At 67.6% G+C, this 55,882-nt stretch carries 58 protein-coding genes and 1 tRNA gene (1 of these 59 cut by a window edge); 13 read left to right on the top strand and 46 right to left on the bottom strand.

Features of this window, described 5'->3' with window-relative positions; genetic code table 11:
* Nucleotides 1-775: the 3' end of a Re/Si-specific NAD(P)(+) transhydrogenase subunit alpha gene (locus tag RIV14_RS00295; RefSeq protein ID WP_075371554.1), read on the top strand. Its footprint begins 776 nt before the window's first position; the window shows 775 of its 1,551 coding nt (coding positions 777-1,551); its start codon lies off the left edge, out of view; it ends in the stop codon at nt 773-775.
* 12 nt (nt 776-787) lie between these two features.
* Nucleotides 788-2,266, top strand: a complete 1,479-nt coding sequence (locus tag RIV14_RS00290; protein WP_075371553.1) for an NAD(P)(+) transhydrogenase (Re/Si-specific) subunit beta — start codon at nt 788-790, stop codon at nt 2,264-2,266.
* Nucleotides 2,267-2,789: 523 nt separating this feature from the next.
* Here RIV14_RS00290 and RIV14_RS00285 read toward each other — a convergent pair.
* The gene (locus RIV14_RS00285) at nt 2,790-3,518 is read right to left on the bottom strand and encodes an MgtC/SapB family protein (protein WP_075371552.1); all 729 of its coding nucleotides are present in this window, start codon (nt 3,516-3,518) and stop codon (nt 2,790-2,792) included.
* Between the two features lie 178 nt (nt 3,519-3,696).
* Between RIV14_RS00285 and RIV14_RS00280 the strand changes: the two genes are divergently transcribed.
* Both RIV14_RS00280 and RIV14_RS00275 read left to right on the top strand, forming a co-directional pair.
* Nucleotides 3,697-5,526: a tetratricopeptide repeat protein gene (locus RIV14_RS00280; protein ID WP_143223278.1), complete on the top strand. Its 1,830-nt coding sequence runs from the start codon at nt 3,697-3,699 to the stop codon at nt 5,524-5,526.
* A 135-nt stretch (nt 5,527-5,661) separates the two neighbouring features.
* Entirely contained in the window at nt 5,662-6,783 is a 1,122-nt protein-coding gene (locus tag RIV14_RS00275; RefSeq protein WP_075371550.1) for a tetratricopeptide repeat protein, read from the top strand.
* A 751-nt stretch (nt 6,784-7,534) separates the two neighbouring features.
* On the opposite strand, the gene rplQ is transcribed toward RIV14_RS00275, so the two are convergent.
* The 37 genes from rplQ to rpsL all read right to left on the bottom strand — a co-directional run bounded on the left by rplQ (nt 7,535) and on the right by rpsL (nt 36,208).
* The gene (rplQ, locus tag RIV14_RS00270) at nt 7,535-8,260 is read right to left on the bottom strand and encodes a 50S ribosomal protein L17, sunset domain variant (RefSeq protein WP_075371549.1); all 726 of its coding nucleotides are present in this window, start codon (nt 8,258-8,260) and stop codon (nt 7,535-7,537) included.
* A gap of 30 nt (nt 8,261-8,290) precedes the next feature.
* Nucleotides 8,291-9,292 carry a DNA-directed RNA polymerase subunit alpha gene (locus tag RIV14_RS00265; RefSeq protein WP_003789324.1) on the bottom strand — a complete coding sequence of 334 codons (1,002 nt, stop codon included), beginning with the start codon at nt 9,290-9,292 and terminating at the stop codon, nt 8,291-8,293.
* Between the two features lie 157 nt (nt 9,293-9,449).
* The gene (gene rpsK, locus RIV14_RS00260; RefSeq protein WP_003781888.1) at nt 9,450-9,851 is read right to left on the bottom strand and encodes a 30S ribosomal protein S11; all 402 of its coding nucleotides are present in this window, start codon (nt 9,849-9,851) and stop codon (nt 9,450-9,452) included.
* Between the two features lie 62 nt (nt 9,852-9,913).
* A complete protein-coding gene (rpsM, locus tag RIV14_RS00255; protein ID WP_070661560.1) occupies nt 9,914-10,288 on the bottom strand; it encodes a 30S ribosomal protein S13 in 375 nt (124 codons plus the stop codon).
* A gap of 165 nt (nt 10,289-10,453) precedes the next feature.
* Nucleotides 10,454-10,567, bottom strand: a complete 114-nt coding sequence (rpmJ, locus tag RIV14_RS00250) for a 50S ribosomal protein L36 (protein ID WP_003781903.1) — start codon at nt 10,565-10,567, stop codon at nt 10,454-10,456.
* A 33-nt stretch (nt 10,568-10,600) separates the two neighbouring features.
* Nucleotides 10,601-10,822: a translation initiation factor IF-1 gene (gene infA, locus RIV14_RS00245; protein WP_003781847.1), complete on the bottom strand. Its 222-nt coding sequence runs from the start codon at nt 10,820-10,822 to the stop codon at nt 10,601-10,603.
* A 372-nt stretch (nt 10,823-11,194) separates the two neighbouring features.
* Nucleotides 11,195-12,076, bottom strand: a complete 882-nt coding sequence (gene map / locus RIV14_RS00240; RefSeq protein WP_075371548.1) for a type I methionyl aminopeptidase — start codon at nt 12,074-12,076, stop codon at nt 11,195-11,197.
* 141 nt (nt 12,077-12,217) lie between these two features.
* Nucleotides 12,218-12,805 carry an adenylate kinase gene (locus RIV14_RS00235; protein WP_178387804.1) on the bottom strand — a complete coding sequence of 196 codons (588 nt, stop codon included), beginning with the start codon at nt 12,803-12,805 and terminating at the stop codon, nt 12,218-12,220.
* Complete coding sequence (gene secY, locus RIV14_RS00230) at nt 12,802-14,106, bottom strand: preprotein translocase subunit SecY (RefSeq protein WP_075371546.1); 1,305 nt, start codon at nt 14,104-14,106, stop codon at nt 12,802-12,804. Before secY ends, RIV14_RS00235 begins: the two co-directional genes overlap by 4 nt.
* 351 nt (nt 14,107-14,457) lie before the next feature.
* Nucleotides 14,458-14,934 (bottom strand): 50S ribosomal protein L15, encoded by a 477-nt coding sequence (rplO, locus tag RIV14_RS00225; protein ID WP_075371545.1) that lies wholly within the window; start codon nt 14,932-14,934, stop codon nt 14,458-14,460.
* Nucleotide 14,935: 1 nt separating this feature from the next.
* Nucleotides 14,936-15,142, bottom strand: a complete 207-nt coding sequence (gene rpmD / locus RIV14_RS00220; protein ID WP_009396392.1) for a 50S ribosomal protein L30 — start codon at nt 15,140-15,142, stop codon at nt 14,936-14,938.
* Complete coding sequence (rpsE, locus tag RIV14_RS00215) at nt 15,142-15,849, bottom strand: 30S ribosomal protein S5 (RefSeq protein WP_003781868.1); 708 nt, start codon at nt 15,847-15,849, stop codon at nt 15,142-15,144. The genes rpmD and rpsE overlap by 1 nt, the downstream gene beginning before the upstream one ends.
* 34 nt (nt 15,850-15,883) lie before the next feature.
* On the bottom strand, nt 15,884-16,264 hold the full coding sequence (rplR, locus tag RIV14_RS00210) for a 50S ribosomal protein L18 (protein WP_003789309.1): 381 nt from the start codon (nt 16,262-16,264) through the stop codon (nt 15,884-15,886).
* A 2-nt stretch (nt 16,265-16,266) separates the two neighbouring features.
* Complete coding sequence (rplF, locus tag RIV14_RS00205; RefSeq protein ID WP_003781878.1) at nt 16,267-16,806, bottom strand: 50S ribosomal protein L6; 540 nt, start codon at nt 16,804-16,806, stop codon at nt 16,267-16,269.
* A gap of 21 nt (nt 16,807-16,827) precedes the next feature.
* On the bottom strand, nt 16,828-17,226 hold the full coding sequence (gene rpsH, locus RIV14_RS00200) for a 30S ribosomal protein S8 (RefSeq protein ID WP_003781870.1): 399 nt from the start codon (nt 17,224-17,226) through the stop codon (nt 16,828-16,830).
* A 58-nt stretch (nt 17,227-17,284) separates the two neighbouring features.
* Nucleotides 17,285-17,470, bottom strand: coding sequence for a type Z 30S ribosomal protein S14 (locus tag RIV14_RS00195; protein ID WP_003781856.1), 186 nt, complete (start codon nt 17,468-17,470; stop codon nt 17,285-17,287).
* 1 nt (nt 17,471) lies between these two features.
* Nucleotides 17,472-18,029, bottom strand: a complete 558-nt coding sequence (gene rplE / locus RIV14_RS00190) for a 50S ribosomal protein L5 (RefSeq protein ID WP_009396382.1) — start codon at nt 18,027-18,029, stop codon at nt 17,472-17,474.
* Nucleotides 18,030-18,031: 2 nt separating this feature from the next.
* Complete coding sequence (rplX, locus tag RIV14_RS00185) at nt 18,032-18,376, bottom strand: 50S ribosomal protein L24 (RefSeq protein ID WP_003781892.1); 345 nt, start codon at nt 18,374-18,376, stop codon at nt 18,032-18,034.
* A gap of 2 nt (nt 18,377-18,378) precedes the next feature.
* Nucleotides 18,379-18,747: a 50S ribosomal protein L14 gene (rplN, locus tag RIV14_RS00180; protein ID WP_003781898.1), complete on the bottom strand. Its 369-nt coding sequence runs from the start codon at nt 18,745-18,747 to the stop codon at nt 18,379-18,381.
* Between the two features lie 1,074 nt (nt 18,748-19,821).
* Nucleotides 19,822-20,115 (bottom strand): 30S ribosomal protein S17, encoded by a 294-nt coding sequence (gene rpsQ, locus RIV14_RS00175; protein ID WP_003789301.1) that lies wholly within the window; start codon nt 20,113-20,115, stop codon nt 19,822-19,824.
* Nucleotides 20,112-20,357 carry a 50S ribosomal protein L29 gene (gene rpmC, locus RIV14_RS00170; protein WP_009403578.1) on the bottom strand — a complete coding sequence of 82 codons (246 nt, stop codon included), beginning with the start codon at nt 20,355-20,357 and terminating at the stop codon, nt 20,112-20,114. The genes rpsQ and rpmC overlap by 4 nt, the downstream gene beginning before the upstream one ends.
* Nucleotides 20,357-20,776 carry a 50S ribosomal protein L16 gene (gene rplP, locus RIV14_RS00165; RefSeq protein ID WP_075250139.1) on the bottom strand — a complete coding sequence of 140 codons (420 nt, stop codon included), beginning with the start codon at nt 20,774-20,776 and terminating at the stop codon, nt 20,357-20,359. Before rplP ends, rpmC begins: the two co-directional genes overlap by 1 nt.
* 3 nt (nt 20,777-20,779) lie before the next feature.
* Nucleotides 20,780-21,601: a 30S ribosomal protein S3 gene (gene rpsC / locus RIV14_RS00160; RefSeq protein WP_003789299.1), complete on the bottom strand. Its 822-nt coding sequence runs from the start codon at nt 21,599-21,601 to the stop codon at nt 20,780-20,782.
* Nucleotides 21,601-21,978, bottom strand: coding sequence for a 50S ribosomal protein L22 (gene rplV, locus RIV14_RS00155; protein WP_003789298.1), 378 nt, complete (start codon nt 21,976-21,978; stop codon nt 21,601-21,603). Before rplV ends, rpsC begins: the two co-directional genes overlap by 1 nt.
* Nucleotides 21,979-22,009: 31 nt before the next feature.
* A complete protein-coding gene (gene rpsS, locus RIV14_RS00150; RefSeq protein WP_003786073.1) occupies nt 22,010-22,288 on the bottom strand; it encodes a 30S ribosomal protein S19 in 279 nt (92 codons plus the stop codon).
* Between the two features lie 14 nt (nt 22,289-22,302).
* On the bottom strand, nt 22,303-23,139 hold the full coding sequence (gene rplB, locus RIV14_RS00145) for a 50S ribosomal protein L2 (RefSeq protein ID WP_070661459.1): 837 nt from the start codon (nt 23,137-23,139) through the stop codon (nt 22,303-22,305).
* A gap of 26 nt (nt 23,140-23,165) precedes the next feature.
* A complete protein-coding gene (rplW, locus tag RIV14_RS00140; protein WP_003786064.1) occupies nt 23,166-23,468 on the bottom strand; it encodes a 50S ribosomal protein L23 in 303 nt (100 codons plus the stop codon).
* Complete coding sequence (gene rplD / locus RIV14_RS00135) at nt 23,465-24,109, bottom strand: 50S ribosomal protein L4 (protein WP_075371544.1); 645 nt, start codon at nt 24,107-24,109, stop codon at nt 23,465-23,467. The genes rplW and rplD overlap by 4 nt, the downstream gene beginning before the upstream one ends.
* Before the next feature lie 4 nt (nt 24,110-24,113).
* Complete coding sequence (gene rplC / locus RIV14_RS00130; protein ID WP_070661465.1) at nt 24,114-24,782, bottom strand: 50S ribosomal protein L3; 669 nt, start codon at nt 24,780-24,782, stop codon at nt 24,114-24,116.
* A gap of 8 nt (nt 24,783-24,790) precedes the next feature.
* Nucleotides 24,791-25,099, bottom strand: a complete 309-nt coding sequence (gene rpsJ, locus RIV14_RS00125; protein ID WP_003786051.1) for a 30S ribosomal protein S10 — start codon at nt 25,097-25,099, stop codon at nt 24,791-24,793.
* A gap of 257 nt (nt 25,100-25,356) precedes the next feature.
* On the bottom strand, nt 25,357-26,595 hold the full coding sequence (locus RIV14_RS00120) for a class C sortase (protein WP_075371543.1): 1,239 nt from the start codon (nt 26,593-26,595) through the stop codon (nt 25,357-25,359).
* 235 nt (nt 26,596-26,830) lie between these two features.
* On the bottom strand, nt 26,831-28,438 hold the full coding sequence (locus RIV14_RS00115) for a SpaH/EbpB family LPXTG-anchored major pilin (protein WP_075371542.1): 1,608 nt from the start codon (nt 28,436-28,438) through the stop codon (nt 26,831-26,833).
* Between the two features lie 149 nt (nt 28,439-28,587).
* A complete protein-coding gene (locus tag RIV14_RS00110; protein WP_143224167.1) occupies nt 28,588-31,449 on the bottom strand; it encodes a CshA/CshB family fibrillar adhesin-related protein in 2,862 nt (953 codons plus the stop codon).
* Nucleotides 31,450-31,785: 336 nt separating this feature from the next.
* Nucleotides 31,786-32,976, bottom strand: a complete 1,191-nt coding sequence (gene tuf, locus RIV14_RS00105; RefSeq protein ID WP_070661478.1) for an elongation factor Tu — start codon at nt 32,974-32,976, stop codon at nt 31,786-31,788.
* Between the two features lie 200 nt (nt 32,977-33,176).
* A complete protein-coding gene (gene fusA, locus RIV14_RS00100) occupies nt 33,177-35,318 on the bottom strand; it encodes an elongation factor G (RefSeq protein WP_070661481.1) in 2,142 nt (713 codons plus the stop codon).
* Nucleotides 35,319-35,363: 45 nt separating this feature from the next.
* Nucleotides 35,364-35,834 carry a 30S ribosomal protein S7 gene (gene rpsG / locus RIV14_RS00095; protein ID WP_003786052.1) on the bottom strand — a complete coding sequence of 157 codons (471 nt, stop codon included), beginning with the start codon at nt 35,832-35,834 and terminating at the stop codon, nt 35,364-35,366.
* Entirely contained in the window at nt 35,834-36,208 is a 375-nt protein-coding gene (rpsL, locus tag RIV14_RS00090; RefSeq protein WP_003786082.1) for a 30S ribosomal protein S12, read from the bottom strand. Before rpsL ends, rpsG begins: the two co-directional genes overlap by 1 nt.
* A gap of 495 nt (nt 36,209-36,703) precedes the next feature.
* On the opposite strand from rpsL, the gene RIV14_RS00085 reads away from it, so the two are divergent.
* Entirely contained in the window at nt 36,704-37,453 is a 750-nt protein-coding gene (locus RIV14_RS00085) for an A24 family peptidase (RefSeq protein WP_256695014.1), read from the top strand.
* A gap of 39 nt (nt 37,454-37,492) precedes the next feature.
* On the opposite strand, the gene RIV14_RS00080 is transcribed toward RIV14_RS00085, so the two are convergent.
* Both RIV14_RS00080 and RIV14_RS00075 read right to left on the bottom strand, forming a co-directional pair.
* Complete coding sequence (locus RIV14_RS00080; protein WP_075371539.1) at nt 37,493-38,071, bottom strand: OmpA family protein; 579 nt, start codon at nt 38,069-38,071, stop codon at nt 37,493-37,495.
* A gap of 101 nt (nt 38,072-38,172) precedes the next feature.
* The gene (locus RIV14_RS00075; RefSeq protein ID WP_256698904.1) at nt 38,173-38,790 is read right to left on the bottom strand and encodes a hypothetical protein; all 618 of its coding nucleotides are present in this window, start codon (nt 38,788-38,790) and stop codon (nt 38,173-38,175) included.
* Nucleotides 38,791-39,078: 288 nt separating this feature from the next.
* On the opposite strand from RIV14_RS00075, the gene RIV14_RS00070 reads away from it, so the two are divergent.
* The 4 genes from RIV14_RS00070 to RIV14_RS00055 are packed head-to-tail and all read left to right on the top strand — an operon-like array spanning nt 39,079 to nt 45,918.
* Nucleotides 39,079-40,803: an OmpA family protein gene (locus RIV14_RS00070; protein ID WP_309324701.1), complete on the top strand. Its 1,725-nt coding sequence runs from the start codon at nt 39,079-39,081 to the stop codon at nt 40,801-40,803.
* Nucleotides 40,804-40,817: 14 nt separating this feature from the next.
* The gene (locus tag RIV14_RS00065) at nt 40,818-42,506 is read left to right on the top strand and encodes an OmpA family protein (protein WP_309324700.1); all 1,689 of its coding nucleotides are present in this window, start codon (nt 40,818-40,820) and stop codon (nt 42,504-42,506) included.
* Between the two features lie 14 nt (nt 42,507-42,520).
* On the top strand, nt 42,521-44,212 hold the full coding sequence (locus tag RIV14_RS00060) for an OmpA family protein (RefSeq protein WP_309324698.1): 1,692 nt from the start codon (nt 42,521-42,523) through the stop codon (nt 44,210-44,212).
* 14 nt (nt 44,213-44,226) lie between these two features.
* On the top strand, nt 44,227-45,918 hold the full coding sequence (locus tag RIV14_RS00055) for an OmpA family protein (protein WP_309324696.1): 1,692 nt from the start codon (nt 44,227-44,229) through the stop codon (nt 45,916-45,918).
* 294 nt (nt 45,919-46,212) lie between these two features.
* Here the strand turns inward: RIV14_RS00055 and rplA are convergent, their stop codons facing one another.
* From rplA to RIV14_RS00030, 5 genes are all read right to left on the bottom strand, one after another.
* Nucleotides 46,213-46,902, bottom strand: coding sequence for a 50S ribosomal protein L1 (gene rplA, locus RIV14_RS00050; RefSeq protein ID WP_075373683.1), 690 nt, complete (start codon nt 46,900-46,902; stop codon nt 46,213-46,215).
* Nucleotides 46,903-47,000: 98 nt separating this feature from the next.
* A complete protein-coding gene (rplK, locus tag RIV14_RS00045; protein ID WP_003789267.1) occupies nt 47,001-47,432 on the bottom strand; it encodes a 50S ribosomal protein L11 in 432 nt (143 codons plus the stop codon).
* A gap of 259 nt (nt 47,433-47,691) precedes the next feature.
* Entirely contained in the window at nt 47,692-48,537 is an 846-nt protein-coding gene (gene nusG / locus RIV14_RS00040) for a transcription termination/antitermination protein NusG (protein WP_075373684.1), read from the bottom strand.
* Between the two features lie 135 nt (nt 48,538-48,672).
* Nucleotides 48,673-48,909, bottom strand: a complete 237-nt coding sequence (gene secE / locus RIV14_RS00035) for a preprotein translocase subunit SecE (RefSeq protein WP_003789264.1) — start codon at nt 48,907-48,909, stop codon at nt 48,673-48,675.
* A 96-nt stretch (nt 48,910-49,005) separates the two neighbouring features.
* Nucleotides 49,006-49,078: transfer RNA gene (locus RIV14_RS00030), tRNA-Trp, on the bottom strand.
* 199 nt (nt 49,079-49,277) lie between these two features.
* Here RIV14_RS00030 and RIV14_RS00025 point away from each other — a divergent pair.
* Nucleotides 49,278-50,492, top strand: coding sequence for a pyridoxal phosphate-dependent aminotransferase (locus tag RIV14_RS00025; RefSeq protein ID WP_070662943.1), 1,215 nt, complete (start codon nt 49,278-49,280; stop codon nt 50,490-50,492).
* 167 nt (nt 50,493-50,659) lie between these two features.
* The gene (locus tag RIV14_RS00020) at nt 50,660-51,730 is read left to right on the top strand and encodes a variant leucine-rich repeat-containing protein (protein ID WP_256699397.1); all 1,071 of its coding nucleotides are present in this window, start codon (nt 50,660-50,662) and stop codon (nt 51,728-51,730) included.
* Nucleotides 51,731-51,821: 91 nt separating this feature from the next.
* Here RIV14_RS00020 and RIV14_RS00015 read toward each other — a convergent pair whose 3' ends face one another.
* The gene (locus tag RIV14_RS00015; protein WP_075373685.1) at nt 51,822-53,069 is read right to left on the bottom strand and encodes a phosphotransferase; all 1,248 of its coding nucleotides are present in this window, start codon (nt 53,067-53,069) and stop codon (nt 51,822-51,824) included.
* A 474-nt stretch (nt 53,070-53,543) separates the two neighbouring features.
* Here RIV14_RS00015 and RIV14_RS00010 point away from each other — a divergent pair, with 474 nt between their 5' ends.
* Both RIV14_RS00010 and RIV14_RS00005 read left to right on the top strand, forming a co-directional pair.
* Nucleotides 53,544-54,383, top strand: coding sequence for a hypothetical protein (locus RIV14_RS00010; protein WP_256699398.1), 840 nt, complete (start codon nt 53,544-53,546; stop codon nt 54,381-54,383).
* A 182-nt stretch (nt 54,384-54,565) separates the two neighbouring features.
* A complete protein-coding gene (locus tag RIV14_RS00005; protein WP_075373687.1) occupies nt 54,566-55,636 on the top strand; it encodes an adenosine deaminase in 1,071 nt (356 codons plus the stop codon).
* Nucleotides 55,637-55,882: the final 246 nt, after the last annotated feature.

The following is a 55,882-nucleotide window of genomic DNA, read 5'->3' as shown; positions in this document are numbered from 1 at the left end:
CCGTGCCCCGGTGCTCCTGGACCGCTCCGCGATCGAAGCCATGCGCCCCGGATCGGTCATCATCGACATGGCGGCGGCCACCGGCGGCAACACCAAGCTGACGGTGCCCGGGCAGGTGGTCACCACTGACGGAGGCGTCACCATCGTGGGGCACACGGACCTGGCCGGGATGCTGCCCGCGCAGGCGACCCAGCTCTACGGGCGCAACATCGTCAACCTGCTGGGCCTGATCACCCCCCACAAGGACGGCGCCCTCACCCTGGACCTGGACGACGAGGTGATCCGGGCCATCACGGTCACCCACGACGGCGAGCTGCTGTGGCCCCCTCCCCCGATCCAGGTGTCGGCAACCCCCGCCCCGAGCCGGCCGGAGCAGACGGCCGCCGACGACGCGGCCGCCCAGGAGACCGCCCGCGCGGCCCAGGCGCGCTCACGCTCCCGGCAGTGGCTGGGGCTGGCCGCCGCGGCGCTCGTGGCCGCGGCCCTGGTGCTGGTGACGCCGTCGGCCGCCACGAGTCACTACATCGTGCTCATGCTCTCGGTGATCCTGGGCTTTCACGTCATCTCCAACGTGACCCCGGCCCTGCACACGCCGCTGATGTCGGTGACCAACGCGATCTCGGGAATCATCCTGGTCGGGGCGATCTCGCAGGTCGGCAACCCTCATCCGCTCATCAGCGCCATCAGCCTTGCGGCGGTGGTCCTGGCCACGATCAATATCGTCGGCGGCTTCGCGGTCACCCACCGCATGCTCGCCATGTTCACGAAGGACTGAGGTGAGGAGCAGATGATGACTCACATCCTGATGCCGGCCACCTCGTCGAGCATGTTGATCGCCGCCGTACCGTCGCTGCCCTCGCCGGTGGTCCTGGCTTATATCGCCGCCGCGATCCTGTTCATCCTGGCCGCGGCCGGGCTGTCCCGCCATGAGACGGCCGTGGCCGGCAACGTGGCGGGCGCCGTCGGCATGGGCGTTGCGGTGCTGGCCGCCATCGGCCTGGCCCTGAGCAGCCACCCGGCACGCGGCGTGCTGCCCACGCTGCTGCTCATCGCCATGGGGCTGGCCCTGGGCTCGGTCATCGGGCTGGTGGTGGCCAGGCGCGTGGCCATGACCGGGATGCCCCAGCTCATCGCCGTGCTCAACGGGCTGGTGGGGCTGGCGGCCGTCCTGGTGGGCTACAACTCCTACGTCTCCCCCGACACCCTGTCCGCCTCGCTGGGGGCCTTCCACCTGGGTGAGGTCTTCCTGGGCGTGTTCGTCGGCGGGGTGACCTTCACCGGCTCGGTCCTGGCAGCCCTCAAGCTGGCCGGCCGGGTACCGGGACGGCCGCTGACGCTGCCGGGGCGCAACCTGCTCAACCTGGGGGCGCTCATCGGCTCCCTGGTCCTCATGGCGGGGTTCATGATGGCGCCGGCCGGCTCCGGAGCGGGCTGGGCCCTCCTGGCGGTGATGACGCTCATCGCGCTGGCGCTGGGTGCGCACCTGGTGCTGGCCATCGGCGGCGGAGACATGCCGGTGGTCGTCTCGATCATGAACTCCTACTCGGGGTGGGCCTCAGCCTTCACCGGCTTCATGGTGGACAACGACCTGCTCATCATCACCGGGGCACTGGTGGGATCCTCGGGGGCCTACCTGTCCTACCTCATGTGCCAGGCCATGAACCGTTCCTTCGTCTCAGTGCTGCTGGGCGGCTACGGGACCGACTCCACCAGCGCCGCCTCCAGCGGTTCCGGGCAGGAGGGCACGGTGCACGAAACCACTGCCGGCGAGGTGGCCCACCTGCTGCAGTCCGCTCGGCGCGTGGTCATCACCCCCGGCTACGGGATGGCCGTCGCCCAGGCCCAGTACCCGGTGGCCACGCTGACCGAGATGCTGCGCTCGGAGGGTGTGGAGGTCACCTTCGGCATCCACCCGGTGGCGGGCCGCCTGCCCGGGCACATGAACGTGCTGCTGGCCGAGGCGAAGGTCCCCTACGACATCGTCCTGGAGATGGATGAGGTCAACGACTCCTTCGATGAGGTCGATGTCGTCCTCATCATCGGCGCCAACGACACCGTGAACCCGGCCGCCAAGGAGCCGGGCTCCCCGATCGCGGGCATGCCGGTGCTGCACGTGTGGGAGGCCAGCCGGGTCATCGTCTTCAAGCGCTCCATGGCGACCGGCTACGCGGGGGTCAACAACCCGCTCTTCTTCCGGGAGAACAGCTCGATGCTCTTCGGCGACGCCAAGGACACGGTCGAGGCCATCATCCGCGCCCTGGAGTAGGGGACACCTGGGCCGGCCGAAGTCAGTCGGGCGCAGGCCCACGTCGGTTGGTACCTGGACAGTGAGCCGGGGCCTGCTCGGCTCAGGCCCCGGCTCACCGGGCATGGATCGGGTGTCAACACGGCCGAGGATGTCCAAATCTGTGACAAAGGGCCTCCAGAGCCCTTGGCCTCGCTGGTGAGAACTTTGGAATCATGCGGTTTCTGCTCGTCAGCATGAACTCCTCCTGAGCCTTTGTCACAGATTTGGACACCTCCGGACGATTCCACTCGGATCTGGCGGCTCGGCGTGGACCGGTGGACCGCGTCGAGGCAGCCAGCGCGTGGACCGGCAGGTAGGAGCCCCACCGCAATGGGCCGGCTCCAATCGAGGACGTGCTTTCCTGGTGAAACCCGCGCTCTGTCGAAGATGATGCGGTCAGGATGCGATCATCACGGCTCAAGGAACGGCCCCGATACGACATGTAATCCCGACCCGGGTGCGCAGCCGACCGGCCACGCCCCAGGCTGCCCCAACGGCCGAGTCAGTCGAGCCGGCCTCCTTCAAGGCACTCGACACCGTCGACACCGTCGAGCCCGGAGAGGGACTCGATGAGGTGGGCGGCGGGCCGCTGCCCGTGGAAGCGCATGACGGCGTTCATGGTGCGCCCGTGCTCGCCGCGGGTCATCTCGGTCTCCTCCAGGGTGGCCGTGAAGCCGGAGGCCGTGGCCGCCTGGAGGATCTCAGGCATGATGGCGCGGCCGACCTCGTAGTCGATGCGCACGGTCACCTCGCCGCGGCGGCGCTGCAGGCGCGAGGTGAGGGGACCCAGCAGCAGGACGACGATGTAGTCCAGCGCGACCGCCGTGGCCGCCAGGGGAATCATGCCCGCCCCGCAGGCCATACCGATGGCGGCGCTGAGCCAGACGGTCGCGGCAGTGGTCAGGCCCCGGACGGTGTCGTTGTTGACGAAGATGACCCCAGCGCCCAGGAAGCCGATGCCGGAGACGATCTGCGCGGCCACACGGCTGGGGTCCACCGCGACATCCGAGCCGGTGATCGGGGCGAAGCCGTAGGCGGACACGAGGGTGAACAGGCACGAGCCCAGTCCCACCAGGACGTGCGTCTTGACGCCGGCGTCCTTGTGGCGCAGATGGCGCTCGGCACCCAGCGTCAGGCACAGGAGGAAGGTGGCGAGCATCGCGACGACCTGAACCCCCACGTGGTTCAGGCTGAACAGCGCGTTCACACCGGCTCCCTTCCCTGTCGTCACCGTGCCTGTCCTGCCGGCAGCCGCCGGCACCCCGCCGGCCCACCGCCAGCACAGCGCCGATTCTAAAGGAGCCCCTGGCCGGGCGCGCCTTTGGTGATGTCTCCCCATCGCGGCGGCGCTCACGCACCGTTTAGCGTGAGCCCACCACCATTTCCCCAGTTCCTGAGGCTTGTCGGACGTGTCGACCTCCCCTTGCGTTGCCCCCGAGTGGGCTGCTCGCGCCGGTCGGCTGCTGGAGCTCAGTGAGCGCCTGGCCGAGTCGGGCCGTCGGGGGGAGGCGCTGGATGCCGCACGGGAGGCCTGCCAGGTTCTCCGGGGCCTGGCCCGGCTCGATTCGGGCACGTACCTGCCCGATCTCGCTGAGGGGCTCTCCGTCATGGCAGCCCGCCTGCGCGAGACCCGCCGCAGGCGTGAGGGGGTTGCGGTCTCACAGGAAACGGTCCGGATCCGACGGCGCCTGACCCGGCACGACTACGACGCCCACGCCTCCGGTCTGGCGCAGGCGCTGTGCCGCCTCGCCGTCGACCTGAGCGCTTCCGGGGATCTGCGTGACGCCCTGGCCAGCGCGCAGGAGTCCGTGGACCTCTACCGGGGCCTGAGGCGGGATGATCCCCTCGATGAGGAGACCGGGTTGGCTCAGGCTCTGGTCACGCTCGCCTGCTGTCTGAGTGAGTCCGGTCGGCCCAGCAGCGCCGTCGTCACCGCCCAGCAGGCCCTGACTGTCCTACGGCGTCTGGTCCGGACTGATCCAGAGGTGCACACGCGCCGGCTCGCGGCGGACCTGGCGCGTCTGGCTCCCAGGCTGCGCGCGGTGGGCTACGTCGATGAGGCCCTCGAGCTTGCCCGGGAGGCCGTGGGTCTCTACCGGCGCCTCGATGAGGAGGAAATCGGTTCGTGCACCGGTGATCTTGCCGGAGCCCTGGAGGTGCTGGCCGCCTGTGGGGCCTCCGTTGGGCGCCGAACCGAGGCCCTGGAGACGGCTGAGGAGGCCGCTGCGCTCTACCGGGGACTGGCCCACCGCACGCCGGCGCTCTACTCGCCGAAGGCTGCCCACGCCCTGGGGACGCTGGCTCGGCGCCTGAGCGACGCGGGTCGGCACCGTGAGGCGCTCGCCGCGGCCGAGGAGGCGGTCGACCTCGCTCGCGCTCTGGCCCACAGTGCCCCCGACACCCACCTGCCCGACCTGGCCGACACCCTCACGGTCCAGGCCGCCTGCCTGCGTGATGGCGGCAGCCTGAACCGCGCGCTGGCTGCCTCGCGGGAGGTGGTCAGCATTCGGCGCACTCTGGTGAGCAGCAGTCCCGGCACTGACACCCCGGCCCTGGCCGAGTCCCTGTACGTCCTCGCCGTCTACCTGTACACGGCCGGGCAGCTGCAGGAGTCCTTCGTGATGGCCTGGGAGGCCATCGACATTTACCGGCGGCTGGTCCGTACCAACCCGGCTCCTCATACCGCCGACCTGGCTCGGGTACTCAATATCCTCACCTTGAACCTCAGCCGGGCCGGGCGTGCGCACGAGGCCTTGGCTGCGGTGCAGGAGGCGGTCACCTTTTACCGGAGCCTGGCTCAGGTTGATCCGGCCGCCTACAGACCGGACCTGGCAGCATGCCTGCACAACCTGGCCACGTGCCTGGGTGATGTCGGGGATCGCTCCGCCGCGCTGGCCGCGATCCGGGAGACGGCGGAGATTCGCCGGGAGCTGGCCGAGCGCGACCCGGCGACTCATGCCCCGGCGCTGGCCCCGTGCCTGCACCGGCTCGCCAAGCGCCTGGCCGAGGCCGGTCACCGGGGCGAGGCCCTGGAGACCGCACGGGAGGCGGTCATCGCCTACCGGGGTCTGGCCCGCAGGCGCCCGGAGGACTTCGGCCGGGGGCTCGCCGGAGCGCTGGGAACCTACGCCTCAGTCCTCGAGTGGGCGGGTAAGGAGGCCGACGCCGCCCGCATCCGCCAGGAAATCAAGGCCGTGACGGAGGATGTGGCTCTGGAGACCTCCGTCGACGGGTTCTGAGTCATCCGACCACTCGCGTCGACGGGCTGAGGGCCCCGCTGATGGAGACCACTCCCCGCCTCCACCCCGCCTCTGAGCCGATGAGCCTCGCTAAACTCTTGAGCGCACTCGCCCCCGCTCTGAAAGAACCGTCGTATGTCCGTCTCCTACCCACAGGACAGAGCCCGGCACGACTACGCCTCCCAACAGCTGGATCTCAGTGCCGGCTTGTCGCACTCCGGCAGATCGGAGGAGGCTGTCGCTGCCGCGCGTAACGCCGTCGGTGTCCTGCGTGACCTGGCGCGGTCCAACGGCGCCTACACTGCCGATCTCGCCACGGCCCTGAATCTTCTCGCCGTGCGCCTGGGCGAGGCCGGCTATCAGGACGAGGGCCTGAACACCGCCCAGGAGGTCGTCAGCATCCGACGTCACCTGGCGCAGATCGACCCTGGCGCACACACCGCAGAGCTCGCCGAGGCGCTGAACAACCTCTCGATCGACCTCCACACGGCCGAGCGGGAAGCCGAGGCTATAGCCGCTGCCGAAGAGTCCGTCAACCTCTACCGGCACCTGGCGCAGGCCGACTTCTCGGCCCACGCCTCCGGACTCACCATGGCCCTGAACACCTTCGCCAACCGGCTGCGCGGCACCGGGCGGCGCGACGAGGCGCTGGCCGCTGCTCAGGAGGTCGTCAGCATCCGACGCAGACTGGTTCAGTCCGATCCCGGCACCTACGCCGGTGAGCTCGCAGCATCGTTGACGAATCTGACCGGTCACCTGGCCGGTGCCGAGCAGTACAGGGAGGCCGCGGACACTGCGCAGGAGGCAGTCACCCTGTACAGGCGACTGATCTGGGAGACCCCCGGTCAGTACACCTCCGATTTCGGGAAGGCTCTGAATAACCTCGTCATCGTGCTGACCCGGGGCGAGCGTTTCGACGAGGCACTGGTCGCCGAGCAGGAGATGGTCTCGCTCTATCGGAGCCTGGCGCAGCACAACCCGGCCGCACACTCCCACAGGCTCTCCACGGAACTCATCGATCTGGCCAAGCGCCTGTCCAACGCCGAGCGGAACGACGAGGCGCTGGCCGCCTCCCGGGAGGCCACGGCTCTTCTTCGCGGCCTCTCCGACCACGATCCGCAGTCCTTCAGCCACTCCCTCATCAACGCGCTTGACGTCAACGCGACGATCCTGGAGTTCTGCGGACTGGTTGAGGAGTCCTCCCGTCTGCGGCACGAGCGCGACATGCTCGTCATGCGCTTCGGGGAGGGCCGGTGACATGGCGCGTTCCACCCCTGCGTCTCCGTCCGTGTCCGACGACGCCGCCCGGCTAGACCGCGTCAGCCACGGGACCTGAACAGGGGCTCTGAAAAAGGAAGTCAGGGAAGCGGCAGGAGGCACTGGCGACGATCCGGAAGGCCACCGAGAGCCGGAAGGGAGCTGGCCGAGCGCCACCCAGGTTCCGTCATCATCGACCTCAGCCGGGCCGAGCGTGCGAATGATGCCCTGGCCACGGTTCAGGAGGTAGTGACGTTCTACCGGATCCTGGCCCGCAGACGCCCGGAGGCCTTCGTCGGGAGCTTCTGAGGGGCGGCGCCGGCGCGGCGGTGCGGGGCGCACGCGTGGAACGCGAAGCCGGGCGGATCGGGGACTGCGTTCTCCGTCCGGAACGTACTTTTCCCACAAATGACTGCACTCCACCCCCAGTGGTCTGCAGGACATCGCAGTTCTCGTCGGAGAAGTACGTCCTCGATCAAGGTCCCCCGACACGAAGGACCCCGATCTGCCAGTCCCCGCGCTGATCTTCTCGGCTCTCTCATCAGCCTCGCCCAGTCACCGGCTGTCTGGGAGGTGAGCGTCGGCTGGTGCGGGGAGCCGGCGCAGGCAGGCCGCTTTCACCTCAGGGACGCTTCAGGACCCGACCGGTGACGACGCCGTCAGTCACCATCCACCGAGCACACAGGGAGGGCCGGCCACCATCAGGTGACCGGCCCTCCCCGGAGTTCTCGCTCAGAGCGTCAACTCTGGCTCACTTCTCGACCTTCTGGGCGGAGGCGCCGCCGGCGGGGGCGAAGCCCGCGGCCTCGGCGTCCTCGGCGCTGGCGAACCAGACCTCGGCGACCGTGGCGTCGTACCAGCGCGAGCCGGGGACGTGGTACTTCATGGAGTCCTCGTTGCCCTTGACCAGGTGGTCGTCGTCGGGAGCGTCAGTGGCGCCCTCCTCGAGACGAACCGCGCCGGCGTACTCAGCCTTCTCGGCCTTGTCAGCCTTGTCGGCCTTCTCCTCAGCCTTCTCGGTCGTGGCCTTCTTCTCGGCCTTGTCCTCGTCGGCGACGGCCTTCTGGGCGGCCTTCTTGGCGGTGGCGACCGCGTCGTCCACGATCTCCTTGCGGGCAACCGGCTCCAGCACCAGGGAGATGACCGCCATGGGGGCGTTGTCGCCCTTGCGGGGGGTCGTCTTGATGATGCGGGTGTAACCGCCCTCGCGGCCCTCGAACTTGGGGGCGAGCTCCTCGAAGAGGCGGTAGACGGCGTACTTGTCCGTCACCTTCTTCAGCACGGTGCGGCGGGCGTGCAGGTCACCGCGCTTGCCCTTGGTGATGAGCTTCTCGACGTAGGGACGCAGGCGGCGGGCGCGAGCCTCCGTGGTCTTGATCGACTCGTGGACGATGAGCTGCGTGGCCAGGTTGGCGAGCAGGTGACGCTCGTGCTGGGCACTGCCGCCCAGACGGGGACCCTTAGTGGGGCGAGGCATGGTTGTCTCCTAGGTGAATAACGAGCCGGCTCAGGCCTGGGTCTCGTCGCTGAACGTGGGGTTGGCGTAGTCGTCGTCCGAGACGTAGTCGACCGGGGAGCCCTTGAGGGAGAGCCCCAGCTCGGCCAGCTTGTCCTTGATCTCGGAGATGGACTTGGCGCCGAAGTTACGGATGTCGAGCAGGTCGGCCTCGCTGCGCGAGACGAGCTCACCGACGGTGTGGATGCCCTCGCGCTTGAGGGCGTTGGAGGAGCGAGCCTGCAGGTCGAGCTCGTCGATCATGAGGGCCAGGTCCTGCTGGAAGGCCTCGTCGATCGGCGAGGGGCCGACCTCGATGCCCTCGGCCTCGACGTTGAGCTCACGGGCCAGGCCGAAGAGCTCCACGAGCGTCTTACCGGCGGAGGCCAGGGCGTCACGCGGGGTGATGGAGGACTTGGTCTCGACGTCGACGATGAGACGGTCGAAGTCGGTGCGCTGCTCCACACGGGTCGCCTCAACGGAGTAGGAGACCTTCTTGACCGGCGAGTAGATCGAGTCCACCGGGATGCGGGAGATCTCCGCGTTGGGGTCCTTGTTCTGGTTGGCGGAGACGTAGCCGCGGCCGCGCTCGACGGTCAGCTCGATCTCCAGCTTGCCCTTCTCGTTGAGAGTGGCGATGACCAGGTCGGGGTTGTGGATCTCGACGCCGGCTGGCGGGGTGATGTCACCGGCGGTGACCTCGCTCGGACCGGACTTGCGCAGGTACATGACGACCGGCTCGTCGTTCTCCGAGGACAGGACGATCTCCTTGATGTTGAGGATGATCTGGGCGACATCCTCCTTGACCCCGGGGATCGTGCGGAACTCGTGGGGCACCCCGTCGATGCGGACGCTGGTCACGGCCGCCCCCGGGATGGAGGACAGCAGCGTGCGGCGCAGGGAGTTGCCGAGCGTGTAGCCGAAGCCGGGCTCGAGGGGCTCGAGCACGAAGCGCGAGCGGCGGTCCTCGACCACGACCTCCTCGGTGAGCGTGGGTCGCTGTGCAATGAGCACGTGGTTTCCTTTCGTCGCGGCGCCCGCTATATGACGCCGTTCCTCATGGGTGGAGCAACCGACCCGACCGGGCCGGCCCTACTCCGCGTCCCGCCGTGGGGGCGGAACGTGGTGGGACGACGACGCAGCAACCTGCTGCGCCGTCGTCCCGTGAAGCTCAGACGCGACGGCGCTTGGGCGGGCGGCAGCCGTTGAAGGCCTGGGGGGTGACGTCGGTGATCGAGCCGACCTCGAGGCCGGCGGCCTGGAGGGAGCGGATCGCGGTCTCGCGGCCGGAGCCCGGCCCCTTGACGAAGACGTCAACCTTCTTCATGCCGTGCTCCTGGGCGCGCCGGGCGGCGGCCTCGGCGGCGAGCTGGGCGGCGTAGGGGGTCGACTTGCGCGAGCCCTTGAAGCCGACCTGGCCGGAGGAGCACCAGGCGATGACGGCGCCCTGCGGGTCCGTCAGCGAGACGATGGTGTTGTTGAAGGTGGACTTGATGTAGGCGTGACCGTGGGTAACGTTCTTGCGGTCCTTGCGGCGCGTCTTGCGCGCGGCGGCGCGGGTCTTGGGAGGCATTCTTCCTTCTTCGTGATGAGGTCGTCACTGCGCCCTCAACTGGGCGGGGCGCGAGCTGCTGCTTACTTGGCCTTCTTCTTACCGGCCACGGTGCGCTTGGGGCCCTTGCGGGTACGCGCGTTGGTCTTGGTGCGCTGACCGTGCACCGGCAGGTGGCGGCGGTGGCGCAGGCCCTGGTAGCAGCCGATCTCGATCTTGCGGCGGATGTCCGCCTGAACCTCACGACGCAGGTCACCCTCAACCTGGTAGTTGCCGTCAATGTGGGTGCGGAGCTTGACCAGCTCCTCCTCGGTGAGGTCCTTGACGCGGGTGTCGGGGTTGACGCCCGTCGCCTTCAGGGTCTCGTCCGCGCGGGTGCGTCCGATCCCGAAGATGTAGGTGAGTGCGACCTCGACTCGCTTCTCGCGAGGCAGGTCGACACCGGAAATGCGTGCCACGGTGTGGTTCTCCTGTGTGCTCCCGGAGGTCGTCACCCATCTCCCCCACCTCGCCTGGTGGCCCCGGCCTCCGAGAACCGGGGGTTGCGGACCCGCGGTGCGGGTGCGCTGGGATGGGTGCTGGAAAGGGCCGTCCAGATCTCTGGGCGGCCCGGCGCCGGGGACTCAGCCCTGACGCTGCTTGTGCCGCGGGTTCTCGCAGATGACCATGACGCGGCCGTGGCGACGAATCACCTTGCAGCTGTCACAGATCTTCTTGACGCTCGGCTTGACCTTCATGATGTTCCTCCGCCGGCTCTGGGAACCGACATGTCACTTGTACCGGTAGACGATTCGGCCGCGGGACAGGTCGTAGGGGCTCAGCTCCACGACCACCCGGTCCTCGGGGAGGATGCGGATGTAGTGCTGCCGCATCTTTCCGGAGATGTGCGCGAGCACGACGTGCCCGTTGCTCAGCTCCACCCGGAACATCGCGTTCGGAAGGGCCTCGACGACCGATCCCTCGACCTCGATGACTCCGTCCTTCTTAGCCATGTTCCTCCATCGGTGCTTTCTCGCTCGAGTTCACCCCGACGACGTCGCCGCCGGGCAGCCGCGGTCGCCGTTGCGCAGACCTCACCGCGGACCCCTGTTGCCAGGGTCGTGAATGCGGCATGAGGGCATGCGTCATCGACGGACGCGCGTCCAGCGGATAACTTTACGGCAGACGGCCCGGGCTCCACCATGCCAGATGGCGCGATTACGCGGTGTTTCCTGACACACCGTAGGCGCGTGCGTTGTCGAGGACGCACCCCCGCCCTCGACGACGCACATCGCGGTCACAGTCCACGGGCCCTAGGGTGCGTTCTCGGCCTTTGGGCGCCTCGGATTCCGACGCGCCCTCGCAGCAGGTCCCGCCTCAGCGTCTCAGCCCAGTGCCTTGGGCTCGATGCCGTAGGGGGCCAGGCCCTCGGCGCCGCCGTCGGGCGCGGTGAGGACCCACACGCCGCCGGGGACGATGGCGACGGTGTGCTCCCACTGGGCGGCGTGGGAGCCGTCCCGGGTGACGACGGTCCAGCCGTCGTCGAGCTCGCGCGTGGCCGGGCTGCCGGCGGTGAGCATGGGCTCGATGGCCAGCACCATGCCGGGGCGCAGGCGGGGACCGCGCCGTTTGACGGAGTAGTTGAGGACGTCGGGAGCCATGTGCATGCTCGTGCCGATGCCGTGGCCGACGTACTCCTGGAGAATCCCCAGCTCGTGGCCCTCCCGCTCGGCCACGTCGGCGACAACGGCCTCGACGGCGTCGCCGACCGCGTTGAGGCGCAGCTGGCGTCCGCGCCCCTCCCCCGCTGCGGCGCGGGCGACGGCGGCGATGGCCTCCCACAGGGCCTGCCTGGTGGAGGTGTCCACGAGCCGGTCCGTCTCGCTCAGGTACGTCCCGCCGACGACGGTGGTGAAAGCGGCGTCGCCGTGCCACTGGGTGCCGTCATCGTCGAGGATGTAGGCGCCGCAGTCGAAGGTGACCAGGTCTCCGTCGGCCAGGACCCGCTCACCGGGGATGCCGTGGACGACCTCGTCGTTGACGGAGATGCACACGGTGGCCGGGTAGTCGTAGTAGCCCAGGAAGTTGGAGTGGGCGCCGGCGGCCTCGATGACCCCGGCCGAGACGGTGTCGAGCTCGGCGGTGGTGATGCCGGCGCGCACCGCCTCGCGCAGAGCGGCGTGGATGTCGGCGACGACGAGCCCGGCCCGGCGCATGAGGCGGACCTGCTCCGGCGTCTTGATCTGGATCTGTTCGCGTGAGAGCACGGGTGCCTCCTGGGTCGTGTGGAGCGGGCTGGGCCTGTGGCCTGGGGCGGTTCCGGCTCCCCCGTCAGATACGGGGACACACCGGAGCATGCGCAGGCGGGTCGTCCGCGTGAGCAGACGACCCGCCGGTGAGCGTGGGCTTCAGGAGCCGGTGACGCCGCGGGAGGCGAGGGCCTCCATGATGCGGCCGGTGACGACGTCGATCTCGCCCATGCCGTCGACCTGGACGAGCAGGTCGCGCTCGGCGTAGAGGTCGGCCAGCGGCGCCGTGGACTCGGCGTAGACCTCGAGGCGGCGGCGAATGACGGGCTCGGTGTCGTCGGCGCGCCCCTGCTCGCCGGCCCGCTTGAGCAGGCGGGCGACGACGGCCTCGGCGTCGGCGGTGATCTCGACGACGACGTCGAGGGCCAGGCCCGAGGCCTCCAGCATGGAGTCGAGCTCGCCGACCTGCGCGGTGGTGCGCGGGTAGCCGTCCAGGAGGAAGCCGTTCTCACAGTCGGCCTGGGCGATGCGGTCAGCCACCATGGCGTTGGTGATGGAGTCGGGGACGTACTCGCCCTTGTCCATGTAGGCCTTGGCCTGGGTGCCGAGCTCGGTGGCCCCGGCGACGTTGGCGCGGAAGATGTCTCCGGTGGAGATGGCCGGGATGTTCAGGCGCTCGGCGATCCGGGCGGCCTGGGTGCCCTTGCCCGCTCCGGGGGGACCGAGAAGAACCATACGTGCGCTCATGACAAGAACCCTTCGTAGTGACGCTGCTGCAGCTGGGAGTTGACTTCCTTGACGGTCTGAAGACCCACACCCACCATAATGAGGATAGTGGTTCCGCCGAAGGGCAGGTGGTGAGCCAGGTCCAGCCAGATGACGGCGAGCGTCGGGATGAGGGCAAGGACCACCAGGTAGATGGAGCCGGCCGTCGTGATGCGGTTGATGACGTAGGACAGGTAGCGCACGGTGGGCTCGCCGGCACGGATGCCGGGGATGAAGCCGCCGTAGCGCTTCATGTTGTCCGCGATCTCCTCGGCGTCGAAGGTGATGGCCGTGTAGAAGAAGGCGAAGAACAGGATGAGGACGCCGTAGGCGGTCAGGTAGATCGGGTGCGTCTGCTGCAGGTTCCTCATGATCCACTGCACCCACGCGCTTCTGTCATTGCCAAAGCCGGCGATGAGCTGAGGCATGGCCAGGATCGAGGAGGCGAAGATGACGGGGATGACGCCGGCGGTGTTGATCTTGACTGGGATGTAGGTGGTCGACCCGCCGTACTGGCGCCGCCCGATCATCCGCTTGGCGTACTGCACGGGGATGCGCCGCTGGGCCTGCTCGATGTACACGACTGCGAGGGTGGCCAGGAGGACGACGGCCACGATGATGGCGAAGTTGGTCGCACCGTTGTTGCCTCCGGCGATGGAGAACATGTTGGAGGGGAACTGGGCCACGATGGAGGTGAAGATGAGCAGCGACATGCCGTTGCCGATGCCGCGCTCGGTGATGAGCTCGCCCAGCCACATGATGAGGCCGGTGCCGGCGGTCATCGTGATGATGATGAGCAGCAGAGTGATGACCGAGTCGTCGGAGATAATCTGCGTGGCTATCCTCTTATCACAGCTTTGGAAGAGCCTGCCGCTCTTGGCCGTGGCCACGATGGTGCTGGACTGCAGCAGCCCCAGGCCGATGGTGAGGTAACGGGTGTACTCGGTGAGCTTGGCGGTGCCCGCCTGCCCCTCCTTGTGGAGCTCCTCGAAGCGGGGGATGACGACCCGCAGGAGCTGGATGATGATGGAGGCGGTGATGTAGGGCATGATGCCCAGCGCGAAGATGCTCAGCTGAAGCAGCGCACCACCGGAGAAGACATTGACGAGGCTGAGAAGGTTCTGATCCTTGGCTGCGGCGATGCACTGCTTGGCGTTGGCCAGGTTGACGCCGGGTGCCGGCAGGATGGACCCGAGCCGGAACAGGGCCATGATGCCGAGGGTGAAGAGCAGCTTCGCCCTGAGGTCTGGCGTTCTGAACGCCTGAGTGAACGCGCTGAGCACTCGATCTCCTGTGGACTCGGGGGTGGGTTCGGCCCTGCGGGCAGCAAGGCGGGGCGCAGGGGAACTGCGCCCGGCCCAGACTACCCCGCCGAGCTCGTCACCCGGGCGCTGAGACGGGCTTGCAACGTGGCTGAGGTGCGGGTTTTCTCACGTCTCGTCCCGGTGAGCCGGCCCGGGGTGATCCAAGGCACCTCGCCGCCGGCGTGCGGGAGTCGTTTCTCTGTTCGACGTCGGGGCACGGCAGACCCCGGCGGCCCAGGTTTCCCTGGACCGCCGGGGTCTGTGATCTCGCGATGCGTCAGGACCGCTCCGTCAGGGAGTCACCCCTGTTGGGCACGGCCTGACCGGCGTTCAGCGCGTGGCGATGGTGCCGCCGGCGGCCTCGATCTTCTCCTTGGCGGAGCCGGACCAGGCGTCGACCGTGAGCGTCAGGGCCACGGTGACGTCGCCGCCGCCGAGAACCTTGACGAGCTGGTTCTTGCGAACCGCACCCTTGGCGACGAGGTCCTCCACGGTCACCGTGCCGCCCTCGGGGAACAGCTCGGCGATGCGGCCGACGTTCACGGGCTGGAACTCGACCCGGTTGGGGTTGCGGAAGCCGCGCAGCTTGGGCAGACGCATGTGCAGCGGCATCTGGCCACCCTCGAAGCCAGGACGGACCTGGTAACGAGCCTTGGTGCCCTTGGTTCCGCGACCGGCGGTCTTACCCTTGGACGCCTCACCACGACCCACGCGGGTCTTGGCCTTCTTGGCTCCGGGGGCGGGACGCAGGTGGTGCAGCTTGACGACGCGCACCTTCTCCTGCTGCGTGTTCTCAGTGTCAGCCATCTCAGACCTCCTCAACGGTGACCAGGTGGTGCACCGTGGCAATCAGGCCGCGCACGCTGGGGCTGTCCTCGCGCACGACGGACTGGCGGATCTTGCGCAGACCCAGGGTCTTGAGGGACTCGCGCTGGCGGTGGGTGCCCCCGATGCCAGAGCGGACCTGAGTGACCTTGAGCTGCTTGGTCATCTGCTTCGATGCGGACTCAGCCATCACGCACCCACTCCTTCAGCGGCCTTCTCGGCCTCCTGCTTCTCGGCCTGAGCGCGCTTGTCGGCCTCGCCCTCGGCGCGGGCCCGCAGCATGGACTGCGGGGCGACGTCCTCCAGGGGCAGGCCACGGCGGGCCGCGACGGCCTCGGGCTGCTCGAGCTGCTTGAGGGCGTCCACCGTGGCGTGCACGATGTTGATCGCGTTGGAGGAGCCCAGCGACTTGGACAGGATGTCGTGGACACCGGCGCAGTCCAGCACGGCGCGCACCGGACCACCGGCGATAACACCGGTACCGGGGGACGCCGGGCGCAGGAGGACGACTCCGGCGGAGTCCTCGCCCTGGACCAGGTGCGGGATGGTGCGGCGGATCATCGGGACGTGGAAGAAGTTCTTCTTCGCGATCTCGACGGCCTTGGCGATGGCGGCGGGAACTTCCTTCGCCTTGCCGTAGCCCACGCCGACGGTGCCCTCACCGTCACCGACGACCACAAGGGCCGTGAAGGTGAAGCGGCGGCCGCCCTTGACGACCTTGGACACGCGGTTGATGGTGACGACGCGCTCGATGTACTTGTCGTCGTTGCCGCGACCACGGTCACGGCGGTCGTTGTTGCGGTCGCGGCGGCCGCGGCCCTCGCCCCGGCGCTCGTCGTTCTCGCGCTGGGCCGAGCCGTCGGACGACGCGGACCTGTCTCGCTGCGGTGCAGCCATCAGATGTTCCTCTGCTTTCTCGTCGTCTTAGTGCTCACAGCTTCAGGCCGCCCTCGCGGGCGCCCTCGGCGACGGCCGCAACACGGCCGTGGTACTTGTTGCCGCCGCGGTCGAACACGACTGCCTCGATGCCCAGCGCCTTGGCACGCTCGGCGATGAGCTCGCCGACCTTGTGGGCGGCGCCCACCTTGTGACCCTCGACGCCCTTGGCGGCCTCCTCCAGGGTGGAGGCGGCGCACAGGGTGTGACCGATGGTGTCGTCCACGACCTGAGCCACCATGTGGCGGTTGGATCGGGTGACCACCAGGCGGGGGCGCTCGGGCGTGCCGGAGATGTGCTTGCGCACGCGCTGGTGACGGATCTTGCGGGCGATGGCGCGGGGGTTGCCCTTGCCCCTCTTGATCGAGTAAGCCATGGTCACTTACCAGCCTTTCCGACCTTGCGGCGCACGTTCTCGCCGGCGTAGCGCACGCCCTTGCCCTTGTAGGGCTCCGGCGGACGGATCTTGCGGATGTTCGCCGCGACCTCGCCGACCTGCTCCTTGGAGATACCGGAGACGGTGATCTTCAGGTTGCCGTCGACCGTGAAGGTGATGCCCTCGGGGGGCTCGACGGTCACGGTGTGGGAGAAGCCGAGGGAGAGCTCGATGCCCTGGCCCTTGGCGGCGACGCGGTAACCGGTGCCGACGATCTCGAGCTGCTTGGAGTAGCCCTCGGTGACGCCGATCACCATGTTGTTGATGAGGGTGCGCGACAGTCCGTGCAGCGAGCGCGAGCGGCGCTCGTCGTCGGGGCGCGTGACCAGGATGGAGCCGTCCTCCTGGCGGGTGACGCTCAGGGGCTCGCTGATCGTGCGGGACAGGGTGCCCTTGGGGCCCTTGACCGTCACGTCCTGGCCGTCGATGGTGACGTCCACTCCGGCAGGAACCGGAACGGGGAGCCGTCCAATACGAGACATGGTTTTCCTCCGTTCCTTCTCTTACCAGACGTAGGCGAGGACTTCGCCGCCCACGCCACGCGACTCGGCCTGCTTGTCGGTCAGGAGGCCGGAGGAGGTGGACAGGATCGCCACTCCCAGGCCGCCGAGGACCTTGGGCAGGTTGGTGGACTTGGCGTAGACGCGCAGGCCGGGCTTGGAGATCCGGCGCAGGCCCTGGATGGCCCGCTGGCGGTTGGCTCCGTACTTGAGGCTCAGCGTGAGCGTCTTGCCGACCTCGGCGTCCGTGACCTCGTAGCCGGCGATGTAGCCCTCGGACTTGAGCATCTCAGCGATGTTCACCTTGAGCTTGCTCGACGGCATCGACACGGTGTCGTGGTAGGCGCTGTTTGCGTTGCGCAGACGGGTCAGCATGTCTGCGATGGGGTCTGTCATTGTCATGAGTGGGCCTTGGCCCTTCCTCGTCGTGGTTTCCTCAGCGGACCTGCGACGTAAGTTCTTACCAGCTGGACTTGCTCACGCCCGGGAGCTCGCCGCGAAGGGCCATCTCACGCAGGCAGATACGGCACAGGCCGAACTTGCGGTAGACCGAGTGCGGGCGGCCGCAGCGCTGGCAGCGCGTGTAGGCACGGACACCGAACTTGGGCTTGCGGTTCGCCTTCTCAATCAGTGCGGTCTTCGCCATCTCACTTCTCCTTGAAGGGGAAGCCGAGCTGCTTGAGCAGCGAGCGGGCCTCCTCGTCGGTCTTGGCCGTGGTCACCACGGTGATGTCCATGCCGCGGACGCGGTCGATCTGGTCCTGGTCGATCTCGTGGAAGACGGCCTGCTCGGTCAGACCGAAGGTGTAGTTGCCGTTCCCGTCGAACTGCTTGGGGCTCAGACCGCGGAAGTCGCGGATACGGGGCAGCGAGATCGAGACCAGACGGTCCAGGAACTCCCACATGCGGTCGCCGCGCAGAGTGGAGTGCGCACCGATCGGCATGCCCTCACGCAGCTTGAACTGCGCGATGGACTTGCGGGCCCGAGTCACCTGGGGCTTCTGGCCGGTGATGGCGGCGAGGTCGCGCACGGCGCCCTCGATCATCTTGGAGTCGTGGGCGGCCTCGCCCACACCCATGTTGACGACGACCTTGACGACGCGCCCGACCTCCATCACGTTGCCGTGCTGGAACTCCTTGAGCAGGGCGGGGCGCACCTCCTCGGTGTACTTCGTCTTGAGACGGGGGGTGGTCTTCTCAGCCATGGTCACAGGTCCTCCCCGCTCTTCTTGGCGTAACGCACGCGGACGGTGCGCTTGCGGCCGTCGGGACGCACGCCCTCCTCGACGCGGAAGCCCACCCGGGTGCGCTTCTTCGTCTTGGGGTCAACGAGCATGACGTTGGAGGCGTGGATGGGCGCCTCAACGGTCTCGATGCCGCCGGTGCGGGCGCCCTGCTGGGACTGCCCCACCTTGGTGTGCTTGGTCACGCGCTGAACGCCCTCGACGATGACACGGTCAGTGCCCTTGAGGACCTCCAGAACGCGGCCGGTCTTGCCCTTGTCCTTACCGGCGATGACGATGACCTGGTCGCCCTTCTTGATGCGTGCCATGTTCAGATCACCTCCGGGGCGAGCGAGACGATGCGCATGAACTTCTTCTCGCGAAGCTCACGGCCGACGGGGCCGAAGATGCGCGTGCCGCGCGGCTCCCCGTCGTTCTTGAGGATGACGGCGGCGTTCTCGTCGAAGCGGATGTATGAGCCGTCGGGACGACGACGCTCCTTGCGGGCACGCACGACGACGGCCTTGACGACCTCGCCCTTCTTCACGTTGCCGCCGGGAATGGCGTCCTTGACGGTGGCGACGATCGTGTCGCCGATACCCGCATAGCGCCGACCCGATCCACCGAGAACACGGATGCAAAGGATCTCCTTGGCACCGGTGTTGTCGGCGACCTTCAGTCGCGACTCCTGCTGGATCATTGAGTGTTCTCCTGTCGTCGAGCCGGTTCTCAGGAAGCTCCTGAGCCTGGCCGAACGTTCTTCTGGTCTTGCACACGTCTCCCCCGGCCACAGGCCGCACGAGGCCGACCCAGGGATAGGGGGTTCCCTCGATACGCTCTCCCGACAGACACAGGCGCAGACTGCACGAGGTCTCTGCCGGGCGCACCGAGGGCGCGCGCAACTCCATTAGCCTAGTCCAGCCGCCGTATCGCGCGGAACCTGAGACGACGACCAGGGCCTGTGCCTTTGCTCACCGGCTTTTCCCGGGCCTCCTGCACCGACGCCGCGAGGCACCCGGCCGGCCCGCCAGCCCCTGATCGACGACGTACCTGCCCGCCGAGGACTGCGTTGTCCTCCAGACGGCTGGGGCGCGACCGTCGCCTTTTGGAGGTGAAGGACGTCCCCGTCGGAAACCGCAGTCCCCGATCCGCCTGCCTGCCAGCCGTGATCCGCAGCCGGCTCCGGCCAGGTGCGACCCGCACCGGGTTCGGTTCTTGCGGTATGCGCCGGCCGACGCCGCCACCCGGGACGCCCGGCGGACCGGCGGTGTCCATGGCGCTGACATCAACCCTGCATTTGCGCTGCACGCCGTGGAGAAACCGCAGGATTCCAACATTTCCCCTTGGGCTTCTCGACGTCGGACTCCTTGATGTCAGCGCCGTGGACACTGGGCCGCGGGATTCTTGCGGCACCGCCCGGCGTCCTCCCCCAGGTCCGCACCCCACTGGCTCCCTGCGTGGCGCTCGCTCGGGGCCGGGAGATGGTGGTCCGACGTCGGCTCTGGCCCTTGCCTTTTCAGAACCGCCTCTACTCCACGAGGGTGGGGATGCACTGGCCGAGGGTTGTGCCTACTGCACGATGCCCCCACCCCCTTGGAGTACACCCGACCCTCTTCCATTAGCGACCGACCCTCGTGGAGTACCACGCGCTCCGGCGTCGGCGCCGCCCCGCGAGGACCCGCCGCCAACAACGCCGATGCCGCAGCCTCCCGGGTGGGAGGCTGCGGCATCGGGGGCCGTCTCGACGACGTCGAGGGCGGCGTTCAGCCGAGGGTCACTTGGCGCGCTCGAGGATCTCCAGGAGGCGGAAGTGCTTGGTGGCGCTCAGCGGGCGGGTCTCCATGATGGAGACGAGATCGCCGACACCGGCCTCGTTGTTCTCGTCGTGGACCTTAACCTTCTTGGAGCGACGGAGGACCTTGCCGTACAGGGAGTGCTTGTAGCGCTCCTCGACGAGGACGACAACCGTCTTGTCCATCTTGTCGGAGACGACGTAGCCGCGACGCACCTTGCGCTGGGGGCGCTCGGTGGACTGCTCGACGTTCTCGGTGCTGGTCTGCTCGCTCACTTGGACTCCTCCGTGCTCGGGGCGGTGCGAATACCGAGCTCACGCTCGCGCACGATCGTGTAGATGCGGGCGATGTCGCGACGCACAGCCTTGAGACGTCCGTGGTCCTCGAGCTGGCCGGTCGCCGAGGCGAACCGGAGGTTGAACAGCTCGGCCTTGGCCTTGGAGAGCTCCTCGGAGAGGCGCTCGTTGTCCATGCCGTCGAGGTCGGCGGGGGTCAGGCCCTTGGAACCGATTGCCATCAGACGTCACCACCCTCACGAGTCACGAAACGGGTCTTCATCGGAAGCTTGTGCTGTGCGCGGCGCATGGCCTCGCGGGCGAGGGCCTCGTCGACACCGCCGAGCTCGAACAGGATGCGTCCGGGCTTGACGTTGGCGATCCACCACTCGGGTGCACCCTTACCGGAACCCATGCGGGTCTCGGCGGGCTTCTTGGTCAGGGGGCGGTCCGGGAAGATGTTGATCCACACCTTGCCGCCACGCTTGATGTGGCGGGTCATGGCAATACGGGCCGCCTCGATCTGGCGGTTGGTGATGTAGGCGGGCTCGAGGGCCTGGATGCCGTAGTCACCGAAGGCGATCTGGTTGCCGCCCTTGGAAAGGCCCGTGCGGTGCGGGCGGTGCTGCTTGCGGAACTTGGTCCGGCGGGGGATGAGCACGGCTCAGGCCTCCGTTCCCTGGTCTGCGGCAGCGGTCTCGGCGGCCGGCGTCTGCTCGGCTGCCTGCTGCTGCTCGGTGTTCTGACGCGAACCGCGCTCACCGCGGTCGCCACGACGGCCGCCGCGGCGCTCGCCCCGGCCCCGGCCACGGGAGCCGGACTCGGCCTGCTGGCGGGCGAACTCGCGCTCGGTGATGTCGCCCTTGTAGATCCACACCTTGACGCCGAGGCGGCCGAAGGTGGTCTTGGCCTCGTAGAAGCCGTAGTCGATGTTCGCGCGCAGGGTGTGCAGCGGCACGCGCCCCTCGCGGTAGAACTCGCTGCGGCTCATCTCGGCGCCGCCCAGGCGGCCGGAGCACTGCACCCGGATGCCCTTGGCGCCGGCACGCATCGCGGACTGCATGCCCTTGCGCATGGCGCGACGGAAGGACACGCGGGAGGCGAGCTGCTCGGCAATGCCCTGGGCGACCAGCTGGGCGTCCAGGTCGGGGCTCTTGACCTCAAGAATGTTGAGCTGGACCTGCTTGCCGGTCAGCTTCTCGAGCTGACCGCGCAGGCGCTCGGCCTCGGCTCCGCGGCGGCCGATGACGATGCCGGGACGGGCGGTGTGCAGGTCGACGCGCACGCGGTCACGGGTGCGCTCGATGTCGACCTTGGAGATACCGGCCCGCTCCATGCCGTCCTCCATGAGGCGGCGGATCTTGACATCCTCCTCCACGAAGTCGCGGTAACGCTGACCGGGCTTGGTGGAGTCGGCGAACCAGCGCGAGCGGTGGTCCGTGGTGATGCCCAAGCGGAACCCGGTCGGGTTGACCTTCTGCCCCATTACCGGGCTCCTTCCTTCGTTGCGGCGTCGGACTTGTCCCCGACGATGACGGTGATGTGGCTGGTCCGCTTGAGGATCCTGCTGGCCCGGCCCTGCGCACGGGGACGGAACCGCTTCAGGGTGGGACCCTCGTCGGCGAACGCCTCGATGATGAACAGGTCGTTCTCGTCGAAACGCTCACCGTCACGCTCGGCCTTGAACCGGGCGTTGGCGATTGCGGACTCGAGGACCTTGCGCACCGGCACCGCAGCGGCCTGCGGGGCGAATCGGAGCACGTTGACGGCCTCGACGGCGCGCTTGCCGCGGACGACGTCCACGACTCGGCGCGCCTTCATCGGCGTGCAGCGCACGTACTTTGCCTGCGCCTTGGCTTCCATGTTCTCTGCCTCTCAAACTTTCCGACGTCCGTCAGCGACGCGACTTGCGGTCGTCCTTGACGTGCCCGCGGAAGGTGCGGGTCGGAGCGAACTCACCGAGCTTGTGGCCCACCATGGACTCGGTAACGAAGACCGGCACGTGCTTGCGACCGTCGTGGACGGCGAAGGTGTGCCCCAGGAAGTCCGGCGTGATGACCGAACGGCGGGACCAGGTCTTAATGACGTTCTTGGTGCCCTTCTCGTTCTGAGCGTCCACCTTCTTGAGGAGGTGGTCGTCGACGAAGGGACCCTTCTTCAGACTACGCGGCATGATTCAGGCTCCTATCAGCGCTTCTTGCCGGTCCGACGACGACGCACGATGAGGCGGTCGCTGGACTTGTTGGGACGGCGGGTACGGCCCTCGGGCTTGCCCCACGGCGAGACAGGGTGACGACCACCGGAGGTCTTGCCCTCACCACCACCGTGCGGGTGGTCCACCGGGTTCATGACGACACCGCGGACGGTCGGGCGCACGCCCTTCCAGCGCATACGGCCGGCCTTGCCCCAGTTGATGTTGGACTGCTCGGCGTTGCCGACCTCGCCGATGGTGGCGCGGCAGGCGGCCTCCACGTTGCGGATCTCCCCGGAGGGCATGCGCAGCTGCGCGTACTTGCCCTCCTTGGCGACCAGCTGGACGGAGGTGCCGGCACTGCGAGCGATCTTGGCCCCGCCACCGGGACGCAGCTCGACCGCGTGGACGACCGTACCGGTGGGGATGTGACGCAGCTGCAGGTTGTTGCCGGGCTTGATGTCGGCGCTGGGGCCGGCCTCGACGACGTCGCCCTGACGGAGCTTGTTCGGGGCGATGATGTAGCGCTTCTCGCCGTCCATGTAGTGCAGCAGGGCGATGCGCGCGGTGCGGTTGGGGTCGTACTCGATGTGAGCGACCTTAGCGGGCACGCCGTCCTTGTCGTGACGACGGAAGTCGATGAGACGGTAGGCGCGCTTGTGGCCACCCCCCTTGTGACGGGTGGTGATACGGCCGGAGGAGTTGCGTCCACCAGTCTTGCTCAGCGGGCGCACCAGCGACTTCTCGGGCGTGCTGCGCGTGATCTCCACGAAGTCGGCCACGGAGGAGCCGCGACGACCCGGGGTCGTGGGCTTGTACTTACGGATTCCCATATCGATCCTTTACCTTCCGTGGCGCACTAGGCCACATCACCGAAGATGTCGATGGTCCCCTCGCGCAGGGTGACGATCGCACGGCGGGTGTCCTTGGACTTGCCGATCCCGGTGCGGGTGCGGTGCGTCTTGCCCTTGCGGTTGATGGTGTTCACCGAGGAGACCTTGACATCGAAGATGGCCTCGACGGCCTGCTTGATCTCGGTCTTGTTGGATCCCGGTGCCACGATGAACGTGTACTGGCCACGGTCCATGCAGGCGTAGGACTTCTCGGAGACCACCGGCGCGATGATGACGTCGCGGGGGTTCTTGGACTTCTCGAGGCTCACTTGGACTCCTCCTCACCCTTGCCCAGGAACGCGTCCAGGCCAGAGGCCGTGAAGACGACGTCGTCGGACTTGAGAACGTCGTAGGTGTTGAGCTGGTCGGCCCACAGGACGTGCGCCTCGGGGGCGTTGCGCAGGCTGAGCCTGGACAGGTCGTCCTGACGGTCCACGATCACCAGGGCCTTGCGGCCGGTGAGGTTGCGCAGCGCGACCAGGGCGTTCTTGGTGGAGGGCACCGTGGTGGTGACGAACTCGGTGATGACGTGGACGCGGCCGTTGCGGGCGCGGTCGGACAGGGCGCTGCGCAGGGCGGCGGCCTTCATCTTCTTGGGGGTCCGCTGGGTGTAGTCGCGCGGCTGCGGGCCGTGGACGGTGCCACCGCCGACGAACTGCGGGGCGCGGGTCGAGCCCTGGCGGGCGCGGCCGGTGCCCTTCTGACGGTAGGGCTTGCGGCCACCGCCGCGGACGTCGCCGCGGGTCTTGGTGGCGTGGGTGCCCTGGCGGGCCGCGGCCAGCTGGCCGACGACCACCTGGTGCATGAGCGGAATGTTGAGGGGGGCGTCGAAGATCTCGGCGGGCAGCTCGACGCTGCCGGTCTTCTTGCCCGTGGAGTCGACGACGTCGACGGTGAGTGCCTCAGTCATGGTCTCAGGCTCCCTTCACGGCGGTGCGGACGACGACGACCGAGCCCTTGGGGCCGGGGATCGCGCCGTTGACGAGCAGAACGCCCTTGTCAACGTCGACGCCGCGGATCTTGAGGTTCTGGACGGTGCGGCGCGCGTGGCCCATGCGGCCGGCCATGCGCAGGCCCTTGAAGATGCGTCCGGGGGTGGCGCAGGCGCCGATGGAGCCGGGCTTGCGGTGGTTGCGGTGAGCACCGTGGGAGGCGCCCACACCGGCGAAGCCGTGGCGCTTCATGACACCGGCGAACCCCTTACCCTTGGAGGTTCCGGTGACGTCGACCAGCTGGCCGACCTCGAAGGTGTCAGCGGCCAGCTCCTGGCCGGGGGTGAACTCCGACGCCAGGGAGGTGCGGACCTCCGCCACGTGGCGGCGGGGCTCGACCCCGGCCTTGGCGAAGTGGCCGGCGAGCGGCTTGGTGACCTTGCGGGCGTCGATGTCGCCGAAGGCGAGCTGAACGGCCTCGTAGCCATCGGTCTCGATGGTGCGGACCTGGGTCACGACGTTGGTGTCGACCCGGACGACGGTCACGGGGCGCAGGACCCCGTTCTCGTCCCAGATCTGCGTCATGCCGAGCTTGGTGCCGAGCAGCGCCTTGGCAGGCGCGGCGGCAGCCGGCGTGTTAAGCGTTGTCATGGCAGTCCTCAGAGCTTGATCTCGATGTTGACGTCAGCGGGCAGGTCGAGACGCATGAGCGAGTCGACGGCCTTGGGCGTCGGGTCGACGATGTCGATCAGCCGCTTGTGCGTGCGCATCTCGAAGTGCTCGCGGCTGTCCTTGTACTTGTGCGGCGACCGGATCACGCAGAACACGTTCTTCTCGGTCGGCAGCGGCACCGGGCCCACGACCGTCGCACCAGCGCGGGTCACGACGTCGACGATCTTGCGCGCCGAGGAGTCAATGACCTCGTGGTCGTAGGACTTGAGCCGGATGCGGATCTTCTGTCCCGCCATGGCGCCTAACCTCTCTTGTACTTGCTTCTGGCCGGTCCACGCGCTCGGGCGTGTCGCTTCAGGACGCGCGCCGCTCCCGTCAGGGAAGGCGGTGAACCGGTCTGGACACACGGAAACCCGTTCAGGAGGAACGGGTCCGTCAGAATGAATCCCGGGGAGTCCCGGGGCGGCACAACCAGGGGCGCACAGGCGCACACCCTTGGCCGGCCGGATTACGTTATCAGGGCTCGCCCGGGCAGCGGAACCCAGGATGGGGCCTAGAGCCTGTGAGTCCGCCCACTGGTCCCCGCGCTCGGGCGTGTCGCGTCCAGCACCGGGATCTCGGCGGTGTCGATGAGCTCCTCGTCATCCCATCGGGCAGACGGCGCCGACAGGGACGCGATCTCCTCCAGTAGCGCCAGGTTCTCCATCTCGGAGGGCTGGGGCGGGACCGGCAGGTCGGTGAACCACCGTTGGGGCTCGACACCGGCGTCGTCGTCCATCCAGATCCGCATCTGCTCCGCCCAGGTCTGGGGACGCGGTTCCTGCTCCGCCTTACGGGTCCTGGCCAGGGCCCGCTCCTTGACCTTCGCCGCCGCGTAGCCCGAGCGCCACAGGTACAGCCCGACGACGATGAGCCCCGCCGCCAGGCCCACGGCCCACCAGGGGAAGTGGGGAACGTCAGGGCGCTTGCCCGCCGCCGCAAGGTCCTTTGCCGGGGTCGGGTAGATGCGCTCGCCGGTCAGCAGGATGCGGTGGGTGTTGATGCCCAGGGGCGTGCAGGTCACCAGGGTGAGCAGGTCCTTGCCCTCCTCGGCGCGCAGGGCCTCGGTTTCCTCGGGCTCGACGACCTTGGTGCTGGTGACCCGGTAGGTGAGGACCTCCCCGAAGACCTCGACGATGAGACTGTCACCGGTCTTGACCTTGTCCAGGTTGGTGAACATGGTGGCCTCGGCCAGGCCGCGGTGCCCGGTGATGACCGAGCGGGTCCCCTTTCCCCCGACCGGCAGTGAGGTGCCCTCCAGGTGCCCCAGGCCCTTGAGCAGGGTGTCGTCGGCCGTGCCGTGGTAGACGGGCAGGTCCAGGGAGATGGAGGGAATCTTGAGCCGGGCCATGAGGCCCTCGTTGTTGGCCTTGAGGATGTTGGCGTACCTCAGGGAGCTGTCCTTGCTGGAGCCGGCGCCGGTGGGGACGTGGTTGTTGGCCTCCAGGACCGCTCCGGCAGACAGGGCGTCGTTGTACGCGTGAGCCTGCTCGATCTGGGTCTTGGCGTCGGGACGGGCCCCATCGACCTGGGCGGAGTAGTCGGCAGTCACCTTCGACTGGTTGTACTGAGAAATCCAGGAGGCCGCCGTCGGATAGGTCAGCAGCCCCATGCCGACGATCGCCATGATGGCGGTGATGAGCGCGGAGACCGATAGGCGCCAGGTACGGGGACGACGGTGCTTTTGGAGGCTCGAGGCGCGTGTTCGCGCAGTCCGGGCGGTGCGGGGTGTGCGTGCTTTGCGGGAGATCATGGGGCCTCGTGCGCTTCCAGGGTCGGGTGGACGGGGTGGGGATGGTGCGGGGTCGCACATGACGGTGCAGGCGCTCGACGGATCGGGTCCGCCGAGTGCCTGCACCGCTTCCGCTCGGGCCACGACCTCACGATCGGGACAGGCTCAGGACCCGGTCACGACGCGGTTGAGGCGGGGCTCTTGCGGTTGTGGTTGTCGGCCGGGGCCCGTGGGCCCCGGCCGACAGCGGTTGTCATCAGGCAGCGAGGTTCGCGCTGTGCTTGCGCTCGCGGTAGCGGGCCACCAGGACGGAGCCGACGGCGATCATCAGCAGGGACGCGCCGGAGGCGGTCAGGATGAGCATGCCGTTGGCACCGGTCAGGGGCAGGCCCGGGACCGACTGCTTGGTGTTCTCAACGGTGACGTCATCCGTGGTCACGGTACCGGCCTTGACCTTGACAGCGGTCACGGCGTCGTCACCCGAGGGCAGGACGAAGCCTGCGGGCGCCTTGGTCTCCACCAGGACGTAGCAGCGCTCAGTGGCGTTGACCTTGTTGTCGCGGCCCGCTTCGTCAATGGAGTCAGAGACGAACAGACCCTGGATATTGATGGCACCAGTGTCGTCGGTGGTCAGGGTGGTCTCGCCGTTCACGGCGATCGCGTCCCCCTCCTTGTCCTTGGAGCAGGAGTTAGCGTAGGAGTCCTTGGCCTTGTACAGCTGGAACTCAGCACCCTTGAGGCCCGCCTTGTTGCCGGCCGTGTCGTGGCTGTCAACCTTCTTGATCGTCAGGTTGCCCCAGTAGGTGGTCACCGTCTCGGTCGTCGGCGGGTTATCGGGGGTCGTCGGCGGCTCCTCAGGATTCGGAGGCTGCTCGGCGTAGGTGGTGTCAGAGATCAGCTGAGCCTTGTTGGTGATGTCACCATTGTTACTGGCGGAGGCGACCTTACCCTCGAAGACGGCCTGGACGGGCTTACCCGCAGCCTCCTTGAGCTTACCCAAACCGACCTTGGTGAAAGTCACCGTCACGGTCTGACCGCTGGTGACCACCTTGTAGTCACCGGGATCCATCTTAGCCCCACCAAGCGTGATGTCCGTGGCGGTCACCTCGGTCAGGTGCTCGTCCATGGTGTCCCTGAGCTGGAAGTACTTGTAGTAGGACTTGGCGTCCAGCTTCGGCAGGGTCGAGGTGACCGGGAAGCGGACCTTGGACCCCACGGCGTAGCCGTTAACCTTCTGGTCCTGGATGGTCTTGGTGACCTCGACCTTCTCGTTCTTGGGGTAGACGTGAACGTCGTAGACCCAGTTACCCTCCTGACCCGCAGCGGTGTTCGGGGTGGGAACGGTGACAACGAAAGGCTTGGCCTTCTGAACGATGTTGCTGGGGGTCTTGGTCTCGCACACGAGGTAGGCCTTGACCGGCATACCGCTGATGGTTGCCGCACCGGAGGTATCCGTATCCGGCGACGCCATCCCTGCCTCGAAACCGTAGCCATCCAGCTTAGGGTTGGCCGGGTCTGCGCAGGCGCTGTCCGGAATCGCCCCGGACGCTGACAAGGCACTGACCTTGTTCCAGCCCGCAGGATCCTTGAGGTTGATCCCAGTGATCGGGTAGGCAGTGAACTGAACACCCGCGACTGCGGCTCCAGCAGTACCACCGGCAGTACCACCATCGACGGTGCCAATGGGGTTACCGTCCCCGGTGAGGTGCTTGTGAATGACCAAGGAGCCCTGAGCGCTCTCCTTGATGTTTCCGTAGTTGGCGTCCTCAGCCTGAGCCATGGGGGCCAGACCGAGCACGGCCAGAGTGAGGACACCGGCTGCGGCAGCAGCCCGACGCCCCAACGTGCTGGCGTTGTACTTCATGGGTTGGGATTCCTTTCACTGTGCGCCGCGGGGAGATGCGAACGCGTGACAGAGGTGTGGATAGGGAGTGCTTCTCCGGTAGACGACTCCGTCTTGCCCGACGGCGTCACCGGCGCCTCCGACCTTTCATGCACGGGCCGGCGGACGAATCAGTCCAGGTTGCGGTGACGGCGCCTCCTTAAAAGTCCAGTGGAGATCGCGACAGCGGAAACAACCGCACCCGCAATCAGGAAGATGTACGCACCACGCCCACCCGTCAAAGGCAAACGAGGGGTGACCACCTTCTCGTTGGTGAAGGCCTTCGAGAAGGAGTACTGGAGGGCATTGGGTTTGATGGCGAAGCTGCGGCTCGTCGTGTCAAGCCGGTAGCCCGCGGGAGCCCTCTTTTCCACCAGGGAGTAGGAACGCGTGTCCCAGGGCAGACCGGTCACGGTGAAGGAACCGGCGGCGGGGTCCGTGTCGGCGTAGGGGCCGCCCGGGCACCGTCCTCTGCCACCGGCGATGACACAGTCGGTGACGGTGGTCCTGGCCGGGACTCCGGGGCCGCTGAGCGTCCACTCCGAGCCGCCAAGGGCGTGCCCGCTCGTGTCCTGTTTCTTCCAGGACACCGATCCGGTCAGACGCTGATTGGTCACGGCGCCCTTGGCGACGCCCGTGGTGTCCTTCAAGCCGGCTTTGAGGTTGGCGCCGGAGACGTCGTCGAAGACCAGAGTCTTCTCCAGACGCTGGTAGCCGCTGGGAGCGGTCTTCTCGGTGACGGAGTAGCTCCCCCACGGCAGCCCGGTGACGTCGAAGACGCCGGGAGCCGGGTTGGTGTCCTTGTAGGCGCCGGTGCGGCAGCCGGCCGCCTGGCAGTCCTCGACGACGGTGCCGGAAGGGACGCCGGGACCGGTGAGCGTCCACGTGGTGCCGCCCAAGGGCGTCTTGCCGTCCTGATCGACCTTGGTCCAGGACAGCGCCCCGGGCTTGGTCGTGTTGGTGACCGAGCAGGTGATGCGATCGGTTCCCCTCACCCGGATAGTGGATCCGGACAGGCTCGAGCCGCCCCAGTTACCGACCGTGCCGGGGGTTTGAGAACAGCGCCATGCGCTCGCCTCGTACCCTGGCGCCTGGGGGTTCGTGGAGGACTCGCTGAGCCCGTACTGTCCTGGACGCGTGACCTTGATCCCGGTGTCGACGGTGCCGGTCACCTGCAGGGATGCGGCGCCGCCGTTGCCCTGCTGGGCCTTGAGGGTCCACTGGTCGGCCCCGAGGGCCTTGACCTGCCCGGTGTAGGGGGCCTGGACGTTCTTGACGAGCTGGATGGTGGGGACGCGAACGGCGAGCCGGTAGTCCTCAACCTCACCGTCCATCGTGCTGCCGGTGGGTTTGAGGTCGACGCCTGCTTTAGCCGTCCGCACCCGCAGGTAGGTGTGGGGCTGAGATCCGGTTTCCCCGTCGATGCTGCGTACGACGTCCTCGGGCACGGTCCATCTCAACGTGGCATTCGACCTGCCGTCACACGTCACCTGGGCGCTCTTCTCGGCGGGATCGAACACACCGTTGTGGTTCCAGTCGATCCAGCCGGCGACTGCTCCCCCTCCGTTGCAACGGGCGTTGAGGGTGACGTTCTGGCCCGGAGCGGTTTCGATGCCTGCGGCGGGGATGGTGACACCGTCCTCGTCGTTGCCGTACCAGCCGTCGTTGTCATCGCCGTCGGCCCCGTCGCTGAAATGCTGCTGGGACTCGGCGTCGATCAAGGAGCCCAGGTAGGGTCCGGAGGCGTACATGCGGGTGGTGTTGATGAGACGGCCGCCGAAGAGGTCGTAGCCGTTTCGGTTCGTGACCTCACCGCCGTCCCACTTGGGCTGCAGGAGAGCAGAGGCGCTGCCGTAGGAAGCGGGGGCATCCCCGAAGTCGGTGGCCAGGACCAGCCCCAGGGCGACGGCGGAGTAGCCGGATCCTTGCATGGTGATGGTGGCGCTAGTCGCCCCTTCCATGAACATGGACACTGCGGGCCCGCCGATGCCGTTGGGCTTGGAGTAGCCTCCGCCGTTCTGGTAGACGCACTCCTGCGCCGTGTTGTCTAACCGCAGGGTGCGGTTCCCGTTGGACAGGGTCGCGCGGGTAGTGACCGGCCGCCCGGTGCCTCCTCTCGTGTCGGTGCAGTTACTGGAGCGCCCGCCGTCGAGGAGGCGCCAGGTGACTCTCTGGTTGTTGGGGACCTGGGCCTGGATCCACTCGCCGTCGAAGGGCTCATTGGTGCTCCCGGGGTTGGAGGCCTCGGCGTCGGCGAAGACCAGACCGTTGAGGCCCACCGGCGTGGAGCTGCCGTCGGGGGCCTGGAGGGTCGCCGAGCAGGAGACGTCGAAGCTGATGCGCGAGTATCCGCCCGTGGGGGTGCGGTCCGCCCGGCGGTCGTTCTTGTCCTTGCCGTCCCAGGTCTTGTCCCCGTTGTAGGCGTAGCCGTTGGCCAGCCCAATGACCATCTGGTTGTGGTTGACGTAGTCCCTCGGGTACGTCAGACCACTGTGCCACTCCGAGCTGCCGTCGCTCCAGCCCCCGGCGCCCCCGATGTTGTAGAGGTTGTCGAGGATATCGCCGGCCCAGGTACCGGGAATGGTGGCGACCAGCGGGCCACGAGCAAGATCGTCAGGAAACCCCTTCTGATGGCCAATGTGCTTGAGATTGGACAGGTTGCAGGTGGTGACTAGATAGCCGGCCTCCCCCATGTCGCGGTAGTTGGTGAAGGTCTTGCGCTGCCCGTAGTCGAGCACGGGGACATTCGGCTTGGTTTGGCCGGCGAAGTTGCTGTCATAGTCCGCCCACTGGAGCCACTGGATAGTGTCCCGGTACCAGCTGGTACCGCCCTGGGCGAAGACCGCCGGAAGCGCATCGGCTGGAAGCCCCCTCGGGGCCGCCCCGGCAGAAGGCTGCTCAGTGCCCACGAGCGCCGCTGCGACGCAGGTGAGTGCCGCAGCGCCGGCGACGAGCTTACGCAGGCGAGGCAGAATGGCACGACGACGCGGCAAAGGAAACACTCCACTTCATGAGAACTCAACGGCACTGGGCTCGCCCGCAAATGGGCGTCGACATCCAGGTGCCTGGTGACAGTGGATAACCTAGTTGACGAAATCGGGCAATACGGGATCGGTGATGGATCTGAAATCGTCCGTTATAGCATTGCGACACCATTCATTACGCCGGTATCACAAAAACTAGGAAATAGTGTCATTCACATTTCTATTCATATTCGCGGTAGGCCGCGCCATTGCCCATGGTGGAACACAAAAAAGACCTCCCCGGTCAGAGCGGCTGCTCTGACCGGGGAGGTCTGGTGCTACGCGGAGGCGCGAGGCGTCAGAGGGTCACTTGATGACCTTGGTGACGCGGCCGGAGCCGACGGTACGGCCACCCTCACGGATGGCGAAGCCGAGGCCCTCCTCCATGGCGATGGGCTGGATGAGCTCGACGGTCATCTCGGTGGTGTCGCCGGGCATGACCATCTCGGTGCCCTCGGGGAGGGTGATGACACCGGTGACGTCCGTGGTACGGAAGTAGAACTGCGGACGGTAGTTCGAGTAGAAGGGGTTGTGGCGGCCGCCCTCGTCCTTGGTGAGGATGTAGACGTGGCCCTCGAACTCGGTGTGCGGGGTGATGGAGCCGGGCTTGCAGACGACCTGACCGCGCTCGACGTCCTCGCGACGGGTGCCGCGCAGGAGCAGACCGCAGTTCTCGCCGGCCCAGGCCTCGTCCATCTGCTTGTGGAACATCTCGATACCGGTGACCGTGGTCTTCTGGGCCTCGCGGATACCGAGGATCTCGACCTCGGAGTTGATCGGGAGCTTGCCGCGCTCCACACGACCGGTGACGACGGTGCCGCGACCGGTGATGGTGAAGACGTCCTCGATGGGCATGAGGAAGGGCTTGTCCATGTCACGCTCAGGGGTGGGGATGTACTCGTCCACCGCGTCCATGAGCTCCTTGATCTTGCCGGCCCACTCGGCGTCGCCCTCGAGGGCCTTGAGAGCGGAGACACGGATGACGGGAGCCTCGTCGCCGTCGTAGTCCTGGGAGGACAGCAGCTCGCGCACCTCCATCTCAACCAGGTCGAGGAGCTCCTCGTCGTCCACCATGTCGGACTTGTTGAGGGCCACGAGGAGGGCGGGGACGCCCACCTGGCGGGCGAGCAGGACGTGCTCACGGGTCTGAGCCATCGGGCCGTCGGTGGCGGCGACCACGAGGATCGCGCCATCCATCTGGGCGGCACCGGTGATCATGTTCTTGATGTAGTCGGCGTGCCCGGGGGCGTCGACGTGCGCGTAGTGACGCTTGGCGGTCTCGTACTCGACGTGCGCGATGTTGATGGTGATACCGCGCTGACGCTCCTCAGGAGCCTTGTCGATCTCGTCGAAGGGGGTGAAGGGGTTCAGCTCGGGGTACTCGTCGTGCAGAACCTTGGAGATCGCAGCGGTCAGCGTCGTCTTACCGTGGTCGACGTGACCGATCGTTCCGATGTTGACGTGCGGCTTGGTCCGCTCGAACTTGGCCTTGGCCACTGGTGTCCTCCTGGGACTCGGGTAGTTCTCTTCGTCGGGATTCGACTAGCACACATGCTAGCCGCCCGGGCGTCGAGAGTCTCTACTGGTGGATGTTGGAAATCTTACTGAACTGGGTCCCGGTCGGCACCCGAGGGGCGCCGCCGGGCCGGGGTCCGCCACGGTTGCGTGCAGCCGGCACGGACCCCGGTGGCAGGACGTCAGGCGCCCTTGACCTTGGCGATGATCTCGTCGGCGACGTTCTTGGGAACCTCGGCGTACGAGTCGAAGGTCATGGAGTACACGGCGCGCCCCTGCGTCTTGGAGCGCAGGTCACCGACGTAGCCGAACATCTCCGACAGGGGCACGTTGGCGCGGATGACCTTGACGCCGACGGCGTCCTCCATCGAGGCGATCATGCCGCGACGGGAGTTGAGGTCACCGATGACGTCGCCCATGTACTCCTCGGGAGTACGGACCTCGACGGCCATGACGGGCTCGAGGAGGACCGGTGAGGCCTTCTTGGCGCCTTCCTTGAACGCCATGGAGCCGGCGATCTTGAAGGCCATCTCGGAGGAGTCGACCTCGTGGTAGGCACCGTCGATGAGGGTCGCCTTGATGTCCACCATCGGGTAGCCGGCCAGGACACCGGTGAGCATGGCGTCCTGGACCCCGGCGTCCACGCTGGGGATGTACTCGCGGGGCACGCGACCACCGGTGACGGCGTTGGCGAACTCGTAGTGCGCCTTCTCGCCGTCGGCGGTCTCGGCGGCCTCGTCAGCCGCGAGGGGCTCGAAGCTCATCTGCACCTTGGCGAACTGGCCGGAGCCACCCGTCTGCTTCTTGTGGGTGTACTCGACCTTGTCCACCTTCTTGCGGATGGTCTCGCGGTAGGCGACCTGCGGGGCGCCCACGTTGGCCTCGACCTTGAACTCTCGGCGCATGCGGTCCACGAACACGTCCAGGTGGAGCTCGCCCATACCGCCGATGACGGTCTGGCCGGTCTCGTCGTCGAGGGAGACAGTGAAGGTGGGGTCCTCCTCGGAGAGCTTCTGGATGGCCACACCCAGCTTCTCCTGGTCGCCCTTGGTCTTGGGCTCGATGGCCACGTGGATGACCGGGTCCGGGAAGGTCATGGACTCCAGGACGATCGGGGAGCCCTGGGCACACAGGGTGTCACCGGTGGTGACGTCCTTGAGGCCGATGAAGGCGTAGATGTGGCCGGCGTGGGCCTCCTCCACCGGGTTCTCCTTGTTGGAGTGCATCTGGAAGAGCTTTCCGATGCGCTCCTTCTTGCCCTTGGTGGCGTTGAGGACCATCTCGCCCTGGGAGACCTTGCCGGAGTAGACGCGCACGTAGACGAGCTTGCCGTAGAAGGGGTGGGTGGCCACCTTGAAGGCCAGGGCGGAGAAGGGAGCCTTCTCGTCGGCCGGACGGGTGAGCACCTCCTCCTCGTTACCGACGGCGTGGCCCTCGACGTCGGGGACGTCGAGCGGGGAGGGCAGGTAGTCCAGGACGGCGTCGAGCACGGGCTGGATGCCCTTGTTCTTGAAGGCGGACCCGGCCAGGACCGGGAAGGCCTCACCGGCCACGGTGAGCTTGCGGATACCGGACTTGAGCTCGGCAATGCTGAGCTCCTCGCCCTCGAGGTACTTCTCCATGAGGGCGTCGTCGGCCTCGGCGACCGTCTCGATCAGCTGGGCGCGCAGCTCCTCGGCCTTGGCGACCAGCTCGGAGGGGATCTCCTCGTACTCGACGATCGAGCCGCGGGTCTCCTTGCCGTCGGCGTCCTTCTCGGGGAAGCGGATGGCCCGCATCTCCAGGACGTCGACGAGGCCGGAGAACTCGTTCTCGGCACCGATCGGGAAGTTGAGGACGATCGGGGTGGCGTGGAGACGGTCGCGGATGGTCTGGACGGAGAAGTCGAAGTCGGCGCCCAGCTTGTCCATCTTGTTGATGTAGCAGATACGCGGGACGTTGTACTTGTCCGCCTGACGCCACACCGTCTCCGACTGCGGCTCCACACCCTCCTTGCCGTCGAAGACCGCCACGGCGCCGTCGAGCACGCGCAGGGAGCGCTCGACCTCGACCGTGAAGTCCACGTGTCCGGGGGTGTCGATGATGTTGATCTGGTTGTTCTTCCAGAAGCATGTGGTGGCCGCGGAGGTGATGGTGATACCGCGCTCCTGCTCCTGCTCCATCCAGTCCATCGTCGAGGCGCCGTCGTGCGTCTCGCCGATCTTGTAGTTGATGCCCGTGTAGAACAGGATGCGCTCTGTCACGGTGGTCTTACCGGCATCGATGTGGGCCATGATGCCGATGTTGCGGACCTTGGTGAGGTCTGTCAGCACGTCAAGTGCCACTGGTGGTGTCCTTCGTTCGTGTGGGGTACGGAGCTGATTCCGGCACTACCAGCGGTAGTGGGCGAAGGCCTTGTTGGACTCGGCCATGCGGTGCATGTCCTCGCGGCGCTTGACCGCTGCGCCCAGGCCGTTGGAGGCGTCGAGAATCTCGTTCATGAGACGCTCGGTCATGGTGTTCTCGCGGCGCTGACGGGAGAAGTCCACGAGCCAGCGCAGCGCCAGGGTGGTGGCGCGGCCGGGGCGGACCTCGACGGGCACCTGGTAGGTGGCGCCACCGACGCGACGGGAGCGAACTTCCAGGGCGGGGCGGATGTTGTCCAGAGCGCGCTTGAGGACCGAGACCGGGTCCTGGTCCGTCTTGGAGCGCACGCCCTCCAGGGCGCCGTAGACGATCCGCTCGGCGGTGGACTTCTTGCCGTCCAGCAGGACGCGGTTGACGAGCTGGGTGACGACCGGCGAGCCGTAGACGGGGTCGACGACGAGCGGGCGCTTGGGTGCGGGACCCTTACGAGGCATTACTTCTTCTCCTTCTTGGCGCCGTACTTGGAACGTGCCTGCTGGCGGCCCTTGACACCCTGGGTGTCGAGGGCGCCGCGCACGATGTGGTAGCGGACACCGGGAAGGTCCTTCACACGACCACCGCGCACGAGCACGATGGAGTGCTCCTGGAGGTTGTGGCCCTCACCGGGGATGTAGGCCGTGACCTCGATACCGGTGGACAGGCGCACACGGGCGACCTTACGAAGGGCGGAGTTCGGCTTCTTGGGGGTCGTGGTGTACACGCGGGTGCACACGCCACGGCGCTGCGGACTGGCCTTGAGCGCTGGCGTCTTGGACGCGGAGCGCTTCGTCGAGCGGCCCTTGCGGACCAGCTGCTGAATGGTAGGCACTACTGATTCTCCATGGGGACGTGAGTCTTGATCTGGCTGCTGCCTGCGTGCCGGGCCGCTCCCCCATTGGTGGCTCGACGGCGCACGTCACCGCGGAGAGGGCCGGCCCGCCGGGGTCGGGGCGAGCCCGATGACGACGTCCGGAGCCCCGCAGTCAGGGGCCCGTCGGTTCCCGCCGCGGCAGACCCGCGTCACGATGTCGCACCTGAGCCGAGCAGGCCTGAGGCCTGGACGAAGTCGACGTCGCTGGGAACGGAATGGAGATGCGGTGACCCGTCTGCGGGCACCGTCGGCCAGGTTACCCGTTCGCAGCAGGAGGGCGCCAGGGTGAAGGGAGAGGTGAGGGCGTGGTGCTGGACACGCGACAGGAGCGCGGGGAAAGGTGCGGAGCACCTCGACGTCGACGGCCGAAGGCTCACGGGAGGGGGCGCGAGGTTCAGGCGATATTTCCGCCTTTCCCTACCTCGAAGGCGACGAGCGTGCGAGAGTGTGGAGGTGAATGTCCCCGCACTACTGGTCGCCATCGCCGTCGGCGGTGCAGCCATCGCAGTCGTCACCCGCCCGGTCTCGGCCTTCGCCCGACGGTACGTATCCGACCTGGAACAGGCCGGGGCGCAGACCGGGGCCGCCTCACCCGGTGACACCGCCACCGAGTCGGCCACCTTCCACGCGCAGTGGTTGCTGGCGCCCGCCTCTCAGGGGGTTCTGGCCGCCCTTCTGTGCGGAGTGACGCTCATGCGGGGAGCGGCCGGCGGGGCGTGGGGCGAGGTGATTGTCGCCCTTCCCCTCGTGGCGCTGCTCGGCGCGGCGTGCAGCGTCGACGCCGTGTGCCACCGCCTGCCCAACCGCATTCTCGCTCGGGCCGCCATGTGGACCGGTACGGCAACCACGGCCCTCGCCCTGTTCAGCGCGACCACGGGGACACCCTTGCCCGAAGCGGGTTGGGCTGTGTTGCGGCCCGTTCTGTGCGCGGTGAGTGCCGGCGTCGTCGTGGGGGCCATGGCGCTGCTGCCCGGTTCGGGAATGGGGCTGGGGGATGCGAAGCTGTGTGCGGTTCTTGGGCTGTGGCTCGGATACTTCGGCGGGACCTACGCGACAATGGGCATCATCATGGGGTTCTTCATCGGCGGGATCATCGCCGTGGCACTCATGATCAGTCGCCTGGCCGGCCGCAAGACGCTCATCGCCTTCGGCCCCTACCTGTCGCTAGGAGGCTGGTTGGCATGGATGCTCGCAGTGGCGTGACTCCGCAGGACGATTGTTCGCACTTACCCCTGTTCGCACTTACCCCCAGCGCACATCGACGTGGCGGTTGGCGGCCTTGCCGGCCTCATTGACGCTGCCGTCCGCATTGGTCTCGGAGGCCACGGGTTCGCTCTCCCCCTTGCCGGAGGACTGGACGTTCAGGGAGGGTACCTTGGAGGTCAGGTAGTCGGCGACGGCCTTGGCCCGTTGCTCGGAGAGTGTCTGGTTGTATGCGTCGTCGGCGACGGAGTCCGTGTGCCCCACCACGGTGACCGTGGCCGGCGCCTTGCCGTTCCAGCGGCTGACGATCTCGTCGAGCACCTGCTTGGCCCGGTCGGTCAGGGCCGAGGAGTCGACGTCGAAGGTGACGTCACCGGATAGTGAGGCCACCGTGGTCTTGCCGTCCGAGGAGTAGGTGACCGCGCTGTCCGAGCTGCTTGAGCGCGACACCGGCGTGACAACGCGGTCCACGGTCTGAGCCACCCGGGGGTTGCCCGGCCCTGCGCTCTCCGGTTGCTTGGTGATCGTCGTCGGGTCGGCTGTGGCGCTGTTGCTCGCAGCCGCCAACGGGCGGCCCGCTTGCGGTGCTGCGGGTAAGGCAGCAGCCCCGGCGGACACTGACCACGATGTTGCCCACACGGCGACGGCCGCGGTGGCAAGCACCCCGGACCGAGGCCGACGCTTGGCGCCCCTTGCCCATCCCCCATTCATCTGCCGTCTCATCGGGCCACCGCCACGTTGCTGAAGGTGCCTCCATTCGGGATGGTGATGGTGACGTTCTTCGCCTCGGCCGGTACACCGGTGAAGGTCGCCTGGAGCGCGATCGTCTGACCGGGTTGGATGAACTCCGTGAGGCCACTGGAGCACAGGCAGCCGCCCTGGGAGTCGTAGGAGACGCGGTAGATGCTTGAGGAGGACGGTTCGATGAGCGTCAAGCCGTCGGCGTTGTTCGTGCTCCCTCCCGGGCTCGCCTTTCCACTGGGCTGAGGCACCGAGTCGTCTCCATCAGAGAATGAGTCGTATATCCACATGTCATTCTTCTTGTCATTATTCGTCACGGAGAACATGACGGTCACCGTCGTGCCCGCACCGGACACGGAGTTCAGGGAAACAGTCCCGGGTTTACTGTCAACGGTCGTGGGATGCGACTCAATGGCCGCACCATGACCACCGCCCCCGGCCTGCGCCGACTTCGGCGCTGACGCCGACGCCGAGGTCGAGGTCGAGGTCGACACCCCCTTCTCACCCGAGGAGCCCCCTGGCAGCTGGCAGGACGCCAGGGTTGCCGCCATTCCAATGGCGCTCATGGCGGCCAGAACTCGCTTCGAAGCAGTCATCATGATGGAACCTCCGTTGCTCTCGATCAGGCCACATCGACCTGAGGAATACTGAGACCCTATGCAGCACCCATCATTCGAGAAATGGGGAGGCTCCCACGGGGAAATATCGTGGAGTACCCGGGGTACACGCGGGGAGACCGAGAGAATCCGTGTACTCCCCATGGAGTTATGGGGAGTACACGGGGAGCGACGGGGAGTACCCGGGTAGCCCTGCTTGCTAGGGAGATTACGTTACGATTACACTCTGTCTTTGAGAAATTTCGGCGGACCCATGAAGGAGTTCTCGTGTTGCCCGTGTTGTCTGGTTTGTCTTGTGTTCCTTCGGCACCGTCTCGTCGGTCTTTCGTGGCCTTCTCGGCCCTGGCGGGACTCGGGTTGCCGGTGCTGGCGGGTTGCGACCTACCGGGGGCATCGAAGGACAAGGGAGGGGCGGCATCCCCGTCGGGCTCCACAGCCTCAGCTAGGGGAACTGCCTCGGCCAGCGCCCCGGCTAAGGCCGGTAGCACCGAGTGGCAGAAGCTCGACGGTCACGTCATGGGCCACAAGGTGAGCGTGGAGGTCTCCCCCGTCGTCCGCCAGGACGACAAGACCTCATACATCGCCCTGAAGCTCACCCGCGCATCCGACGACGCCTCCATCGACGCCGTCCAAGCCAGCTCCTACGAAGACGACAGCGGCAACAAGCTGAGCATCTCCAACTACCTGGGAGTGCCGTCAATCTTCCGCCCGGGTACAGGGGCCTCCCTGGTCAAGCTCCTGGACACCGCCTCGGGGCGCGTGTGGAGCGCCATCAACGGCAGCGGACTGTTCCTCGAGCTCGCCCCCGGCGAGGACATGACCTCCTACCTGTCCTTCGGCAAGGTCGACACCGACACCGTCACCGTCATGGTCCCCATGGCCGGCTTCACCACCGTCTCAGTCCTGGACGCCGGTTCCGCCAAGAAGGCCAAAATCGACCCGTCCATCGCCCAGGCCGCACTCAAACAGTCCTCCAACGACGCCCCCGAGCTCGCCGACCCCGTCGCCATCGAGCGCTACACCCGGGCCCTGGACGACTCCACCAGCACCCACGCCGGAGGCAAGGACATCACCGTCACCCTCGCATCAGACGTCACCTTCGCCTCAGACTCAGCCGACCTCGCCTCAGGAGCTGAGGCTCAGCTCCAGACCGTCGCCACCCAGCTCGGCCAGCACCCTGACGGCGGGACCCTGACCATTGTGGGGCACACCGACGACATCCAGGACGACGCCTACAACCAGACCCTCTCCGAGAAACGAGCCAACGCCGTCAAGACCCGCCTCGAACAGCTCACCAGCCTCGACAAGTGGAAGACATCCGTCTCCGGCAAGGGCGAGTCCGAGCCCAAGATCAAGGACACCACCGACGAAGCCCGCGCCGCCAACCGACGAGTCGAGATCACCCTGACCCCCACCGGCGGCACCACCCCCAAGAACAACACCACCCCCACCCCCACCAGCAGCAGCGGCAACGGTGGTGGCAAGCTGCCCGACCCCCAGGGACCCGTCGCCAAGGGCCCCGAGGGCGTCACCCTCACCTCCAAGGGACTCGACACCAGCGGACAGGTCACCATCACCCTTGACCACGTCACCCGCTCTGACGGCTACCTCCTGGGCACCCTCACCTGCACCGTCAAGGACGGCTCCACCGGAGCACCACTCCACCAGCTGCTCGACGACCCCGAGACAGCCCTGACCAACCAACGCTCCGAGAGCGGCGCCCTGTCAACCTTCCTCGCCAGCGACGGCCTGACCCTCTTAGCAGGAGGTGAGCGCATCTTCCCCGCCGACTACCTTGACGCCGACGTCGAACACCATCTCCCCCTGACCGAACTACGCCTCCTGGACCACCTCAAGACCGGCACCACCACCATCTGCGTCGTCTGGCCCGACCCCGGCGGCGACACCATCACCCTCGACCACCCCGACGGCAAATACTCAACCCCAGACACCGCCTACCGCCTCACCGACATCCCCGTCAAGAACAGCTGAAGGGACCCGCAGCCATGCGTCGTCGCGTGTTTCTCTCCGGAGCGATCCTGACCGGTGTCGGGATGCCGATGCTGGCCGGGTGCAAACTGCCCTGGCAGTCGAAGCATCAGGCCGGCCCGGCTTCGGCGTCGGCCTCTGCGGGTGGGGCGTCAGGGGCGGCCGTGCCTGCGGCGTCGGCGGTGCCGCAAGGCTGGCAGGAGCTCGACGCCCACGTCATGGGCCACAAGGTGAGCGTGGAGGTCTCCCCTGTCATCCGCCAGGACAAGACCTCGTACATCGCCGTGAAGCTCACCCGCGCATCCGACGACGCCTCCATCGACGCCGTCAACGCCCATCCCTTCAGTGACAACAACAACAGGGTCGTTCTCTCAAGCTACTTAGGGGCTCCAACCATCTTTCGACCTGGCGCCGGCGCCGACCTGGTCAAGCTGCTTGATACCGGCTCCGGGCGCGTGTGGAGCGCCGTCGACGGCAGCGGCGGAATGCTAGAGCTCACCCCAGGCAAGGAGATCATCTCCTACCTGTCCTTCGGCAAGGTCGACACCGATACCGTCACCGTCATGGTCCCCATGGCCGGCTTCACCACCGTCTCCGTCCTGGACGCCAACGACGCCAAGAAAGCCAAGGTTGACCTGAGCACAGCCCAAACCGAAATCGACAAGTACCCGCGCGCTGCTCCCGAGCTCGCCGACCCCGTCGCCATCGAGCGCTACGCCCGTGCCCTGGACGACTCCACCAGCACCCACGCCGGCAGCAAGGACATCACCGTCACCCTCGCATCAGACGTCACCTTCGCCTCCGACTCAGCCGACCTCACCTCCGCCGCCGACGCCCAGCTCAAGACCGTCGCCGGCCAGCTCGGTCAGTACCCCGACGGCGGCACACTCACCATCGTGGGGCACACCGACGACGTCCAGGACGACGCCTACAACCAGACCCTCTCCGAGAAACGAGCCAACGCCGTCAAGACCCGCCTCGAACAGCTCACCAAGCTCGACAAGTGGCAGACATCCGTGTCCGGCAAGGGCGAGTCCGAGCCCAAGATCAAGGACACCAGCGACGAAGCCCGCGCGGCCAACCGACGAGTCGAGATCACCCTGACCCCCACCGGCGGCACCACCCCCAAGAACAACACCACCCCCACCCCCAACAGCAGCAGCACCGCCACCCCCAGCAGCAGTGGTGGTGGCAAGCTGCCCGACCCCCAGGGCCCCGTCGCCAAAGGCCCCGAAGGCGTCACCCTCACCCCCAAGAGCGGCGACACCAGCGGAGAGGTCATCATCACCCTCGACCACGTCACCCGCACTGGCGGCTACCTCCTGGGCACCGTCACCTGCACCGTCAAGGACGGCTCCACCGGCGCACAACTCCACCCCCTCCTCCAGGACCCCCAGACGGCCCTGAGCAACCAGCGCAACGAGGACGGCAGCGCCTTCGTAACCCAGTTCGCCAGCGACGGCCTGACCCTCCTCAGCAACGGCGAGCGTATCTTCCCCGCCGACTACAGCGACGCCTACAACAAGCAGCACCTCCCCCTGACCGAGCTCAACCTCAGCGACCACCTCAAGACCGGCACCACCACCGTCTGCGTCGTCTGGCCCGACCCCGGCGGCGACACCATCACCCTCGACCACGCCAAAGGCAAGTACTCCATCCCAGACACTGCCTACCGCCTCACCGACATCCCCGTCAAGAACAGCTGAAAGGACCCGTTCCGATGCGTCGTCGTGTGTTTCTGTCCGGATCGTTCCTGACCGGTGTGGGCTTGCCGCTGCTGACCGGGTGTAAGCTTCCCTGGCGGTCGAAGCGTCAGCCCGCCTCCTCCTCAGCAGCGTCGGCGTCGGCGGGCAAGGCATCGGGCGTGCCTGCGGCGTCGGGGGCGCCGCAGGGCTGGCAGGAGCTTGATGCTCACGTCATGGGCCACCACCTGGGGATCCAGGTCTCACCGCTGGTGCGCCGCGACGAGACGACCACCGTGCTGGTCCTGAAGCTGACGCGGGCCAAGGACGACCCCGCGGTCAAGGACATCGCAGACGCCGCCGGCGACGGCAGCAACACCTTCGAGGCGTCCTTGCCTTTGTCACGCCCCGGTATGTTGAGGAGATCCGACTGGGGCGCCAACGGGGTACGTCTGCTGGACCTGCCCACCAACCGGGTGTGGCTAGCCACCGGCAGCGTGGAGAACAAGGTCAAGGACAACCACAACAACCTGCCGCTCAAGCCGGGTGCGTCCACCAGCTGCTTCGTGCTCTTCGGGGCGGTGGATGCCAAGGAGGTCACCGTCTTCGTCCCCCAGGCCGGATTCGTCACCGTCAACGTCCTCGACAGCAGCGCCGCAGCAGCCTCCGGCATCGACTTCAAAGCCATCGACAAGGCCTTCGACAGCGTCGCCAACCCCAACTACGAGGCCAAGCCCGACCAGGCGCTGGCCGCCCCGGTGCCCATTGAGCGCTACACTCGGGCACTGGACGACTCCACCAGCACCCACACCGGAAGCAAGGACATCACCGTCACCCTCGCATCAGACGTCACCTTCGCCTCCGACTCCGCCGACCTCACCCCCGCCGCCGACGCCCAGCTCCAGACGGTGGCCGGCCAGCTGGCCCAGTACCCCGACGGCGGGACCCTGTCCATTGTGGGGCACACCGACGACGTCCAGGACGACGCCTACAACCAGACCCTGTCCGAGAAGCGCGCCAACGCCGTCAAAACCCGCCTCGAACAGCTCACCAAACTCGACAAGTGGCAGACATCCGTGTCCGGCAAGGGCGAGTCCGAGCCCAAGGTCAACGACACCAGCGACGAGGCCCGCGCCGTCAACCGACGCGTCGAGATCACCCTGACCCCCACCGGCGGCACCACGACCAAGACCACTACCCCGTCCGCTGGAACCGGTTCCTTGCCCGAGACCAAGGGCCCCGTCGCCAAGGGCTCTGAAGGCGTCACCGTCAAGCATGTCAGTGGCAACAGCCAGGTCACCATCACCATCGACCACGTCACCCGCTCTGGCGGATACCTCCTCGGCCAGCTCCACACCACCATCAACGCGAAGAAGGGCTCCGCCCCCAACGGCCTCGAGCACTGGCTCAGCGACAAAGAGGCTCTCTTCTCCAACTCCCGCAGCGAGGACGGCAGCAACGAGGCCACCGAGGTCTCTTCCGACGGGTTGACCCTCCTGGCCGCAGGCGAGCGCATCTACCCAGCCGACTACATCGACGCCGGCTTCAAGACCCACGTCCCCCTCACCGAGCTCCAGCTCACTCCCCCTATCAAGGCCGGCACCACCACCATCTGCGTCATCTGGCCCGACCCCGGCGGCGACACCGTCACCCTCGACCACGCAGCAAACAGGAAAGAAGTCGCCGACTTCGCCTTCCGCCTCACCGACATCCCCGTCAAGAACAGCTGAAGGGACCCGCAGCCATGCGTCGTCGTGTGTTTCTGTCCGGTGCGATCCTGACCGGTGTGGGCTTGCCGCTGCTGACCGGGTGTAAGCTTCCCTGGCGGTCGAAGCGTCAGACCGGCTCGGCGTCGGCGTCGGCAGGTGGGGCGTCAGGGACGGCCGTGCCTGCGGCGTCGGCGGCGCCGCAGGGCTGGCAGGAGCTCGACGCCCACGTCATGGGCCACCACCTGGGGATCCAGATCTCACCGCTGGTGCGCCGCGACGAGACGACCACCGTGCTGGCCCTGAAGCTGACGCGGGCCAAGGACGACGCCGCAGTCAAGGAGGTCTCAGACTCCTTGAACGACCACGGCAGTAACGTCTTCGAGGCGGCTCGGCCGCTGGCACGTCAAGGCGGCAATAGGACCTATGAACCGGCTGCGGGTGGGGTGCGTTTGCTGAACCTGTCCACCGGCCGGGTGTGGTTGGCCACCACCGGCGTGGAGAACAAGGTCAAGGACAACCACAACAACAAGCTGTCGCTCAAGCCGGGTGAGTCCACCAGCTGCTTCGTGCTCTTCGGGGCGGTGGACGCCAAGCAGGTCACCGTCTTCGTTCCCCAGGCCGGCTTCGTCACCGTCAACGTCCTCGACAGCGGCGCCGCAGCAGCCTCCGGCATCGACTTCAAAGCCGTCGACAAGGCCTTCGATGACGTCATCAGCTACTCCCGGGACGAGTCCAAGCCCGACCAGGCACTGGAGGCCCCGGTGCCCATTGAGCGCTACACCCGGGCCTTGGACGATTCCACCAGCACCCACACGGACAGCAAGGACATCACCGTCACCCTCGCCAGTGATGTCACCTTCGCCTCCGACTCCGCCGACCTCACCCCCGCCGCCGACGCCCAGCTCAACACCGTCGCCGACCAACTGGCCCAGTACCCCGACGGCGGGACCCTGTCCATTGTGGGGCACACTGACGACGTCCAGGACGACGCCTACAACCAGACCCTCTCCGAGAAACGAGCCAACGCCGTCAAGACCCGCCTCGAACAGCTCACCAAGCTCGACAAGTGGCAGACATCCGTGTCCGGCAAGGGCGAGTCCGAGCCCAAGATCAACGACACGACCGACGAGGCCCGCGCCGCCAACCGACGCGTCGAGATCACCCTGACCCCCACCGGCGGCACCACCCCTAAGAACACTGCCCCGTCCACCGGAACCGGTTCCTTGCCCGAGACCAAGGGACCGGTCGCCAAGGGCCCTGACGGCGTCACCGTCAAGCATGACAGTGGCGCCCAGCTCACCGTCACCCTGGACCACCTCACCCGCACCGGTGGCTACCTCCTCGGACAGCTCCACACCACCATCAACGCAAAGACGGACTCCGCCCCAGGTCTCTACAACTTCCTCGAGGACGATGAGTCCCCCCTCACCGGCTCTCGGGGCGAGACCGCCAGCAACGACGCTATCCGGACCGCCTCCAACGGGTTGACCCTCCTGGCCGGAGGCGAGCGCATCTACCCCGCCGACTACCTCGACGCGGAGTTCAAGGCCCATGTCCCTCTCACCGAGCTCGGAATCGGCCCCTTCATCAAGGCCGGCACCACCACCGTCTGCGTCGTCTGGCCCGACCCCGGCGGCAACACTGTCGCCCTCGACCACGCAGCACCCAGGAAGGAAGTCGCCGAGCTCGCCTACCGCCTCACCGACATCCCCGTCAAGAACAGCTGAAGCCCATCCGGGACTCTCGCAAGGACGGAGAGGTCGTCCCCGTCCTTGCGAGAGGGAGAGACAAGAACGGGGACAACCGGCTTCTCTGCTTCCCCGCCATCTGGAAGCTCCACCGACGGCTTCACCGTAGTCAGCCCGGCACCTTCGCGGACCATGGGCAGATGCCCCCGTGGAGGGCTCGTGCCGTCCCCAGGCAGGCCCCGAGGACGGCACGACCCCACGCACAGGTGAAGAACGGCGTCGGCCGCCTCCCGGATGAGGAGGCGGCCGACGCCGTCGTGAAGGAAAAGAGCCTCAGGCCTTGGTGACGTCCATCGGGATGCCGGGACCCATGGTGGTGGTCATGGTGGCCTTGAGGATGTAGCGGCCCTTCGAGGTCGAGGGCTTGAGGCGCAGGACCTCCTCCAGGGCGGCCTGGAAGTTCTCCGTCAGCTGCTCCTCGGTGAAGGAGGCCTTGCCGATGATGAAGTGGAGGTTGGAGGCGCGGTCCACGCGGAACTCGATACGGCCGCCCTTGATGTCGGAGACGGCCTTGGCCACATCCATCGTCACGGTGCCGGTGCGGGGGTTGGGCATGAGGCCACGGGGGCCCAGGACGCGGCCCAGGCGGCCGACCTTGCCCATGAGGTCAGGGGTGGCCACGGCGGCGTCGAAGTCCGTGTAGCCCTTGGCGACCTTCTCGATGAGCTCGTCGCCACCGACCTCGTCCGCGCCGGCGGCGCGGGCCTGCTCGGCCCGCTCACCCTGGGCGAAGACGACGACGCGGGCGGTCTTACCGGTACCGTGCGGCAGGGACACGGTGCCGCGGACCATCTGGTCCGCCTTGCGGGGATCGACCCCCAGGCGGAAGACGACGTCCACGGTGGCGTCGAACTTGGTGACAGAGGTGGACTTGGCCAGGTGAACGGCCTCGGCCGGGGTGTAGAGGACTCCGGACTGGATCTTCTCAGCCGCGGCGCGGTAGGCCTTGGAGCGCTTGGTCATCTGCTTCTCCTTGCAGTCGTGGTGTTCGGGCCGCGCGAGGCCCTTCCACGGTTTCGTATGGGGATTGAGTTGAGAGAGCCGGCGGGCCGGCGAGTGCCTCAGGCCTCGACGGTGATGCCCATGGAGCGGGCGGTGCCGGCGATGATCTTGGCGGCGGCCTCGATGTCGTTGGCGTTGAGGTCGGGCATCTTGGACTCTGCGATCTCACGCACCTGAGCCTGGGTCAGGGAGGCCACCTTCACGGTGTGGGGGGTGGCAGAGCCCTTGGGGACGCCCGCAGCCTTCTTAATGAGCTCGGCGGCCGGCGGGGTCTTGGTGATGAAGGTGAAGGAGCGGTCCTCGTAGACGGTGATCTCCACGGGGATGACGTTGCCGCGCTGCGACTCGGTCGCCGCGTTATACGCCTTGCAGAACTCCATGATGTTGACGCCGTGGGCACCCAGGGCGGGGCCGATCGGCGGAGCGGGGTTGGCCTGGCCGGCCTGGATCTGGAGCTTGATCAGCCCGGCGACCTTCTTCTTGGGGGCCATAGGAATGGGTCCTTCTTACTTGTCCGGATGTGCTGCACGCCTGCCGTGCAGCCGTGGGTGCATGCGCACACACAAGCGCTCATCGTAGCCCGCTGCCGGGCCGAGCAGGGCGCCCGGTGCGCGGTATCACAGGACATCGGCCTGTGATTCACGGCTCCCGCGCCGTGGCCGCTCGCGCGACCCGGACGGTTGTGGCCCGACGACGCTGTTCCGCGTCGTCGGGCCACAAGGGCTGATGGTTCCTGCCCTCAGGTCCGCCTCAGATCTTGGCGACCTGGGTGAAGGAGAGCTCGGCTGGGGTGTCGCGACCGAACAGGGAGATGAGCACCTGGAGCTTCTGGGTCTCGGGGTGGATCTCGGCGATCGTCGCCGGCAGGGACTCGAAGGGGCCGTCGGTGACGATGACGGACTCGCCGACCTCGAAGGCGACTTCGAAGACCTGCCCGCCGGTGGTGATCTGGGTGCCGGAACCGGACTCTGGGGCCGTGGCCTCCGCGGCGGCGGCCTCCTTGGCGGCGATCTCCTCGGGCGTGGGGCCGAGCTGGGCGACGGCCTCCTCGAAGGTCAGCGGCACCGGATTGTAGCGGTCCCCCACGAAGCCGGTGACGGCCGGGGTGTCCTTGATGGTGCGCCACACCTTGTCCGAGGTCTCCGGGTCATCCAGGTCCATGCGCACGAACACGTAGCCGGGGATGCGCACCCGGGAGACTTCCTTCTTCTTGTTGCCGTTCTTGATCTCGATGACCGTCTCCATGGGGACGGTGGCGTCGAAGATGTAGTCCTCGACCTCGAAGTTCTCGGCGCGGGCCATGATGTCGGCGGCCACGCGGCGCTCGTAGCCGGAGTAGGTGTGCAGCACGTACCACTGCCCCGGCAGGGCCGACATCTGGCGGCGGAACTCGGCCAGCGGGTCGACGACGGGCGCCTCCTCGGCCGGCACGGCCGGCTCAGCGGCGTCGTCGGCCTGCGCCTGAACCGCTTCGTCGGTCGCATCGGCCTGGGCGGCCTCAACCTGCTCGACGGCGTCACCGGCGTCGTCGGCCGCGAGCGAGGCGAGGGCCTCGACGTCGTCGGGGGTGGTCTGCGAGGAGACATCCTCAGACATGGTGTACCTGCTTTCCAGTGGCGTGAGACGAGCGGATGCGACGGGCCGCGCGAGCAGCAGCGGCGTCGGGAGTAGACATGGTCAGGTGCGCAACCGCGCATCCCCGGTGAGGGCGCGGCCGCGGAAGCCGGGAGGTCAGGCGAAGAGCCACATGACGGCTCGGTTGAAGGCGAAGTCCAGCACCCCGGTGAAGGCCATGATGGCGATGATGAAGACGACCACCACTGTGAAGTAGGTCCACAGCTCGTTCATGGTGGGCCAGACGACCTTGCGCAGCTCGTCAATGACCTGGCGGATGAACAGGGCGATGCGCCCGAAGAAGCCGCGCTTGGTGGCCGACTTGCCTGTCGCAGCGCGTGCGCTCTCGCTCATGAATCTGGGTCCTCAGGGTCGACGGTCAGGTCAGTTCCCGCACAGCGGGGAGAAGACGAAACCGACGGGATCTCCCGACAGATCCGCCGTTCTCAGCAGGGCAGGCGGGACTCGAACCCACAACCGCCGGTTTTGGAGACCGGTGCGCTACCAATTGCGCCACTGCCCTTCAGCGGTGCTCTAGTTTGCCATACGAGAAGGCCTTTGCGGTAACCACTGGCCGTGGGGTGCGCCACGCCGGGGCCGGCCGGGGCGTTGCCGCCCTGCCGCGGTTCCGGAGGAGCCCCGGAGGCACCCCGGTGCCATCGCTGACGGATCAGCCATGTTTTCAGACGTGCAGGCCTTGCAGGTCGTGGGACCATAGTCGGGTGACACCTGCACCCACGCACCGCGTTTCCGCCCGCCTGTCCGCCATCGCCCCCTCCGCCACCCTGGCCGTCGACGCCAAGGCCAAGGCCCTCAAGGCCGCCGGTCGCCCCGTCATCGGCTTCGGCGCCGGAGAGCCCGACTTCCCCACGCCCGACTACATCGTTGAGGCCGCCGTCGCCGCCGCGAAGGACCCGGTCAACCACAAGTACTCCCCAGCCAAGGGTCTGCCGGTCCTGCGCGAGGCCATCGCCGCCAAGACGCTGCGCGACTCCGGCTACGAGGTCTCCCCCGACGACATCCTGGTCACCAACGGCGGCAAGCAGGCCGTCTTCCAGGCCTTCGCCGCACTCGTCGACCCCGGCGACGAGGTTCTGCTGCCCGCGCCCTACTGGACCACCTACCCCGAGGCCATCGCCCTGGCCGGGGGCACCACGGTCGAGGTCTTCGCCGGTGCCGACCAGGACTACAAGGTCAGCGTCGACCAGCTCGAGGCCGCACGCACCGAGCGCACCAAGGTGCTGCTGCTGTGCTCGCCGTCGAACCCGACCGGCTCGGTCTACACGCCCGAGGAGCTCACCGCCATCGGCCGGTGGGCCCTGGAGCACGGCATCTGGGTCATCACCGATGAGATCTACGAGCACCTCCTCTATGACGGTGCCCAGGCCGCGCACGTCGTCAAGCTGGTTCCCGAGCTGGCCGACCAGACGATCGTCCTCAACGGCGTGGCCAAGACCTACGCCATGACCGGCTGGCGCGTGGGCTGGATGATCGCCCCCAGCGACGTCATCAAGGCCGCCACGAACTTCCAGTCGCACCTGACCTCCAACGTCGCCAACGTCTCGCAGCGCGCGGCGCTGGCGGCCGTCAGCGGCGACCTGACCGCCGTCGAGCAGATGCGCACTGCCTTCGACCGGCGCCGGCGCACCATGGTGAAGATGCTCTCGCAGATCGAGGGGCTGACCGTGCCCGTGCCCCGCGGCGCCTTCTACGCCTACCCCAGCATCGAGGGACTCGTGGGGCGCACGCTGCGCGGTACCACGATCGACAGCTCGGCCACGCTGGCCGCACTCATCCTCGAGCACGCTGAGGTCGCCGTCGTTCCCGGTGAGGCCTTCGGCCCCTCGGGCTTTGTGCGGCTGTCCTACGCGCTGGGCGATGACGACCTGGTCGAGGGCGTGGGGCGGGTCCAGAAGCTGCTGGCCGAGGTCGAGTAGCGCCTGAGGCTCCGTCTCTCCTCCGCCTCCTCCACCGAGCCGGGCATTTCTCGCGTAGCCCCACAGAAATTCTGTAGGGCACCGCGAAAAATGCCCGGCTCGGCGTTTGATACCAATGTGGTTGCGGACGGGCATTCCGTATCCTTCAGGGACCTATCATCCGATTCGTGCCAGCTCACACTCCCGACGATGAACGTCGCGCCACCGATCCCAGTACCGAGCCTGAGGTGCTGGAGTACCTAGCCAAGGCATTTCCAGATCTGCGACCGGTCGTCGCCGCCAATCCTGCGCTTCCCGCGGTGCTGCGCGAGCGGATTCTCCAGATGGGCTTGGGCAACTTGTCTCAGGTTTCACCCGCAACCCCGGTGAGCGCGGCGACAGCGTCCGACTCGACTCACCTCAGGACGGCCGAGACCGCGGCCCTGCCCTCGATCACGACTACCGACTACAGCATCTCGCCGCACGCCGCCTCACCGCACACCGGGGCTCCTGCGAGAGCGACGGTGCAGGCAGATCCTCGCACGGAGGTCCTCAAGACCTTACCGGCCATGCCGACGCTGGCAGCCACACCGGCACCTGCCCAGACAGCGCCCGTCGAACCATCCGAGCCCCGGCCGGCCTCCCGCACCGGGTCCCGCACCGGGCTGATAGCCGCCCTGGTCACCATCCTGGTCCTGGCCGTCGCCGCCGCCGGAACCTTCGCCGGGATGCTGCTGGCGAAACGAGATCGACAGTCGGGAACGGAAGCGGCTTCCGCCGCTTCCACCGCACCGGTCCCCGCCCAGACGGCAGAAACATCGGCGGGGCAGACCGCCCAACCGACCGCAGACGCCACCGAGGCCGAAGCGACACCACTACCCGACAAGGGACCGACTCTTCCCCCATCAGCCAAGACCTTCTCCTACCAGTACGTGGACACCCCGTCGAAGAACATCTCCTGCATCCTTTACGAGGAGGGGGTGGGCTGCTCAATCCTGGAACGGAGCTACGCCTCCTCCGGGATGCAGGACTGCCCCAACCGGGAGTTCTCCATCGTGGCCCTCGCTGGTCGCACCGAGGTCCGCTGCGGAGAGGAGTACCTGGGACAGCCTGGGGACACCTTCCACACGCTGCAGTACGGAGAGACCACGACGTTCTCCGACTACGCCTGCACCTCACAGTCCAAGGGGATGACCTGCTGGAACACGATCACCGGACGCGGTTTCACCATCTCCAGGGAGTCGCACGTCAGATTCTGAGTGCCCCGAGCCGGGCATTTCTCGCGTAGCCCCACAGAAATTCTGTAGGGCGCCGCGAGAAATGCCCGGCTCGGCGTGAGATCGGCGGGCTTCAGTGGGCGCCGCGGCGGGCCTGGATTTCGCGGCCCTGCGCCAGCCAGGTCTCGGCGCGGGCCAGGCGGCCCTCGGCGTCGGGGCGCCACGGGCCGCCGTCCTCGCGGCGGGCACCGGCCACCAGGGACAGGACCACGCCGGCGCAGCGCGCACGCAGGGAGACCGGATCCACCTGCTGCTCGGCCATGTGAGTCCAGGTCTCCAGGATGGGACGCAGCTTCGGGTAGGATGCGGGCGCCAGGTGGTCCAGCACGCTGACGTGCCCCAGCAGGCAGGCCAGGTCGTCAACCCGGTAGCCGGGCCCCAGGGAGTCCACGTCGAGCAGGCTGGTGACGGACTCACCCTCCATGAGGACATTGGCCTCGTAGAAGTCGCCGTGGACCGGGACCGGTCGGCCGGCGTCGGAGGCGGCCATGAGCTGCTCGACCCCCTCGGCCACGGCCCGGGCACGGGCGGCGTGCTCGGGCAGGACCGTGGCGGCGGCGTGCGCGTAGTGGCGGGCCCGTTCCGACCAGGCGGCGTGCGCCGGCAGCTGCATGGCGCTGGCCGGCAGGGCGTCCAGCAGCGAGATGAGGCCGTTGAAGACGCGTTCGCTGCGCGAGACGCTCATACCCTGGGACAGCAGGCCGGACAGGGCCACTCCCCGACCGGTGGACAGCAGGACGAGCCCATCGGGGTCCTCCCGCAGGACCTCGGGCGCGGGCACGCCTGACGCCGTCAGCAGGCGGTGGCGCTGGGCGAAGGACGGGGCCTGGCTCGGGCGCAGGACCTTGGCGTAGGCGGTGGTCTCATCCGGGAAGGTGGCGCGCACGACCGCTCGACGGGTGGGCCGGTAGGCGACCATCGTGGCCTTGACCTGCGTGCCGATCCGGGCCGAGAGCAGCGAGGGCGTGCAGGCCACTACCAGGCCGGGAAGCTCGGGGTCGGCCGGGTGGCGCCACACGTGGACCGCGGGGCCGTCTCCGCCGGTGGGGGCCACCCGGGTCAGTCCCGGTGCGTGCGGGTTGGACAGGCGAGCCGTCGTGGCACACAGGTACTCGGTGGTGGAACGCCCGTTGGGTGCGACGACAACGGCCGTGTACCCCACGGACACCCCTGCTCCGGGGCGATGGTGGACTGAGTGGACCTCCCAGCTGGCCAGACGCTGGCCAGCCGGGGCGAGGGCGGCGGAGAGCACGGACGCGGCACGCGGCCCCGTCAGCAGGGCCACCTCCTCGGGCTCCTGGGACGCCGACGAGTGGTTCATAGCGGTTAGTCTGCCCCACCCACCTGGTGGTTCGCCTCCAAAACGACCCCCGGTGTTCGACAACAGCGGAAGCCCACCCACCCCGGGGCGATGCACTGGGTGACCGAGGTCGAGTACGTGCAGGTGCACAGATCTGTCACTCCTGGCGACTTTTAGGTGGAGCAAGGCGGGTGTGACCGGGCCTCTCTCCCCTATCTGTGCAGGTCCGCGCCTTCCTCTCCTGACACAGGCTGCCGCGCCTGCCGGAAAAGTCGCCAATCGTGACACCGACGGCACTGACAACACCGAGGCAAGCCCGAAGTTATCCACAGCGCCGGTTCATGCCTTTCACCTCTGAACACTGTTTGACATGATTTAAATATGTTTGATGATGCCCGCCGCAGCGATGTACGCGCCCGGCTACTGGCCAGGAACGGCGCAGCCCGACTCTCGTCGCTGAGCCTGACCCGGTCAGAGCGCAGAACGGTGGCACGCATGCTGTCTGAGAAGGTGCTGGCCTCCCACCCCGGTCACGTCGTGGCCCTGCCGTCAGCCAAGGCCTTCGTCATCACCTGCCGCCGACTGGGAGGCGTGGTGAGCTGTGGACACGCGATGAAGCACTACGGCATCCCGCTGAGGACATCACCCGGTGTTCTCCATGTCGCCATCCCGGCGCAGCGCAGCCGCGTTCCCGATGCGATCGGCCGCACGGTGGTCCACCGCGTCAGGGGGCTGTCGCTCCCCGAGGACACCCAGCCACCAGTGGCGCAGGTCGAGCAGGCCCTCATCTGCTACATGCGCTGCGCCGATGAGCTCGATGCCCTCATCGCACTCGATGCGGCCCTGCGCCTGGGATACACGACCCACGCACAGTTGGCATCCGCCTTGCCTGGCCCACGCAACGCACCGCTGCGCTCCCTGCTCTCTCAGGCCCACCCGGGGGCTCGCTCCCTGCTGGAGACGATCGCCCGCTACGACCTGAAGCAGGCCGGATACCGCCCCGTCGCGGCGGTGAGCGTGGACGGGGTCGGCGAGGTGGACCTGGTTCTCAGCCGGAGGCCTAAGGCGATCGTTCCCGGACCGGCGGATGGCACGCATGTCCTCACCGCAGCGGCTTGCCCTGCATTGCTCGTCGAGACTGACGGCTACACCTACCACTCCTCCCGCCCGGACTGGCAGAGCGACCACCTGCGCGATCAGGCCGCTCTCGCGCGCGGTCTCACCCCTCTGCGCCTCACCAGCAACCAGGTACTGGATCGGGAGACGGTGCGGATCGTCTCCCCAGTGGCGCGTCGTCTCGGAATCCACCCAGATGTCACTCCTGGCGACTTTTAGGTGGAGGTGGGAAGGGGTCACCGGGTCCCTACCCCTATCTGCGCAGGTCCAAGCCTTCCCTCCTGTCACAGCCTGTCGGAGCCCGCCGGAAAAGTCGCCAATCGTGACACTTCGGCGCCTCCCGCTCCCGCCTCGCGCGGGAGAGCTGCCGGTGAGGTGCGAACGCGTGGAAGAATCCACCCATGCGAGACCTCGCCACCCTTCCCAAGGCGCACCTGCACCTGCACTTCACGGGGTCGATGCGCCTGGAGACCCTCATCGAGCTGGCCTCCAGCGCGCGCACGCGCCTGCCCTCGAACTTCCTGGACGGCGACCCCCTACGAGTCCCCGCCGACCGGCGCGGCTGGTTCCGCTTCCAGCGCGCCTACGACACGGCCCGGGCCCTGGTGCGCACGGAGGAGGTCATGCGCCGCATCGTCCTGGAGGCCGCCCTGGATGACGCCGCCGAAGGTTCGCGCCGCTTGGAGATCCAGGTCGACCCGACCAGCTACGCCCCTTTCGTCGGTGGGATCACCCCCGCCCTGGAGATCATCCTCGATGCCGCCAAGCAGGCCACGACCCTGAGCGGGGTGGAGGTGGCGGTCATCGTGGCGGCCTCCCGGATGCGTCACCCGCTGGACGCCCGCACGCTCGCACGCCTGGCAGTGCGCTACGCCGGGGATCAGCCGGGCGAGGTGATCGGCTTCGGCCTGTCCAACGATGAGCGCGCCGGGCAGACCTCCTCCTGGGAGCGAGCCTTCGCCATCGCCCGCCGGGGCGGCCTGGCCTCCATGCCGCACGGAGGGGAGCTCTTAGGGCCCGACCACCTGCGTGAGGTCGTCTCCGCGCTCGGCCCCACGCGCCTGGGCCACGGGGTACGCGCCGGCGAGGACCCCGCCCTGCTGGACGCGATCGTCGCCTCCGGCATCAGCCTTGAGGTCTGCCCCGCCTCCAACGTGAGCCTGGGCGTCTATCACAGCCCCGACGACGTCCCCCTGCGTACGCTCATGAGCCATGGGGCACAGATCGCCCTGAGTGCTGACGACCCCCTGCTCTTCCAGTCCCGGCTCGTCGACCAGTACGAGATCGCCCGGGCCCTGGGCTGCGACGACGCCGAGCTGGCCGAGCTGGCCCGCGGGTCGATCCGCGCCTGCCTGGCCTCACCGACGGCGAAGCGGGCCTGGCTGGCCGAGGTGGACGCCTGGCTGGCGACACCCGACCAGGTTCCGGGAGCACAGTCCGACTGCCCGGAGGCCAGCGACCTCGAGGCCTGACGCGCTTCCGCACTCGGGGGTCTAGAACCTGCAGGCGCGCAGGGACACGCTGACGCGCCCGAGGCTCGTGGCTGCGCCGGCTGCGCCTGCTGCGCAGGGCACGAGACGTCCCGACGAACCGTGTACTCGCGCAGCGAGCCCGGGGCCGACGCGGCTCTGGAGTGACGGTCTAGAAGCCGACCTGGACGGGCTCGGGCACGAGGGTGACGCCGTAACGCTCGCGCACCCCGGCCACCACCGCGTCAC

This window comes from Actinomyces acetigenes, from assembly GCF_031296635.1.
Lineage (GTDB): Bacteria > Actinomycetota > Actinomycetes > Actinomycetales > Actinomycetaceae > Actinomyces > Actinomyces acetigenes.
This window is presented reverse-complemented; position numbering and strand designations above follow the sequence as displayed.

Excerpts from the sequence above, each read along its gene's own strand:
- RIV14_RS00290 (WP_075371553.1), top strand. The coding sequence starts at position 788 with ATGATGACTCACATCCTGATGCCGGCCACCTCGTCGAGCATGTTGATC.
- RIV14_RS00275 (WP_075371550.1), top strand. The coding sequence starts at position 5,662 with ATGTCCGTCTCCTACCCACAGGACAGAGCCCGGCACGACTACGCCTCC.
- rplQ (WP_075371549.1), bottom strand. The coding sequence starts at position 8,260 with ATGCCTCGCCCCACTAAGGGTCCCCGTCTGGGCGGCAGTGCCCAGCAC.
- rpsK (WP_003781888.1), bottom strand. The coding sequence starts at position 9,851 with ATGCCTCCCAAGACCCGCGCCGCCGCGCGCAAGACGCGCCGCAAGGAC.
- rpmJ (WP_003781903.1), bottom strand. The coding sequence starts at position 10,567 with ATGAAGGTCAAGCCGAGCGTCAAGAAGATCTGTGACAGCTGCAAGGTG.
- infA (WP_003781847.1), bottom strand. The coding sequence starts at position 10,822 with ATGGCTAAGAAGGACGGAGTCATCGAGGTCGAGGGATCGGTCGTCGAG.
- RIV14_RS00235 (WP_178387804.1), bottom strand. The coding sequence starts at position 12,805 with ATGAGCGCACGTATGGTTCTTCTCGGTCCCCCCGGAGCGGGCAAGGGC.
- rplO (WP_075371545.1), bottom strand. The coding sequence starts at position 14,934 with ATGGCTGACACTGAGAACACGCAGCAGGAGAAGGTGCGCGTCGTCAAG.
- rpmD (WP_009396392.1), bottom strand. The coding sequence starts at position 15,142 with ATGGCTGAGTCCGCATCGAAGCAGATGACCAAGCAGCTCAAGGTCACT.
- rpsE (WP_003781868.1), bottom strand. The coding sequence starts at position 15,849 with ATGGCTGCACCGCAGCGAGACAGGTCCGCGTCGTCCGACGGCTCGGCC.
- rplR (WP_003789309.1), bottom strand. The coding sequence starts at position 16,264 with ATGGCTTACTCGATCAAGAGGGGCAAGGGCAACCCCCGCGCCATCGCC.
- rplF (WP_003781878.1), bottom strand. The coding sequence starts at position 16,806 with ATGTCTCGTATTGGACGGCTCCCCGTTCCGGTTCCTGCCGGAGTGGAC.
- rpsH (WP_003781870.1), bottom strand. The coding sequence starts at position 17,226 with ATGACAATGACAGACCCCATCGCAGACATGCTGACCCGTCTGCGCAAC.
- RIV14_RS00195 (WP_003781856.1), bottom strand. The coding sequence starts at position 17,470 with ATGGCGAAGACCGCACTGATTGAGAAGGCGAACCGCAAGCCCAAGTTC.
- rplE (WP_009396382.1), bottom strand. The coding sequence starts at position 18,029 with ATGGCTGAGAAGACCACCCCCCGTCTCAAGACGAAGTACACCGAGGAG.
- rplX (WP_003781892.1), bottom strand. The coding sequence starts at position 18,376 with ATGGCACGCATCAAGAAGGGCGACCAGGTCATCGTCATCGCCGGTAAG.
- rplN (WP_003781898.1), bottom strand. The coding sequence starts at position 18,747 with ATGATCCAGCAGGAGTCGCGACTGAAGGTCGCCGACAACACCGGTGCC.
- rpmC (WP_009403578.1), bottom strand. The coding sequence starts at position 20,357 with ATGGCAATCGGTTCCAAGGGCCTGACCCCCGCCGACCTCGACGGCATG.
- rpsC (WP_003789299.1), bottom strand. The coding sequence starts at position 21,601 with ATGGGGCAGAAGGTCAACCCGACCGGGTTCCGCTTGGGCATCACCACG.
- rplV (WP_003789298.1), bottom strand. The coding sequence starts at position 21,978 with ATGGAAGCCAAGGCGCAGGCAAAGTACGTGCGCTGCACGCCGATGAAG.
- rpsS (WP_003786073.1), bottom strand. The coding sequence starts at position 22,288 with ATGCCGCGTAGTCTGAAGAAGGGTCCCTTCGTCGACGACCACCTCCTC.
- rplB (WP_070661459.1), bottom strand. The coding sequence starts at position 23,139 with ATGGGAATCCGTAAGTACAAGCCCACGACCCCGGGTCGTCGCGGCTCC.
- rplD (WP_075371544.1), bottom strand. The coding sequence starts at position 24,109 with ATGACTGAGGCACTCACCGTCGACGTCGTCGACTCCACGGGCAAGAAG.
- rplC (WP_070661465.1), bottom strand. The coding sequence starts at position 24,782 with ATGACAACGCTTAACACGCCGGCTGCCGCCGCGCCTGCCAAGGCGCTG.
- rpsJ (WP_003786051.1), bottom strand. The coding sequence starts at position 25,099 with ATGGCGGGACAGAAGATCCGCATCCGGCTCAAGTCCTACGACCACGAG.
- RIV14_RS00120 (WP_075371543.1), bottom strand. The coding sequence starts at position 26,595 with ATGATCTCCCGCAAAGCACGCACACCCCGCACCGCCCGGACTGCGCGA.
- RIV14_RS00115 (WP_075371542.1), bottom strand. The coding sequence starts at position 28,438 with ATGAAGTACAACGCCAGCACGTTGGGGCGTCGGGCTGCTGCCGCAGCC.
- rpsG (WP_003786052.1), bottom strand. The coding sequence starts at position 35,834 with ATGCCTCGTAAGGGTCCCGCACCCAAGCGCCCGCTCGTCGTCGACCCC.
- RIV14_RS00075 (WP_256698904.1), bottom strand. The coding sequence starts at position 38,790 with ATGACTGCTTCGAAGCGAGTTCTGGCCGCCATGAGCGCCATTGGAATG.
- RIV14_RS00065 (WP_309324700.1), top strand. The coding sequence starts at position 40,818 with ATGCGTCGTCGCGTGTTTCTCTCCGGAGCGATCCTGACCGGTGTCGGG.
- RIV14_RS00060 (WP_309324698.1), top strand. The coding sequence starts at position 42,521 with ATGCGTCGTCGTGTGTTTCTGTCCGGATCGTTCCTGACCGGTGTGGGC.
- RIV14_RS00055 (WP_309324696.1), top strand. The coding sequence starts at position 44,227 with ATGCGTCGTCGTGTGTTTCTGTCCGGTGCGATCCTGACCGGTGTGGGC.
- rplA (WP_075373683.1), bottom strand. The coding sequence starts at position 46,902 with ATGACCAAGCGCTCCAAGGCCTACCGCGCCGCGGCTGAGAAGATCCAG.
- rplK (WP_003789267.1), bottom strand. The coding sequence starts at position 47,432 with ATGGCCCCCAAGAAGAAGGTCGCCGGGCTGATCAAGCTCCAGATCCAG.
- nusG (WP_075373684.1), bottom strand. The coding sequence starts at position 48,537 with ATGTCTGAGGATGTCTCCTCGCAGACCACCCCCGACGACGTCGAGGCC.
- secE (WP_003789264.1), bottom strand. The coding sequence starts at position 48,909 with ATGAGCGAGAGCGCACGCGCTGCGACAGGCAAGTCGGCCACCAAGCGC.
- RIV14_RS00015 (WP_075373685.1), bottom strand. The coding sequence starts at position 53,069 with ATGAACCACTCGTCGGCGTCCCAGGAGCCCGAGGAGGTGGCCCTGCTG.
- RIV14_RS00010 (WP_256699398.1), top strand. The coding sequence starts at position 53,544 with ATGCTGTCTGAGAAGGTGCTGGCCTCCCACCCCGGTCACGTCGTGGCC.
- RIV14_RS00005 (WP_075373687.1), top strand. The coding sequence starts at position 54,566 with ATGCGAGACCTCGCCACCCTTCCCAAGGCGCACCTGCACCTGCACTTC.